The following is a 57,671-nucleotide window of genomic DNA, read 5'->3' as shown; positions in this document are numbered from 1 at the left end:
CAGAAATTCATACTCGAGGTTTTCTATATTCCCGACCCTATTTTTTAGAAAATGCTGAAAGCACTGCGGGATATCATCTTTTCTGTCCCTTAAGGGGGGAGTGGTTATCTTAACCATATTTATGGTAACCCTAGTTTTCTTATAAATTAGGGGACTTATTAAATAAATTCTTTTTAGGTACTATTTCCTGGCGTTTTAGTTTAAAAATATATTGGTCTAAATCTTCTTTTACTTCTCCAGACATTATATAAAGTCCAATAATATTAGGAAAAGACATCATTAAAATCATCATATCTGCAAAATCCAATACAGCTCCTAAGCCAACTGAAGCGCCAATGACAACGAACAGTAAAAAAATTATCTTGAAAAGCAGCTCACTTTTATTGCTTTTACCGAAAAGAAACGTCCATGCTCTCATTCCGTAATATGACCAGGATATCATCGTGGAAAAAGCAAATAAAAAAACCACTATAGTCAGAACATATGGGAACCAGGAAATTACGGTGGCAAAAGCATCTGAAGTTAATTGGACACCACTAATCCCTTGTACTTCATGCATGCCTGTGAAAATTAAAACCAGCGCTGTTAGGGTACAAATTACTACCGTATCTATGAAAGGTTCTAATAAAGCTACAAAGCCCTCTGAGATAGGGTAATTAGTTTTTCCAGCACTATGAGCAATAGCTGCGGATCCCACCCCTGATTCACTTGAAAAAACAGCTCTTTGAAATCCTACAATCATGACTCCTATGACGCCACCTTTCATCGCGGAGGTATTAAAAGCGCCGTTATAAATTGAATATAATGCAGACCCTAAATTTTGAATGTTCATGCCTATTATCAAAAGGGCTGAAAATACGTATATGACGGCCATGACAGGAACTATGCGACCGGTAACCTTTCCAATGCTTTCAATTCCTCCAATAATAACAGCTCCTACGAGGGTAGCCAAAATCAATCCAAAATAAAATCCATTTCCCTGGAGGATAACAAATTGACTTGCCAGAATTTGGAAGGATTGATTGGCCTGAAACATATTGCCTCCACCCAGGGTAGCCCCGACACATAAAAGAGCAAAAAGTGTAGCTAACAATTTTCCAAGCCTTCCTAAATTTCTTTTCTCTAATCCATATCTTAAATAATTCATTGGTCCACCAAATATCTTTCCGTCAGGGTTGATGATCCGATATTTAACTCCTAGGGTGCATTCGACAAATTTGGAAGCCATTCCTAAAAATCCCGCAATGATCATCCAAAAAGTGGCACCGGCTCCTCCTACAGAAATTGCGATGGCTACTCCAGCAATGTTTCCAAGCCCTACTGTAGCTGAAACGGCAGTTGCCATCGTTTGAAAATGGGTGATTTTCCCTGGTGCATCGGGGTCATCAAATTTTCCTTTTGCCAGGTTAATGGAATGTCTTATCCCTTTGAAATTAATGAATCCCATGCGAATGGTAAAAAAGGCCGCTCCTATGATTAGCCAGATAACTATAAGGGGGATGGTATGCGTTTTAGGGTCTCCATTAGGATATTTCACCAAAACGGGTGTTTGATATTTTATTTCTGCAAGGTTATGAGCTCCTATTTCTATGATGTCTTGTTTACTGTCCGAATTGTATATCATTTCCTTACTTTGTACCAAATGCTTTAAATTTCCTGTCGCATTTGCTTTAACCGGAAAATCTCCATAATTTTCTGAGGTTACTATGGCAATTATAGTTCCCTTCCTCACCAGAGTGTCCTCTTTGACCAACCACTTTTTTAAATAATATTTATCATGAGTAGTTGGATTCCAATTGGGTATTGGAACTTTTTTGACATCCGCATAAACTTTCGGATCATAGAATCCAAATGCGCTAAAGGGGTCCCAGAAAAGGAAACTTTTTAAGGATCCTACAAGTGGTACCGCAGTTCCATTAAAATATTCAGCAATATGGATGGGTTGAATTTCATAACTCCGTAAAGTTGACTTTCCTTTACTATCTGTAATGAGGACCTGGTATGGAGTTCCCTCCGTAAGGTTATAGGCCGATGAGGATTCCAATGAGGTATTTTTATCTGACCATTTATAGGTATAAGGCGGTGTACCTCCCGATACCTTTAATTTAATGTAACCATCATTGATTAGTTTAGAGGTATTACCTAAATCGGCATTAACCTGCAGATTTTGGGCTTGTATTGGAAAGGATAATAAGACAATGAGAGTTATAAGATATTTAATCATTTGAGCTTTAAGTAATCTTGTTCGCTGCAAAGCTAAACGAGGAGATCAAGGTGTCCATTGATATACATCAAAATACAAGCTCAAAGGTGGAAAAAACTTTCCTATAAAGTTCGTATGATATACATTATTAGCCTGAAATGATTTGGCCTTTAATTCCGCTTAGGGTTGCACTGGTAATTACCAGATAAGAGGCAATCATGTGTTGAAGAACCCTTTGGTAAATGTTGGAGAAATGTCTGAATAAGAATGAATGCCTTTCAAAAGGGATTTTCAAGGAGGAGATCCCAATTGGAATTTGCTAAAAGAGTAAATCGCTTTTCCAGAACTTGAATATTATAAATGGAGCATTCTCCAGAGAAGAAACTATATAAATCAGTTGTACATCTTCCTTGGGGAGGGAACTTAAGAATGTGGTTATTTTCTTCTGAATCAATCGAAAATCCACACAATCGAACCTATCTACAAATATCGTTTAGGAGCATATATCCATAAAAAATAAGGCAGGGCGTAGCTATGGTTTGTGATGTATATCAATGAACATGAGAAAGGTTTTAACGAACTTTGTATATACAAAATGATAAAATATAAAAAGGATTATGAACACTTAAATTTTAGAAATCATGAAAAATTTTAAGACTCATCACATTAGCAAAATAGATGTAGCTGTGCGATATTTAATTGCTGCAGAGTTAACCATTCTTATGACTACCGGAGCAATAAGAGGAATCTTTCTCATATTACTTATAATTTTCACTGTTTTATTGGTCTATACCGGTGTCGTTCAAAAGAGCTTGCTTAAAGGAAAGCTATATTAAGGCTTTTATCTAGATATCATGGGAATCGGGATTGTAAGCTTAACTACCCCGGTTAAATAGTAAGTAGTAGCTTCAAAAGCCCCAATTGGAATTTTTAAAGCCTTTTTCTCTTATTTCCTGTAGTATTAGGTTTTTTCATCCTTTGTAATTTCTCCCATTTCCAGGTTATTCCTTTTACCTAATCCAAATTTTCTCTTCTTAATTTCTATGATTAAAGCTAAATTATTTATTTTATATGTAGGACATAATACAAATTTTATTAAATTTATTTCAAATTTTAGATATGATTTTAATAGCGGAAAGTGGATCTACCAAAAGTGATTGGGTACTGTCTGATTATCAGGGAAATTTCAAAAACCGGTTTCACACGGAAGGAATAAACCCCGTATTACTTGATCACAAAGAAATTTTAAGTATTATTTCATCCAATCAAGAATTGAAAAATAGTTTTCGGAAGGTTTCTGAAATATTTTTTTATGCAGCAGGTTGCGGTACGAAGGAAACGGATGAAAAAATGAAAGAAATTTTTCAAAAACTTATGTCTCCTGCTGCAGAAATTATAATTAAGGGGGATATGGCGGCAGCAGTCTATAGTGTAACTTTGAAACCCGCTGTGGTGTGCATTTTAGGTACCGGATCAAATAGTTGTTTTTTTGATGGAAAAAATATCGTTCAAAGGATGCCTTCTTTAGGCTATTTATTGGACGACGCCGGTAGTGGAAATGCGATCGGGCGTGAAATTTTACAGAGTTATTATTTTGAAAAAATGCCCCGGCATCTGCGAAGGATATTTGATCAGTCCTTCAATATGGAACTTGAATTCGTACTCACCCAGTTATATCAGAAATCTTTTCCAAACCGGTATCTGGCCTCTTTTACTAAGTTAGCTATCCAAAATTTAGATAAACCTTTTTTCAAGGATCTTATAAGAAGGAACATTCAAAATTTTTTAATTGAAAATCTTCAACCTTATAAAGAGGAATTGCAATGCTATCCCGTCCATTTTATTGGTTCGGTAGCCTATTATTGCAGAAATATTATCGAGGAGGAATTATTGCAATTAAATTATAAGCCAGGCAATTTTGTTAAAAGCCCAATCGATGCCTTGGTAGACAACATGCTAGAGAGTCCAGCATAGTTTTATTTAGCTCAAATTACTTTGGAAGTAGTTTCAAATCTATATAAATCACGGTCTCCAGCGCTATTTCGGCTTGAGCTTAATTTTGCAGCTCCACTACAAAGAGTGATGGATAAGAAAATTCAGTCATCAGCCTGTTATGACAGGTAATCACGGCTACTTTTTATGAATCTTATAGCTTCTTTAAATAATGTTACAATGGGAATAATTCCAGAAAATTCATCTGCAGCTAGTATTTATCCAATGAATCTATACAAGGAACGGATTATCAGCTTATGATAAAGGAGAAAAGGATTTTTAAAAAAAGTATGGCTAGGCTAAAAATCTTCAAATAATATAGTAGTTTTGAAAAAGTATTATGTTATACATAAATGAAATCAATGGTTTTCAATCAATTTATTCAAAAATTATTCATTTTTCTGTATTTATTATTGGTGCCTTTTAAATTTTATGGGCAGAAGCCTCCCTATGAAGATCAAACCTTCAACCAGGATCATAGAGTGCCCATGCATGCCAACTATGTGGTTTATTCAAAAAACCCTGTATCTGGGTCTTTATATGACTGGCACACCTCAAATTTATATTTGAATTTAAATGGATATTGGAAATTTTATTTTGCTAAAAATTTAAAGGAGGTTCCTTCCGAGTTTTACGAAAAAAGTAAAATAAATACGTTTACCGATTCTATTATCGTACCCTCTAACTGGGAGATGGAGGGTTACGGTTATCCAATTTATACCAATGAAAAATATGATTTTCATAATTTAATAAAAGTTGATCCTCCTAAAATACCCGAAGAGTATAACCCCACTGGGGTTTATGCCAAAACGTTCGAAATCCCTTCTAGTTGGTCTCAGAAAGACATTTTACTTCATGTGGGGGCGGCTAAATCTAACCTTAAAGTTTGGATTAATGGGGCTTATGTTGGATATGGTGAAGACGGAAAACTTTCCCAGGAATTTAATATCACCGATTACCTAAGGAAAGGGGAAAATACTGTAGTTCTGCGGGTGATGCGCTGGAGCGATGGCTCCTATTTAGAAGATCAGGATTTTTGGAGGATGAGTGGAATTACCAGGGACACCTATCTTGTGGCTCGAGAGAAAACGCGGTTAGAGGATTTTTCAATTGTAACAGATTTTGATGAAAACTTTGAAAATGCTGACCTGAAAATATTCCCGAAATTTATCCAATTTGAAGAGAATAGTCCAAAAAAAGTAAACATCGAATTAATAGACGGATCTGAAATAATAAGCAAAAAGCAAATTTTGTTAAGTCAGTGGAAAGACAATGATTCTATTATTATTCCTTTTAAAAATCCCAAAAAATGGTCTGCGGAAAGCCCTTATCTCTATACTGTAAATTTTCAACTTGTCGACCGGCATCAAAAGGTCTTAGAGGTAATAAGCCAGCGCGTAGGTTTTAGAGAAATTCAAATCAGAAATGGAGAATTGCTGGTTAATGGTAAGCCCATTTTAATTAAAGGAGTGAATAGGCATGAAACAGATCCAGAGACCGGTCAAACACTTTCCCGGGAGAGAATGGCACAGGATATCAAGTTGTTGAAGCAATTTAATATTAATGCTCTTAGAACCTCACATTATCCCAACGATAGCTATATCTATGAATTAGCTGACCAGTATGGGATTTATATTGTGGATGAAGCCAACATTGAATCCCATGGAATGGGCTATTCCTTAGTTCGCACCCTTGCCAATGATCCAAGTTGGGGGAAGGCACATTTGCAACGAATCGCCAGAATGTATGAAAGAGATAAAAATCATCCCTCTGTCATAATCTGGAGCATGGGTAATGAAGCCGGAAACGGTGTCAATTTTTATGATGCCTATAGATGGCTTAAAAACCGGGATGGTACCAGGCCGGTACAGTATGAAAGAGCGATTTTACCTTGGCAATCGAAGGGGAACATAGAAGTAGAATGGAATACGGATATAATTCCTCCGATGTATCCAACCCCGCAGGAAATGGCTGATTTCTATCTAAATAATCCTTCGCCGAAGCGTCCCTATATTATGTGTGAATATGCTCATGCCATGGGCAACAGTGTAGGAAATTTAAAGGAATACTGGGATTTCATTAGGGGACACAAACATTTCCAGGGTGGATTTATTTGGGATATGATTGATCAATCTTTATATAAAACCCTCAAAGATGGTACAAAAATTTTGGCTTATGGAGGGGATTTCGGTCCCGAGAATGTGCCTAGTGCAAATAATTTTCTGAATAACGGAATTTTTAGTCCCGAGCGCCATCCTAATCCACATTCGTGGGAGGTAAAGCATGTCTACCAGGACATACATACCTCCTTAAAAGACCCCTCTGGGGTGATTTCTATATATAATGAACACTTTTTTAAGGACTTATCAGAGGTCGTTCTTCACTGGGAACTATCGGTTGATGGAAAAATACAGCAAAAAGGAAGTATATCAAATTTAAAGGTGAAGCCACAGGATACTGTTGAAATTACCTTACCTCTGGCACTTCCGAAACAAAAATTCCAGGAAGCTTTCCTCACGACTACATATAATTTAAAAAAGGATAGTGAGCTTTTGAAAAAAGGATTTCCTGTGGCCACCGATCAACTCAAACTTACCGGTGACTGGAAAAATGTAATGGATGTAAGGTCAAGGGGAGCTCAGAATATAAAAAAGACGGCCCAGGCATTAATTATTTCCTCCGGCAAGGCCCAATTTCTATTTGACAGTGAGAGTGGATTTTTAAAGGAATATGCCTTCAAAGGAAAAAACATCCTTAAAAAGGGATTCGCTTTGCAACCGAATTTTTGGCGAGCACCAACAGATAATGATTATGGGGCGGGACTTCAGAAAAGGTTAGCTCCCTGGAGGGAAGTTGTAAAGGAGATGATACTCAAGGATTTCGAGTCTACTAAAGAAAAAGGAGTGATAAAAATTGTTGCGGGCTATTACCTTGCAAACGTGGATTCGCAATTGAAACTCACCTATTTAATCAATGCTGACGGAGTTCTGTCAGTCAGGGGAGATTTGACTTTAAGCGATAAATCTCCTATGCCCTTTCGGGTAGGAATGCAAATGATTTTACCTGAAGATTTCAGTGCAATCGAATACTATGGAAGAGGTCCTTTCGAGAATTATTCAGACCGTAAGGTTTCTGCATTCGTGGGTAGATATAATCAAAGCGTTTCTGAGCAATATTATCCGTATATACGGCCTCAGGAAACGGGCAATAAAAGCGACGTACGCTGGCTAAATATCAAAAGCAAAAATGTGACTCTTCATATCCTTGGAGAAGAGCTTTTTAATTTTACAGCCTTACATTATTTAATGAAGGACTTAGATGATGGTCTTGAAAAAAACCAGCGCCATGCTGCTGAAATTAAATCTCGAAACCTCACTAGTTTGTTCCTGGATTCGGCACAACAAGGCCTGGGAGGTAACAATAGCTGGGGTGCATTGGCATTATCAAAGTATTTACTAAGCGATAAAGAATATCATTTTCATTTTAAAATAATTCCTAAGGAGTAAAAAATTTATCCTATCAACAAGTATAACATAAAACAAAATTTGAAGAAAGTTCAAAAAAGTTAGCATACTATGAAAATCCTTGAAAAAGAATATCAGAATATCCTTTATAAATCTCCCGGTAAATTCGAAGAGACTCGTTTTGAAAAAATCCATAATGAAATTTTTTTAAACTCTGCGGATGCCTCTAAACTGGTAGCAAAAGAAATTGCCGAATTAATTATATCAAAGCGGCAGCAAGGGGAAAACTGCGTTCTAGGACTTGCCACGGGTTCTTCCCCAATTAATGTCTATGCGGAATTGGTGAGACTCCACAAGGAAGAAGGACTAGACTTTGACAACGTCATCACCTTCAACCTGGATGAATACTGGCCCATGGATAGAAATAATGTACATAGTTATCATTATTTCATGCACGAACATCTGTTCAAACATATTAATATCCGTCCCGAAAACATCCATATTCCCGATGGGAGCATTCCTCAGGATAAGTTGATGAACTATTGTTTGGATTATGAAGAGAATATTAAGAACGCGGGTGGAATTGATTTTCAACTTTTGGGTATTGGTCGAACCGGTCATATAGGTTTCAATGAACCCGGTTCTCATTATAACTCCGGAACCCGAATAATAACCCTGGATTATTTAACCAGATCTGATGCTGCTTCATCTTTTCACGGAATTTCAAACGTCCCCAGAAAAGCTATAACTATGGGTATTAATACACTCAAAAGAGCTCATAGAATTGTGCTTTTGGCGTGGGGACAAAATAAAGCAGATATCATAAAAAAGTCTATAGAAGGTGAAATTTCCAGTGCTATTCCGGCTACTTACCTTCAAAATCATCAAAATACCACTTTTGTACTTGATAAAGGTGCCGCTTCGGAATTAACCCGTATTAAGACTCCCTGGCTGGTAGGATCCTGTAACTGGTCGGAAGAATTAAAAAACAAAGGGATCATCTGGTTATCCCAAAAAGTCAGGAAGGCTATCTTAAATCTTACTGACAAAGATTACAATGACTATGGAATGTCGGATTTACTGGCTCAGGAAGGATCTGCTTACAATTTGAACATCGGTATGTTTAATAGAATGCAACAAACGATCACCGGGTGGCCAGGAGGTAAGTATAATGCTGATGACACGAATCGCCCCGAAAGAGCACTTCCAAAGACCAAAAGAATATTGATATTCAGCCCACACCCTGATGATGATGTTATTTCTATGGGAGGGACCTTTGATCGTCTGGTTGAGCAGGGTCATGAGGTTCATGTAGCTTATCAGACTTCGGGGAATATTGCAGTTGCCGATCATGAAGCTCTTAAATTCGCTGAAATAGCCTGGGAATTTGCGAGCGATATGGACAAACAAAAATTGGCGCCTTTAATCCTGGAACTGAAACAAAGAAAAGAAAACGAAATTAATAGTGAACAGGTAAGGCGATTAAAAACACTTATTCGCAAGAATGAATCTTTAGGGGCCACAAGATTTGAAGGATTGCCAGATACTAATGTACATTTTTTGAACCTTCCCTTTTATGAAACCGGTACAATCAAGAAAAATCCTTTGTCTCAAAAAGATATTGATATAGTTAAAGAATTGATTGATCAGATAGAACCCCACCAAATTTATGCCGCTGGAGATCTTGCCGATCCTCATGGCACTCATAAGGTGTGTCTGGATATAATTCTCGAATCATTGGCAGAATTAAAAGATCGGGATTACATGGCAGATTGCTGGTTATGGCTTTATAGAGGAGCATGGCATGAATTTGAGTTACATGAAATAGATATGGCTGTTCCTTTAAGTCCTGATCAGGTATTGAAAAAAAGGCAGGCCATATTTTTTCATCAATCTCAAAAGGATGGAGTCATGTTTCAGGGAGAAGACATTCGGGAGTTTTGGGTCCGGGCCGAGGATCGTAACAAAGAAACGGCTATCAAATACAGGGACCTGGGATTAGCAAAATATGCAGCCATGGAAGCATTTAAGCGAATGAAGCTATAAATTTTTCGAATGCCTTAAGTTGAACAGCTATGAACCCTCAAAGAAGAAAGGATATAGGAGCCGAAAATTGGAAGACCACAGGTAGGACTTTCCTGTTTCAAATGAAATTCGAGACAGCAGGACCTGGCAGATATATGAAGCTACTGGGGCTTCTGGAGGCGGAATTTGATTTATACCAACAACAGCGATTTTCCGACTCTTTAGTGATACGATTTCCCGGCGTGAAATGTGAAATAAAAAGGAAAACACAGCGTACTTCAGATTTTGCCGAGGTAACCTTTACAGGACGAACAAAAATGAACTGCAAGGAAAGAGCTTCTCAATTTTCTGAGGTTTATAAGTTTTTTCTTCAAATCCTTTAAAAATAAAAAAAAATAGTTTTTATTTGTTTATATGTATAACATAATGCTTAATAATATGCAAATTTTTGCTGCTACTTACACCCCTTTTAAAAAAGATCTTTCTTTGAACCCTGAAGTGGTGCCTGATTATGGCCTGTATCTACAGGAGAATAAGGTCCATGGTATTTTTATAAATGGATCAACTGGTGATTTTGTGTCCCTGAGTACCGATGAAAGAATGCAACTACTTGAAGCCTGGAAAGAGCACAAAGGCGCCTTAACACTAATTAATCACGTTGGAGATACCAGTTTGGAGGAAGCTAAACGATTAGCATTCCATTCACAGGGAAAGGCGGATGCCATTGCTGCAATTGCTCCTTTTTATTTTAAGCCATCCTCTCTGGATCAGCTGGTAAAATATTGTGAGGAAATAGCTGCTTGTGCTCCTGATCTGCCATTTTACTACTATCATTTGCCTGCACTTACAGGTGTTAATTTTAATATGGTCGAATTTTTAAAACGGGCTTCGCAATGCATTGAAAATTTTGCAGGAATAAAGTTTACCGAAAATAACCTTGTCTCTTTCCAAGAAACCAACGATCAGGCGGGGGGAAAGGATATCTTTTTTGGTGTTGATGAAGCTTTCCTTCCTAGTTTGGCGGCAGGTGCCAAAGGTTGGGTGGGAAGTACTTTTAATCATTTAATGCCTTTATATCAATCGATTGCCGATCAATTTTATGATACTGATTTATCCCAGGCTCGAGAGCTGCAATCTTTTGTACTAAAATTTGTACAAATTTTGAGCCGGGCCGGAAGCTTTAATGGGGGAGGAAAAAGCTTTATGAAATCCCTTGGAATTGATTGCGGACCTTCTCGTTTTCCCCATCCAACCCTTACAGATAAAGAGCTTCAAGAGGTAAGAGAGGAATTCGGTCAACTAGGTATTTCAAATTTTTTAAGTAAGAACTCGAAAGTTTTATAATTTTTTTTGATATTTATTATGTAATACATAAAACAATGCTTAAATTGTCCCTTGTTAATTATTTCTTAAACGAAAACTAAAAACTTATGAATCCTTATTACTTGAAAAAAGATTTCAATTCTTTTTTTCTAAGTTGTTTGCCTTCGATCAAAACAGCTATTGAAAAAATTAAGAGTACTGGAATTTTCCTTTTTGTTTTACTGCTTGGGGTTTCGGCCTTAGCTCAGGAAAAGGAAATCACCGGATTAGTGACAGATGGAAATCAGATGCCTTTGGCGGGGGTTAATGTGGTTATTGAAAACACAACCACAGGAACCCAAACCGATTTTGATGGTAAATATAATATCAAAGCGACTCCAGGGGATATTCTGGTTTTCAGTTTTTTGGGGTTTGAAACTCAAAAAAAGGTAGTTGGAACTGAATCTGAAATAAACGTTTCAATGAAAGAAGACTTAGCCAGCCTTGACGAAGTGGTAGTTACCGGGTATGGAAAGCAATCTCGTGCTAAACTTACTACATCGATTTCGAAACTGGATACCCGGATCTTGGAAACCTCTACCAGGTCAAATCCCGCTACCGCATTACAGGGAACCATTCCTGGTTTAAGAGTAACTAATACCACAGGCCAACCGGGAGCTACCCCGGATCTTGTCTTACGAGGAGGAACCAGTTTCAGTGGTTCCGGATCTCCTTTAATATTAATCGATGGGGTCCCTGGCAGTTTTTATGCCCTAAATTCGGATGATATTGAGTCTATAGAAGTATTAAAAGATGCTGCCGCAACGGCAATATATGGGGCGAGAGCTGCCAATGGTGTGGTTCTGGTAACCACAAAAACGGGAAATGCGGGTAGAGCAACCATTACTTATAAGCATAAATATAGTTTTAATTACCGCAGAGAAACACCTGAGTATTTGGATGCTGCAGATTTCATTCGATACAATAGACAGGCGATTTTATATTACAATGAAGCTACCGGAAGGACCAATTTCAATGCTGGTTTCCTCAATGGAGCCACGGCTTTTGGTACGGGAGGTAATACCACAAATTCCCCTTTCACTACGCAATATTTAACCGATGATAACCGCTATTTACTAAATTATCCTGGATGGGCGACAATTACGGATCCAGTAGATCCCTCCAAGGAAATTTTATTCCGTCAAAATGATGTGAGTGGGAATATTTATCAACCCAGTCGAAGCATCGATCATTATTTAGCTTTCCAGGGAGGTAATGACAAAGGTTCTTTATATGCCAGTCTCGGATATTTGGATAACGAAGGTTTGATCTTAGGATCAGGGTTTAAGAGATATTCTGGAAAATTAACAGGTTCATATAATATTTTTGATAATTTCAGTGTAAATGCCAATGTATTATATTCTCATTCCAATTTAAGTCTCAGCCCTTTAGGAAGTAATAATACCGTCTTTAGAAGATTTGCAGGGCAACCTCCTACATCCCGGACGTATAATAACAATCCTGACGGGAGTTTGTCTGATGAATTAAACCCTGGTACCAATGCCGGATTTGGTAATCCCCTTTATTATCAAGATAAATTTATCAGAGATAATTTGGAACAGCGAATTACGGCTTCCATGGGTATCGATTGGAACATCCTTTCTAACCTTACCTTTTCTCTTACAGGTAGTCATTTTGCTATTAATAATTTGGATGAGTCGTTCAATAAAGCATATTTAAACGGTAGTTCTTTAATTACCTCCAGAAATGCTTCGGCAGGAGTCGATAAAACTCTTCGGAATCAGCTGACAGGTACTTTAAATTATACCAAAACCTTGGGGAAACATTATTTTGATGTGTTATTGGGTTCGGAATACTATAAAGATGAATATTTTACTTTCAGTGCGGGAACGAAAAATTCTCCAACAGATTTAATCACGACGCTCAATGCGGGATCTGAAGCAAATGGTGTTCCTTATAGTTTTAGGACTTTACATAAAATTGTCTCTGGCTTCGGAAGATTAAATTATGATTTTGATGAAAAATATTTGGTAGGCCTTACCTTCAGATATGATGGTTCTTCCCGACTGGGCAATAATAAATTCGGATTTTTCCCCGGTGCCTCTTTTGGATGGAATTTACATAAGGAAGATTTTTTCAAAGATTCTTCCTTAGATAATATTTTCTCAAAAATCAAGCCTAGAATAAGTTACGGTGTAAACGGAAACGTGGATGTTTTAGGTAATTTTTCAACCTTTGGATCTTATGGTTCTCAGGGAATTTATGATGGGCAAACGGGGTATGCAAATACTTCCTTACCCACCCCTGAATTACAATGGGAGCGTTCAACCACTTTGAATTTCGGGTTGGATCTATCCCTGTTTAATGACCGTATAAATTTTATCGGGGATTATTTTATAAGAGATGTTGAAGATAAACTGGCTTCGCTGACTTTGCCGTACTGGACGGGTTTCAGTGGGATTACTACCAATAATGGAACACTTAGAAATAAAGGAGTTGAAGTCCAGTTGAGCGCCGATCTTATTAAAACAGAGAATTTAAACTGGAATATTCGGGGAACGCTCTCCAAGATTAAAAGTTTTGTAGTCTCCTTACCTGAAAATGATAATGAATTGAATCGCCAGGGAGGTACTCAGATTTATAATCCAGATACCGGGGAGTTAGAATGGGTTGGAGGATTGCAGGAAGGTCAACGAGTAGGTACAGATTTAGTGGTTACTTACGTGCAGGATTACATCTATGCAAACCAGGCTGAAGTAGATGCGGATGCCAACGTGCAGGATGATCTTCTTCCAAATCCTTTTAAAAGATATCCGGGAGATGTGGCATGGGTCGATGTAAATGGGGATGATGTCATTAATAGCTATGACAGGCAGGTAATTGGAAGAACAACGCCGGATTTTTATGGAGGATTGTCCACAAGCCTTAATTATAAAAATTTTGGTTTATATGTTAAAACTGATTTTGCTGCCGGTCATATCATTTACAACCATATCAGAGGTAAAGGACTTGCTCAAACTCAGGGTAATTTGAATCAAGATGCTCTGGTCCTTCAATCCTGGACTCCAGAAAATACCGACACGGATGTTCCACGATTTGTTTTCGTGGATGCCCAAAGAAATATTTTTCGAGGAAGTGAAGGGATTGTAAACAGCAGGTTCTGGGAAAAAGGAGACTATTTAGCACTGCGTGAAATCACGCTTAGCTATGACGTTCCCACGGAAGAACTGTTGAAAGATAAAATTCAAAAATTAAGTCTGTATGTGACAGGTTCGAATTTGCACTATTTTAAAAGCTACAGTGGGGATACTCCTGAAATGGGAGGATATCAGGCAGGAGAATTTCCTTTACCTCGTACACTCACTTTAGGACTTAACTTAACTTTATAAATTATAGAATTATGAAATATTTATATATCATTTTGGCTGCTCTGTTTCTCACATCTTGTGAGAGTGAACTGGAGCTGGATTCGCCAAGTGAACTTACGTATAATGGTTTCTGGAATAGTGAAACCGGAGCGCTTGCCGCACATTCCGGTCTATACGGAGCCTTAAGAGGAGAAACTTATGATATCTGGTTATTAGGAGCTATACGGAGTGATGAGTGGGGAGGGCCAACCTTCGAATCTCCTTTTAATATTGATTTAATCGAATCTAATATTACCGTCTCAACGGCACCATTTGGGGGCTGGGCTGGCTTCTATGGAAGAATTCATCAAATAAATGATTTTCTTCAAAACGTACCGAACATCAATTTTAGCGATGAGGTTACCAAAAATCATTTAATGGGGGAGGCCTACGGCTTACGTGCCTATTATTACTATACCCTTTTAAAAACCTGGGGTGCGGTTCCTATTAGTACAGAAATCCTGAATACTACATCTGCCGAAGGATTGAGCAAGCCTAGATCTTCGCAGGAGGAAGTAATGCAGCTAATTAAAGATGACCTTGAGAGAAGTTTGCAAGCTTTTGGTGATGACGATTCATTTTGGAACGGAAACAGAAACTATTGGTCTAAAGCGGCAACGCTGGCCTTGAAGGGAGATGCTTATATTTGGTCCGGAAATTTATTAAACGGAGGAGATTCTGATTTCCAGGAGGCTAAAAATGCTTTAGAGCAAATAAAAGATATCCCCAATATAAATCTTGTTTCAAATTACTCCGATCTGTGGGGGCCGGAAAATGAAAATAACAATGAGTTCATTTTTGCTATTCAATATGCTGAAAATGAAGCTGAAAATTATTATAACTTGTTTACCGGTAGAACTACTGAAATATGGCCCCAGTACAATGAAGAAGGAGAGTCTATGGAAGGATTTGTTATTAACGGATCCAACCGTTATGGTCCCAGTATAAAAACACTACAACTTTCTGACGATAATTTCGACACTAGAAAAGATGCTACCTTTATTCGTTTATTCAGTGATTCCAATAATGGTGAAGGATACAGTAGTTTAAACGAGGAGAAATATTTCGGAGCTATTCTCAAGAAATTTTTAGGCAGAGTAGATGGTAGTGTAAGAATTTTTGATAACGACGTACCGATTTACAGGTATGCCGATGTCCTTCTCTTACTTGCGGAAGCAAAAAATCATTTGGGTGAAGATCCTTCAGAGGAGATCAATCAAATAAGACAAAGGGCTTATGGGGAAAATTATGATCCTGCGGTTGATGCTTATGCGAATGGATCTATAGCGGAAAATACACAAGCCATTTTGAAAGAGAGATATATTGAATTTATTGGAGAAGGAAAAAGATGGTGGGACCTGCGTCGAGCCGGAGATTCTTATGTCATCAACAACGTAGAATATTTAAATCCAGGAGATGAATATAAACTCTTATTGCCAATCACCTTGGATATGATTGGAAGAAACCCCCTATTAGAACAAACACCAGGATATCAGTAGTAGTTTTAGTAATAGTTAGTTTGGTTTAGTTCAAAAAAGGTCATCTTTATCCGATGGCCTTTTTTATTTCTTAATTTAGGTAAGTTAATTTTCTGCTTTTAGAAATTGATCTTTTATGAGGCATATTTTTTTACAAAAAGGAAGACAGCTCTTTGTGGATGATTTTCTGATAAATAAAACAAACCTCGAACGAACCTTTCATGTGCCTGAACCTTATAAGTTTAACCCCGTGTTGGAACCCAAAGAGGAATGGGAAAAAACCGGTATTGGAGCGCTATATGCCGCTCCTTTTAGTGATGGAGTATGGTATGATGAATCAGAACGTGGTTTTAAAATGTGGTATATGGCTGGAGCGGGTAATCAATATCCGTCCCTGGAAAATGCATTTTATACCTGTTATGCGGAATCTGATGACGGGATTCATTGGAAGAAAGAATTTCGTGATGTCATCCCCGATACGAATGTGGTGGATTGTACCATAAGAGATGCCGCCACCATTTGGTTAGATAAAATGGATAGGCAACCCAATAAACGGTATAAAATGTTTTTAACCAATCGGCGATCGGAAGGAAAGGATTCCAGGCTGATGCTAAAATATTCTAGTGACGGTATCCACTGGTCCCCCCCTAAAGCCATTTCAGGTAAAATCAGGGATCGCTTTTCTGCTTATTTTGATCCTTTTCAGTCGCGTTGGGTTGTTAGCCTTCGCCATGAAACTTCCGATGCAATTAAAACCAGAACCTATGCTACCAATGTGGATCCCGAGAAGCTTGTCGAAGGTATAGGAAAGTCGGAAGAAAAATTTTGGTTTGGCCCCGATGGGACGGAACCACGTCATCCTCGATTTCCGGAAATTCATCCGGGGATATATAATTTTGATGTTATTGCATATGAAAGTATCTACCTGGGATATTATACTATTTGGCAGGGACCTACGAATGAGATGGCGGAGGAATTGGGCATTCATAAGCGTAATGAAGTGATCTTAGGTTTCAGCAGAGACGGAAATTCATTTAGCAAAACTGATCACCCTGTATTTTTTGGAGTTGATGAAACACCTGGATCCTGGAATTATGGGAATGTGCAGTCCTATAATGGTTCTCCAATTGTAGTAGGCGATTTTCTCTACTTTTATTTTTCAGGAAGAAGACGGAATGATATTATGTGGGATAGTCATATGTCTACCGGGCTGGCGCGACTAAGAAGGGATGGTTTTGTATCCTTAAGAGCTGAAAAAGAAGATGGTTTTTTAATAACGAACTTATTTGATTTTACAGGTGAATTCTTGTTTGTAAATGCGAATATGAGCAAAGGAATATTAAAAGTCGAAGTTTTAAATGACCAGTTGGAAGTAATTCCAGGTTTTTCTAAAGATGATTGTCTTCCTATGTGTAAGAATGATACCAAATATAGAATTCGATGGGAAACTAAAGAATCGCTGTTGTCGATCGCTTCAAAATCCATTGTTTTAAAATTTTATGTTGAAAAGGGCGCCTTATTCTCTTTTTGGTTTTCTCCCTATATTACCGGTGAAAGTTTAGGTTTTACTGCCGGGGGTGGGCCAGCTTTACATTGGTCAGGGCGGGATTTACCCCCCGATAAGGATTAAGAGGATTTGAAAATGGAATCAAAGTGAGGTTCTAGATGTTGTCTCATGGCATTTCTGAAGGTTTCCGGAGTTCCCATTCTAATATTGTCGGCCAACATTTTGTGGGTGACAAACTTGCCGCTGCTATATCGGTATTCGAAATCTTCCGGCTTATTTTTAAGATGAACATATTCAAAAACAGGAAGAAGTAGTTTTTGAAATCTAAGTAAGGTTTTATTCTGTGATATTTCATATAATTTTCCATGAAAGGCGATTTCTCTGTCAAGACTAAAATGAGATTTTTCTGCCTCCGCTTTTTCTTCGGCCTCTACTATTTCCTGAAGCTCTAATAAATCTTTATCGGTTTTTCTTTCGAAAAGAAAATCTGCCATTCCCATTTCGAGTATAAGACGAAGTTCAAAAAGGTTTTTCAATATATCCATTCCTAATAAGCTAGGATCAAGAATCCTTTCGAAGTTGGTTATAATATCTGGTTCGGTCAGGATCATTCCCCGGTGCTTCTTCGACTCTACAAGACCAAGAGTTCTTAAACGAAGAAGGGCTTCTCTTACTACTGTTCTGCTTACTCCAAGGGTTTCGGCAAATTCTAATTCTTTGGGGATGGAATCTCCAGGTTCTAATTCATTTTCTTTAAAGAATTCCAGTAATCTTAACTCTACTTTATCTACGAGAGATAGAGTTTCTACAGGTTGTAATTTTTTGAATTTTTTCATGAAAAATTTTCGGATTAGTATTTTATCTAATTAGGTATTAAAAATACACTTTTTAAAACATATATGTATGACATAAAAATAATAAAAGGAGTATATTTAAATTTATTTCTTTAAAGAGCCAACAAAATAAAGAAATCTAATCCAATTTTTAAATGGAATTTCACGACTAGAATATCAAAATTTCCCAACACTAATGAATCCTTTTCATCTGATCTACCGGATAATCATCCTTGTTTTTATTGAAATCTGCGGTGGCATTAGCCTGCATGCGCAGGAAGCCAAGAATGCTTCTTTCCACAATACTATTGAAATTAAAAAAGGAGATTCCGAATCGGTTATTATTGATAAGGCGACTCATGTCGTTCCCACACACTCTCAACTGGAGGCACTTCAGGATGGTTTTATTGGATTTATTCATTTTGGACCGAATACTTTTACCAAAAGAGAGTGGGGTACCGGAAAGGAGGATCCGGGAATTTTTAATCCGGTTTCTGTTGACACAGACCAATGGTGCCGGGCTATGAAAGACGCCGGAATGAAAAAAGTTATTTTTACGGCAAAACATCATGATGGCTACGTTCTTTGGCAAAGCAGGTACACTAAACATGGCATAATGTCATCGCCCTACCAGGGAGGAAGAGGAGATATTCTTAAAGAATTATCTAAATCTTGCAAGAAATACGGATTGAAATTAGGGGTGTATTTATCACCGGCCGATTTGTATCAGTTAGAGAATCCCAAAGGCTATTATGGGAATTCAAGTGCCTATTCTACAAGGATAATCCCCCGTCCGGTTATGAACCGCCCTTTCCAAAATAAAACGACATTTACATTTAAAGTTGATGATTACAATGAGTACTTTCTGAACCAGCTATTTGAACTGTTAACGGAATATGGTCCAATCAGTGAGGTGTGGTTTGATGGTGCAAATCCTAAGAAAAAAGGTAATCAAAAATATGCTTACCAGGATTGGAAAAAGCTGATTCATACCTTAGCTCCAAGTGCGGTTATTTTCGGTAAAGAGGATCTTCGTTGGGTTGGCAATGAGGCTGGAGACACCCGAGAAACGGAATGGAATGTAATTCCTTTCCAGAAAAATCCCGACTCTATCAATATGTTTTCTGACTTAACAGAAAACGACCTTGGGTCAAGAACAAAATTGTATAATGCTCATTTTCTTCACTACTATCCTGCTGAGGTAGATACATCCATAAGAGATGGTTGGTTTTATAGAGATGAGACGAGCCAAAGTGTGAAAAGCGCGGAAGAAGTATTTAATATATATGAATCTGCAGTAGGAGGGAATGCCATATTTCTTTTAAACGTTCCTCCTAACAGAGAAGGTCGTTTTGCAAAAAAGGACTTAAAGGTATTAAAAAAGGTGGGTCAATTTATAGAGGATACTTATCGGGATAATCTGCTGTCCGGATCTGAGGAGCATGAAAGACTTTTGGACGATGATCTTGAAACTTTCGAATTGCTTTCTCAAAATGACTCAACCATTGAGTTCTCATTAAAGCAACCTATTATGTTCAACCGCTTTGTTATTCAAGAGGCGGTAAGCTCATATGGCGAAAGGGTTGAAAAGCATCTTGTACAAGGCTGGATTAACGGTAGGTGGCAGGATCTGGGTGAGGGAACCAATATTGGCTATAAGCGGATTCTCCGGTTCTCTCCTGTAGAATTAAAAAAAATCCGAATTAAGTTTTTAAAGGTTCGAAACCGACCGGTAATTGCTACCGTTGGGGCTTTCTATTACCATCAACCGATGCCTCAGCTTTCCATCACCCGGGATTCTGACGGCCTGGTCCATATTTCCATTAATGATAGTATGGCAAACCGGGCTTTAGGTTTTAAAAAAATAATTTTTGGCATTAATGGGGAAGAACCCCTACGAATTTATGACGGGCCTTTTTTTTTAAAACAAGGTTCGGTAGAAGCTTTTATAAGAAATGAGGATGAAGAGAGTCCGGGTTCAGGAGTATATTTCGGGCTTTTTAAAAAGAATTGGAAGGTGTTGTCTTCCAGTCATTCAAGGAAGAATCATTTAGTATTAAATGCTATTGATGCTAATTCTGATAGTTATTGGATTTCAGATGAAACTAACAAGGAACATTATATTGCTTTGGATCTTGCAAAAGAGTATAAAGTAGGAGGTTTTATTTATGCTCCCAAGAAAATAATGGGCGAAGGTTTAATGGAAAAAGGAACGATTCAAAGTAGTAGGGATGGGGTTCATTGGGATGAAATCGGAAGTTTTCATTTTGGTAACATTTATAATGATCCCTCCAAAAGGATTTACCGATTTAGAAAACCCGTAATGAGTAGATATTTTCGGATAAAAGCTGAGAAGATAGCGGGTGATAAAAAAACTGTCACTGCTTCTGAAATCGGTTTTTCAGTGGCAAATTAATAAACATGGGATTGGAATTAATTACTTTTTAAAAATCATAAATTAAAATGAGCAATTATCACATTAAGAACCTGGAAGAGTATTTCCAGGTATACCGAAAATCTGTAAGGGAACCCGAAAATTTCTGGCAGGAAGTCGCCGAAGAACATTTTGTCTGGCGTGAAAAATGGGATAATGTGCTGAAATGGGATTTTTCAAAACCAGAGGTAAAATGGTTCGAAAATGCCAAACTAAATATTACCGAAAACTGTATTGACCGCCACCTGCTTACCAAAGGCGATAAAACCGCTATTATCTGGGAACCCAACGACCCGGAGGAAGATGCGCTTCATATTTCGTACAAAGAACTTCACAAAAAGGTAAATAAGTTCGCGAATGTGCTGAAGGAGAACGGAATCGAAAAAGGCGACAGGGTTTGTATTTACCTGCCCATGATCCCGGAACTGGCTTATGCCGTACTTGCCTGTGCTCGAATTGGTGCGATCCACTCGGTGGTTTTTGCCGGATTTTCTGCATCGGCTTTGGCAACGAGAACACTGGACGCCGACTGTAAAATGATGATCACTGCCGATGGTTCCTTCCGCGGCAGCAAAACGATCGACCTGAAAGGAATTGTAGATAAAGCCCTGGAAGAATGTCCCGATGTAAAGACGGTTTTGGTCGCGAAAAGGATCAAATCAGATATCGATATGAAAGAGGGCAGAGACAAATGGTTGCAACCCTTGTTGGATGAAGCCTCAGATAAATGCGAACCAGAGATCATGGATGCTGAGGATCCGCTTTTTATTCTTTATACTTCGGGATCAACTGGCCGACCAAAAGGAATGCTTCATACCACCGCGGGTTATATGGTTTACACGGCCTATACTTTTAAGAATATTTTCAATTATCAGAATGATGATGTGTACTGGTGTACGGCAGATATTGGCTGGATCACCGGGCATTCCTATATCGTTTACGGTCCGCTGGCCAATGGGGCAACCACGATGATGTTTGAAGGCGTGCCCACTTATCCAGATTCCGGACGTTTCTGGGAAGTTGTAGAAAAGCATAAGGTAAACCAGTTCTATACCGCGCCTACAGCAATTCGTGCGCTAGCCAAGAAGAACCTTGACCTGGTAGATAAATATGATCTTTCTTCTTTAAAAGTACTTGGAACAGTAGGGGAGCCTATCAATGAGGAGGCCTGGCACTGGTATAATGATAATATAGGTAAAGGAAAAAGCCCTATTGTGGATACCTGGTGGCAGACAGAGACCGGGGGAATCATGATCTCTCCGATTCCATTTGCGACTCCAACCAAGCCAACTTTTGCCACTTTACCATTTCCGGGGGTACAGCCGGTTTTAATGGACGAAAATGGTGAGGAGATCAAAGGCAACCAGGTTGATGGCAGACTTTGCATCAAATTCCCATGGCCCTCCATGGCCCGAACTATCTGGGGCAATCACGACAGATACCGCGATACTTATTTTTCTGCATTTAAAGATAAATATTTTACCGGGGACGGCGCCCTTCGAGATGAAGTCGGCTATTATCGAATTACCGGTAGGGTAGATGATGTGATCATCGTTTCCGGTCATAATCTGGGTACCGCCCCAATTGAAGATGCTATCAATGAACATCCGGCTATAGCCGAATCGGCAGTAGTTGGTTTCCCACATGAGGTGAAAGGGAACTCGCTCTATGGATTTGTGATTTTGAAAGAATCTGGAGAATACAGGAATCAGGATAACCTTCGAAAAGAGATTAATCAGCAGATTTCCGATAAGATCGGCCCCATTGCCAAACCTGATAAGATTCAGTTTGTAGAAGGTCTTCCCAAGACAAGATCAGGAAAGATCATGCGTAGAATTTTAAGAAAGATAGCTTCCAAAGATACTTCTGATCTTGGGGATACGTCAACATTATTGAATCCGGAGGTAGTGGATCGAATAATTAACCAGCGTTAAAGGATCTCATGGAATTTAATTTTTTTAAACCAATTAAACGAGAATCTAATTATAGTTACACTCTTTTACATGGCCCCTCTTAGGTTTTTTAATTTTTTCAAGTCTAGATGGTTACAGTCAGGCGAAAACCTATTCTCAAGATTCCCAACTTCCTATAATGGGCTGGGCAAGTTGGAATCATTACGGAATTCATATTAATGAAAAAATTATCAAGGGACAGGGCAATGCCATTATAGAGACAGGAATGCGGGAGGCCGGATATAACTATATAAATATTGATGATGGATATTTCGGAGGAAGGAATCAGGAGGGAAAATTATTGATAAATACTAAAAAGTTCCCCAGCGGAATGAAAGCGTTAGCTAAATATCTTCATGATAAGGGTCTAAAGGCTGGTATTTACACAGATGCCGGTATTAATACCTGTGCTTCAATATGGGATAATGATACCATTGGAGTAGGTATGGGGCTTTACGGCCATGAAGTCCAGGATTTAACTTTGATGTTAAAAGAATGGAATTATGACTTTATAAAAGTTGATTGGTGTGGGGGTAAGAATTTGGGGCTGGACGATCGAAGCAGGTATATGATGCTTGGGAAAATCATATATGCCATAAATCCTAAAGTGAATTATAATATATGCCGTTGGAAATTTCCAGGTGATTGGGTGATATATCCTGCTAACTCCTGGAGAATTTCAGGAGATATCGCTAATAATTTCGAGTCCGTCATGCACATTATTGATCAGAATGCAAATTTATGGCCCTATTCAGGCCCTGGACACGTGAATGACATGGATATGCTCAAGATGGGAAGAGGTATGACTTATGAGGAAGATAAAACACATTTTAGTATGTGGTGCATGTTAAACTCCCCATTGATCGCTGGTAATGATCTGACCAAAATTTCGAGAGCAACTTTAGAAATACTCACGAATAAAGAACTCATAGCTCTTAATCAAGATCCTTTGGTATATCAGGCAAGGCGTGTCATTGACAATGGGGATACTGAAGTCTGGGCAAAACCTTTAACTTCAACTATGAGCGGGAAGGTTGCAGTGGCTCTTTTGAATAGATCTAATAAGGAACAAATCATAAAATTCTCACTCGAAGCCGTTGGGTTGGATTCTCAAACGGCGGTCAACATACGGGATCTTTGGAAACATAAGGACCTTGAAACTAGAGTAAGGAAAGATTTAAGTGCTAAAGTACTACCTCATGGTACCGTGGTATTGAAAATTAAAGGAAAAGCTTTGCCCTATAACATTTTTCAATATGACTCAGCGGCCTTTCCTCAAAATTAATGAATGCTTATTTCATTAAGGTATAAGTCCTCTACTGTAGGCGGATGTGGTTATATAGCGGGCAGTGGTAGTACTATTAATTCCTGTTTAAAACCCACAAAATTCCATTGGATGGTAATTTCAAAGTAAAAGATTTTTATATATTTGTATTATGTATAACATAAATATGAAGTATTCCCAATTATATAAAGAAGAATTACTTAATAATATTATTCCTTTTTGGGAAAAAAATTCTTTAGACCCGGACTTTGGTGGTTACTTTTCTTGCCTGGATCAAAAGGGTAGAGTTTACGAAACCGATAAATTTACCTGGATGCAGGGAAGGCAGGCATGGATGTTTTCTTTTTTATACAATAACATAGAAAAGAAACCACAATGGCTCGAAATTTCTCGACAAGGGATAGATTTCCTTAGGAAAAAAGCGGTCAATGAAGCTGGCGATTTTTATTTCTCATTGACTCGTGAAGGAACGCCTCTTATTGAGCCTTATAATATCTTTTCCGATTGTTTTGCTGCAATGGCCTTCGGCCAATACACTAAGGCAACACGGGATCATGAAGTTAAAAATCTTGCCATCAATACCTACCGCGGTATACTACGACGTCGTAGAAATCCTAAGGGAAAATATGAAAAGGCTACGGGCGCAAGGATACTAAAGAATTTTTCACTTCCGATGATTCTTTCGAACCTGGTGCTGGAGTTGCAAGATGTGTTATCTAATGAAGAAGTTGAAGAAACTATTGCTTTTAGTCGTGATGAGATAATGACAACTTTTTTGGATTCTTCATCGGGGCTCATTTTTGAAAATGTCAATCCCGACGGAGGCTTCAATGATAGTTTTGAAGGCAGGCTCATCAATCCAGGTCATGGGCTGGAGGCCATGTGGTTTATGATTGATATTGGTGTACGAACAAAAGACGTGGATCTAATACAAAAGGCTTCTGAAGTTATCCTTAATATAATGGAATATGGCTGGGACAAACAGTATGGAGGAATCTTCTACTTCATGGACATAAAGGGATACCCACCCCAGCAACTGGAATGGGATCAAAAATTATGGTGGGTACATCTGGAAGCGCTAATAGCTTTATCAAAGGCTTACTTACATACGCAGAATCCAGCGCTCTTTAAATGGTTTGAAAAAGTACACCAGTATACCTGGAATCATTTTCCTGATAAAAAATTCGGAGAATGGTTTGGTTATCTAAATAGACAAGGCGAGCCACATTTAACCTTGAAAGGTGGAAAATGGAAGGGATGCTTCCATGTTCCCAGAGGTTTATACCAATGTTGGAAAAATTTCCAGGCCATTGAGGAAAAGAACGGGGGTCATAAAAAGTTCGAAATATGAAAACTATACGATCTTTCTCCTTACAGGAAACCAACTTTAAAAGTGTCAGAGAAATGAAGTTTGATATGGCTTTACTTCCCTGGGGTGCCACAGAGGCCCACAATTATCATTTACCATATGGTACGGATAATTTTCTAGCAGAAGAAGTAGCAATCAAAGCTGCGGAAAAGGCATGGGATAATAATATTCATTCCATTGTATTACCGACCATGTCTTATGGCGTTAATACTGGGCAAATGAAAGTGCCTTTATGTATGAACATGAATCCCAGTACCCAACTGGCTTTTCTTTCGGATATCATACAGGTATTGAAAAAAGATGGTATTGATAAACTGGTGATCATTAATGCGCATGGGGGTAACAATTTTAAACAAATTATTCGTGAACTAAGTATGATGCATCCAGAGGTTTTTACATGTGCTATAAACTGGTGGCAGATTGAAAAGGCTACGGAATATTTTTCCGAACCTGGCGATCATGCGGGGGAGTTGGAAACAGCTGCAATGATGTATTTAAAACCCGACCTGGTGTTGCCTTTAAACCAGGCTGGTTTAGGAAAAGAAAAAAAATCCAAATTAAGGGGCATTCGTGAAGGATGGGTCGTTTCACAAAGAGAATGGTCCAAAGTTACAGAAGATACCGGGGTGGGTAACCCAAGAAAAGCTACGGAAGAAAACGGTAAAAAATTTTTTCAGGATTCTGTTAAAAAAATAGCTGGTTTTTTGAAAGAACTTCAAAAATGCTCCATTGATAATCTCTATGAAACCTAACCCATAATACCTAATTACATACTCTTATGAATAAAGTAATCTTACTATTTGTCTTTTTGATTTTAACGAGTTGCTCAGCTCAAAATCCACCAGTTCCTTCTCAGTTCCCTGAAGAAACATCAAACTATCAAAAATTATTTGATGCCCGGGAGGTTGATGGGGTTAAATGTTTTCGGATTCCAGCACTTGTAACTGCTCCTAATGGAGACCTTATTGCGGCTATTGATGAGCGTGCACTTGGTTGTGCTGATCTTCGGGGTAGTAAGGATATCAATATTGTTATCCGACGAAGCCAGGACAATGGAAAAACCTGGGGTGATATTGAAACCGTCGTGGATTTTCCTTTTGGAGTGTCTGCCTCTGATCCTTCAATGATTGTGGATCAAGAGACGGGAGAGGTCTTTTTATTCTATAATTATATGGATTTAGAGAATGAAAAGGATATTTATTATTTACAGTTTGTCAAAAGTTCAGATAATGGAAAAACCTGGAGTAAACCTAAAGATATAACATCCCAAATAACTAAAGATCAATGGTATAACGATTTCAAGTTTATAACCTCCGGACATGGTATTCAAGCCCAATCGGGTCGATTGCTCCATACGCTTGTCGATTTAGATAAGGGAGTCTATTTATTTGGAAGTGATGACCATGGTGCCAGCTGGTTTTTTATTGATTCGCCGGTGAATCCTGCCGATGAATCTAAAGTCATTGAATTAGACAATGGGGATTATATGATTAATTCAAGAGTTAACGGTGGTATGGGGTATAGGTATGTCCATATTTCTCATGATAAGGGAAAGACCTGGGAGACCAGGCCTGAAAAAGAGCTTACAGATCCTGGAAATAATGCCAGCATCGTTGTATATCCCTACCATAAAAATGGCAAAACAGAAAACCTACTTCTATTTACTAATTCCAACAACAGGGACAGTCGAAAAAACCTTACCATAAAAGTTAGTTATGATCAGGGAAAAACCTGGAGTGCAGGGAAGGTGATCTACCCGGGCAGTGCTGCTTATTCATCTATGACCGTGCTGGAAAATGGAGATATTGGAGTTTTTTTTGAAAAGGATGATTACACGGAAAATGTATTTGTAAGCTTTCCCATTGAATTTGTTACCCAGAATTAAAAAAGTAGTGCCAGTCTAATAATCAATACTTACCTATGAAAAGAAAATTTTATTTGGTCGTCCTAATAACGCTTATTTTTTCTTGTGCTCCTAATAAGTCCTATGAAGAATTTAAAACGGTTAAAAATACCAAGGACGATTACCCTATTATTCCACTTCCGGAAAAAATGCAAATCAATGAAGGGAGGTTTTTGATTGATAAAAATACTTCAGTGGCTGCAGCTGATTCTCTTAATTGGGAAGCTGACTACCTGGTAAATATGCTTTCTCAAGCCTCCGGTTTCGAACTTAACCGCTCAGAGGAGCACGCTCAAGGGCATCAAATAATTTTAAAGGTGGATTCTTCAATTAAAAATCCAGAGGGCTATAAATTAGATATTTCTTACAATGGTATTAAAATCATTGGAGCAACTGCTGCGGGTGTATTTTATGGAATTCAATCCCTTCGTATGTTGCTGCCTCCTTCTTCCGAAAAAGAAGCAATTTCTGATCTTACCCTTCCTGCTGTAAGTATTGATGATGCACCACGTTTTCCTTATAGGGGAATGCACCTGGATGTGGGAAGACATCTATTCTCAACAACTTTTATAAAAAAATATATTGATCTTTTGGCGCTTCACAAAATGAATCGATTTCACTGGCATCTTACCGAAGATCAGGGATGGAGAATCGAAATAAAAAAGTATCCCAAATTAACGGAGGTAGGCTCCAGGCGAAAAGAAACTATCGTTGGCAAAAATTTCGATCCTTACAAAAGTGATGGTCAGGCTTATAAAGGATATTATACTCAAGATCAGATAAAAGATATTGTAGCTTACGCCCAAAAAAGGCAAATTGTAATCATTCCTGAAATTGAGATGCCGGGCCACGCTTTGGCTGCTTTGGCTGCTTATCCGGAATTGGGTAACGATACAGGTCCTTATGAAGTGGCCACTAAATGGGGCGTGTTTCCTCAAATATTTGCTCCAAAGGAAACTACCTTCAAATTTTTAGAAGATGTACTTACAGAAGTCATGGATCTTTTCCCTAGTAAATATATTCATATAGGTGGAGATGAAGCTCCAAAAAAGGAATGGGAAGAGAGTGCACAGGCCCAGGAGGTGATCAAAAGGGAGGGCTTAAAAAATGAGCATGAGTTACAAAGCTATTTTATTCAAAGAATCGAAAAATTCTTAAATAAAAATGGCAGAATGATTATAGGTTGGGATGAAATCCTGGAAGGAGGACTGGCTCCCAATGCTACGGTCATGTCCTGGCGAGGGATAGAAGGAGGGATTGAAGCTGCACAAATGGGGCATGATGTAATAATGACCCCGGGTTCTCATATGTATTTTGATCATTACCAGGCTGATCCTAAAAATGAGCCTTTAGCAATAGGCGGATATACTCCAGTAAAAAAAGTGTATTCTTTCGAACCAATTCCTGATGCCTTACCGGCTTCAAAAAAAGATCGTATTCTTGGGGCCCAAGGTAATGTGTGGACGGAATATATGAAAACCCCGGATCATGTTGAATATATGGTTTTGCCAAGAATGAGTGCTTTGGCGGAAGTAGATTGGACACCTCGGGGTATGAAAGATTGGGACGGCTTCAAAACAAGATTATTTCAGTTAAAAGAGCGCTATGAAGCGCTGGGTTATACCTATGCGTCTCACATCTTTGAAGATGTGGACCAATAGCCTAATGTAATTTCAAGGGAATTGCTATCACAGAATTAATCCTATATATAAAAGGTTATTGGTATACTATTCTCAGGGCGATTAGAAGCCTTGCCATACTGCTTTTTTTCTTAGGTATCGGTAGCTTAATAGTAGGGGTTATGGGTGTAGCTATTCCTGGGAGTATCGTAGGAATGTTGGTCCTTTTTATTTCCTTGCAATTGAAAATTGTTCCATTACATTGGGTAAAACCTGCTTCCGACTTCCTTTTAAAGTATTTAGCACTCTTTTTTGTACCCTTTGGGGTTGGCTTAATGGAGTATTTTAACCTAATAAAGAATAATTTGATGGGTATGTTAGGGGCCATTTTTTTGAGTACACTATTCACCTTATGGATCACCGCCTGGATATTTAAACAATTCAAAAAAGAATGATATTATTTTTCAGCATTCATCTTTTTGGGGGGGTACTTACGGTTATGTGTTATTATTTAGCGTTAAAAATCAATAAAGAAATTCGTCTACCATTCCTTAACCCGGTTTTAATGGCCATTGTGCTGATAATTACTTTTTTATTTATTAGTAATATTGATTTTACCGATTATAAAGTGGGGGCCAGTTATTTAGAAATGTTTTTAGCTCCTTCGGTTGTGGCAATGGGGGTTTTTTTACATGAGCGATTCAATGAAATTAAAAAGCGGCTTAAAATTTTTGTTTGTGCTGTTTTTTTTGGCGGGATCTCGGGTATCATAAGTATGGTTCTTTTTCTTTTATTTCTTGATACTCCCCAAATTCTCATTCAATCACTGGCTGCAAAATCGGTGACAACACCCATCGCCATCGAGATTACCAAACTTCTAGGAGGACTTCCTGAGATAACAGCAGGAATGGTTATCCTTGTAGGGATATTTGGAAATGTTTTTGGGACAAGCTTTTTAATGGGTTTAGGAATTAGGGATGAAGCTGCTATTGGTACAGCGCTAGGTACTGCTGCACATGGTATCGGTACCGCGAGAGCTTTTGAAATTGGAGAAGTTGCAGGGGTATATAGCGGTTTAGCCATGTGCCTGAACGGAATAATAACCTCAATATTGACACCTTATGTTCTTGACTGGTTTTTATAGGAAAATAACGTTACTATTAGTTTTAACCTGCCTAGTCTGCGCTAGCTATGGCCAGGTTACCTTACCGAAAATTTTTACTTCCAATATGGTATTTCAAAGAAATGTTCCTATAACTATTTGGGGGAAATCGGCCCCAGGGAACCATATTAATATTTTATTTTCCGGGAATTACAAAAATGTCGTAACCCGAGTTGATAGTACTTGGAATGTAGAATTTCAACCATTACCGGCTACAAAAGAACCCCAAAAATTAGAAATCTGGTCCAAGCATGAAAAAATAGTACTGGATAATATTTTAATTGGGGATGTATGGTTGTTGTCTGGACAGTCTAATATGGAATATCCTTTAGGTTCTGAGGCCCATTTTGCCAAAGAACAAGAACAACTAGTAGATGGAAGATTAAGGTATTTCAATGCGAATTATATCGGGAAAGGTATTTATGGTGAAAAGTATACCAGAGAAGCACTCAATAAACTCAATGCGCAAGAATATTTTACAGGAACCTGGCAAGAGAGTCAATTGCCAGAGGTAAAAGAATTAAGTGCGGTAGGATATTATTTTGGAAAAAAAATAATAACCGAAACCGGCGTTCCTATTGGCTTAATAAATATTGCGATTGGCGGAGCCCCTATTGAGACCTTCATTTCAGTTAATAGACTGAAGAATTCAAAAGTATTCCGAAAAAAGGTTCAAGGAAATTGGTTATATAATGATGCTTTACCGGTTTGGATCAGGCAACGAGGAATGGAGAACGTGAGAAATAGTTTTATTTACAAGGATTCTTTAGGTCCTAATCATTCCTATAAGCCTGGTTTTGCCTATGAAGCAATGGTTAAAACGTTACTCCCCTTTCCAATAAAAGGAATAGTGTGGTACCAGGGAGAAAGTAATGCACAAGAACAAGAAAGGGTGGAGGAGTATCCTGCGTTACAAAAGCTAATGATACAGAATTATCGTTCGAAATGGCGCCAGCCGAAAATGCCTTTTTACTGGGTGCAATTATCTTCCATTGATACGATAAACTATGATTCCCATTACTGGCCTCCCTTTAGAAATAATCAACGTCTTTTATTGAAAAGTATAAAGCATGGGGGGATGGTCGTAAGCAGTGATATTGGGAACCAAACAAATATACATCCAAGTAATAAAAAAGATGTGGGAGAACGGCTAGCTCGCTGGGCCTTAAATGATTGTTATGGTGTAAAAATGATTACTTCTGGTCCGTTACCCGTTCAAGCACATTATAAAAATGGGAAAGTGATCATTTCTTTCCAGTATACCGGTGATGGATTGAAAACAATGGGGAACAAAAAACTTTTGGGTTTTTCTATAAATGGAAAAACTCCGATCCCTGCAATAATTCATCAAGACAAAGTGATTATCAAGGTTAAAGAGCAGCCGGAATATATCTTTTATGGATGGCAACCATTTTCAACAGGGAATCTTTACAATAGTGAAAATTTACCGGCTTCGACATTCAAATTAATTGTAAATCCATAGATTTTCAAAATAGTTCTTAATATGTATAACATAAAACATTAGTTTCTTTATATTTACGATCTAACTAATTTTCTTTCATAATTAAACAAAAAGAATGGTTCGCAAATCTCTATTTTTTTTCCTTTTGTATTGTTTTGTTTTTACAACATGCACTACCTATTCTCAAGAAATGGACAAAGCTCAATTCCATTGGGATTCTATTGCGAAGTTACCGTTAGAAAAAGGTCTTAATGGAAGCTTTGCAGGGATTAATGATGGTGTTTTAATCATAGCAGGGGGTGCCAATTTTCCGAATGAACCGGTTTGGGAAGGAGGTAATAAGAAATATTACAAGAAGATTTTCATTCTTCAAAAAATTAACAACCACTATAATTGGATTAAGAATGAGGTTGAACTACCAAAACCTATGGCTTATGGGGCTTCAGTCGTTACCTCACAAGGGCTGTGGTGCATTGGAGGAATGAATTCTAAAGGAATATACAAAGATGTATTTCTTATAAAATGGGATTCGGATTTAAAAGAAATAAGGATTCAAAAGAAGCCTCCGCTTCCGACGCCTTTGGCAAATATGGATGCCACGGTTATAAATGATAAAATATATATTGCAGGGGGACAGGAAGAAATAGGTGGGAAAGCAACTAAAAATTTCTTTTCATTTACCCCGGGAAAGGGCTGGCAAAGATTAAAAGATATTCCTGGGCAGGGTAGAATTCAGCCGGTTGTTATTGCTCAGAACAATGGAAAAACCAATGTCGTATATGTTTTTAGCGGGACGTATTATGATAGTACTGCTCAGGATCCTAATAAATTCCTGACCGATGTATGGCAATACAATCCTTTATCGGATCAATGGAGTCAGAAAGCCTCAATCCCTAACAATGGTACTCCAGGACTTCAGGGTGGGTATGTTGGAGCGGCTCCGGTAACTAAGCTGGGTGACGCACATATATTATTTTTTGGAGGTGCAGGAGGTGATCATCAGCTATGGAGCCAAAGACTTCCCCTTTTAAAACAGCTTCAATCGATTCAATCAGAAAAAAAAGATTCTTTATCAGGTTCAAAAAAGCTGGATTCCCTGAACAATAAAATTGCGGAAAATTATCAAAATACCTCATTTTCAAAAACCATATGGGCGTATCATACCATTACAGATACCTGGTCAAAACGAGGAACCATTCCGGGAAAGACTCAAGTAGTTGCGAAGGCACTTAAATGGGATGATGACATTGTTATACCTTTAGGGGAAATCCGTCCCGGTATTAGAACTCCAATTATTCGAAGTGTCGATGTCAACCCAAGAAAAACAAATTTCGGGTTGGTAAATTATGCTACCCTTATTCTTTATTTAGGGTTAATGATCGGAATTGGATGGTATTTTTCCCGGCGCAATAAAAGTAGTAACGATTATTTCCTGGCTGGGGGCCGAATTCCCTGGTGGGCTGCAGGTTTAAGTATTTACGCAACCATGTTAAGTGCGATCACCTATCTTTCTCAACCAGCCTTAGCATACAGTTACGATTGGCAGGCATACTTAGGATATTTTACCATTATCTTGATAGTGCCTATAATTATAACCTTTTATTTGCCATTTTATAGAAAACTAAATATCACCACCGCTTATGAATATCTTGAAAAACGGTTCAATATTTTTATAAGGATGTTTGGAAGCACTTCGTTTGTGCTTTTCCAGTTAGCTCGTATGGGAATAGTGGTTTACCTGCCAGCTTTGGCCTTATCCACGGTTGTAGGAATTGATATTTATATGGCCATTATAATTATGGGAGTATTAGCAATACTATATACCGTAATGGGGGGTATTGAAGCTGTAATCTGGACCGATGTAATTCAGGTCATCGTATTAATCGGGGGTCTTATACTTGGATTAATCTTTATTGCATATGATATAGGTGATGTTGGGTATATATTTTCAACAGCCTACCAGGACGGAAAGTTCCAGCTTTTTGATTTTAGATGGAGTCTTACAGAGGTAGTTACATGGTCTCTATTTCTTGGAACTTTTGCTTTGAATTTTGCACCCTATACCACAGATCAAGCAGTGGTTCAACGTTATCTTACTACTTCTGATGAGAAGCAAGCTCGAAAGAGTATTTGGATGAATGCCATCATTTCAATACCGGCGGGACTCTTAATATTCTTATTAGGGACCTTTTTATACGTCTATTTTAAAGATCATCCTCAGTTTCTGCAAATAGGTATGCAGAATGATGGGATTTTCCCATTGTTTATTGCGGACCATTTACCGCCAGGAGTAGCTGGATTGGTTATTGCAGGTATCTACTCGGCGGCTATGTCGAGTTTAGATAGTAGTATGCATAGTGTTTCTACGGTGGTTACAGTGGATTATTTTAAACGCTTTACCCGACCTAAATCTGATGTAACCACTATGCGTATCGCACGATGGGTTACTATAATTGTTGGAGTGCTCGGAACGGGTGTCGCCGCGTTTATGGCAGCCTATCCTATAGCCTCCTTATTTTTCTTCTTTCAGGAAGTAGTGGGACTTTTTGGTAGTGCCCTGGCTGGAGTTTTTATGCTGGGAATCTTTTTTCGAAAAGCCAATTGGATTGGAGCCTTGTCAGGAGCAATTTTAAGTGTTCTTTCCCTCATTTTTGTAAAGTATTACACGGAACTGAATTTTTATATATATCCATTAATTGCTATTCCTACCTGTGTCGTAACGGGCTATATTATTTCATTACTCGTTCCTGTGAAAACACCGGTATCGAATGAGTTGGTATATAGCCGAAAAAATAAGCGAATAAAAAGTAATAAATCGATATAATGGTTGTCAGAATCAGGAAACGCAATTTTTTCAATCTTTTAATCGCCTTGTTGTTTCTCTCTGCTACTTCTGCACAGGAATCCACGGATTATATTTGGTATGATCTTGCCAAGGTTTATAAGTATGGTAAGGTTTCACAAAACACTCAAAATCCATTTCAGCGATTTCCCGATACGATGCAAAAGGCAGTAAGACCTGAAGTGTGGAGCTTATCGTTAAATCCGGCAGGGGTTACTATTAAATTTAAGACACAGGCCGATCAAATAATTATCAAGTATAAGGTCAAAGGAAAATTAGCATTTCCTCATATGCCGGCTACAGGAGTAAGTGGAATCGATCTTTACCTAAAGAATAAAATGGATAAATGGCAATGGGTAAAGGGTACTTATCATTTTAGTGATACGATTTCTTATAACTATCAATTAGATAACTCCTCAGGAAAGCTAAAAGAGTTTATGCTTTACTTACCCTTGTACGCCACGGTTGAGGGAATGCAGATAGGCGTATCTCAATCAAATGGTATTAATATTCAAAAATCGGAGGGTTCCCTTCCGATGATAATTTATGGTACTTCAATTACCCAGGGAGCATGTGCGAGCCGACCTGGTAACGCCTGGACCAATAAACTGGGTCGCAAGACCGGCATTCCTATTCTCAATTTTGGGTTTTCTGGAAATGGATGGCTGGAACCTGAAATCCTGGAGTATTTGGTACAACAGCAGGCACGGGCTTATATTTTGGATTGTCTGGCAAATTTTGACCGACCTTCCCTTGGACCGGATGAAGCCTACAAAAGATTAATTTATTCCGTTGCGAAAATAAGAGCCATTCATCCTAATACCCCCATAATTTTTACAGACCATGCGGGTTATGGGGATGCTGATATTTATTCCCCTAGAAAGCACGCAGTTGATCGTTTAAATAAAGCGAATCATAAGGCTTATGAATTATTATTAGCAAAGGGAGATCAGAATTTATATTTATTGACCCAACAGCAAATTGGATTGCAGTCAAGAGACTTTGTTGATGGTCTTCACCCAACCGATGGAGGAATGGAAAAATATGCAGCGGCTTATTTCAACCTTGTTTCAGAAATTTTCAATAAATAAATTTTGTAATTATTTTAAAGTGAATTAATTATTTCCTTACTTTCTATCAATTGCTCTCTTAAAGTTTGCCTATTTTTTGCCGATTTATTTTCTTCTAATACCTTTTCGAGTTTATTCCAGGAAGCGGTATTCTTTCTAAGTTCCTTTTTCAAAACACGGATCTTTTCGTAGTATTGGATGCCCTCAAGCAATTTTTCAAATCGTATAGATGAACGACCATCTGGATAGATTAAGTAGGTATCACCAGCAGCCCAGGTTTTATAGCGACTGTCCAATAAAGGTTGTGCAACCCAACTTGCGTAAGCCCAACGGAGATAACCATCCAGGTTGTGGGAGGCAGCATACCATCCATAGTATTCGGTTTCCCCTGGATCGCTAAAGGTAAAACTATTGGGAAAAGATTGAGAACAGCTTGTATAGAAGGTGGTCGTAAAACCTTTCTTTTTTCTATTTATTATAGTCTCTGGAGAAAAGGGGTTGTCAATAGGGAAACAATAATCCTTTATTTCATTCATAATTTCCGCATGTTTTTCACCTGCAAATGAAATATTGAAATTTTTTCCGGTCGAATTAATTAATGCTATGGTTGAAAGCATGACTTCTTTTGGACGTTCGTCCATAGCAATAAATGTCTTTTCAAACCAACCCTTTTTTTCCAGATGGTCGGCAAATGAAATAAGCATGGATTTCCACATACGGTTATAAGTAGGATCTCCTGGTTGCGTTTTAATTGTCTTAACAGTGTTGGTTGCTTCATCGAAGTAGTCAAAGGAATAGCTCCAGGGAACCATAGAATAGCAGTTAATTTGTTTTGTTATTCCTAAATCAGTCATAAAGGTTACCCATTTATCAAAAGTCGTAAAATCAAATTTCCAGCTTCCATTTTTTTTTAATGTCCATTTAACCATAGAATGATAGGCATCATAAGTTTGTCCATTCCAAGGTTTATTAATAATGGAAGCTGTGATTGATTTACCACCTGCCTCGACATAATGCTTCAAATCTTTCTTCATCACCGAAAAATGTGCTTTACTCCATGGATCGACTTGATAATATCTAGCTGCCGCGTAAGGATTTTGCCATAGATCCAAATGGAATTTCCATTCTTTGGAAGCAGGTAATGTTCTATTTATAACTTTTAAATAAATGATAAGTTCCTTTAGAATGCGATCATGATCTTTTATCTTAACGAATCCTTTATAGGTGCCTGCTGGAGCAAAGGGGGGAATATTTATTTTTAGCCATACGGGCCGGGTTGTATGAAGCGGAACCGGCAAAACTTCCGTAATATTATCCAGGGGGTCCGCCACCAGGGTAGAATCAAAATCGTGAGCATTCCTCGGACCACAACCTCCTTTACCGTCGTGGTTTAATTCGTCTGTGATCACATAACGAACAAAATTGGTTTCAATTAAGTCATTTTTGATGGTATACGCGGTACTTGAACTTTTCAAATCAGAAATATCAATGGACAGATTAAGGGGCTTTTTATAGGTGGATACCAGGAATTGAGCATTTAATTTTTCACCTTTCCACCCTTTTAGATGTATTCTTTTTTGAGCTTTTCCTATCGAGGGTGGCGCCTCTTTTTTGTAACGTTCATAGGTGCTGCCCCAACTTATAAAATTCTGGTTACGTTTTTTCCACAGATCGGAAGGGGGGTGAATGGGATTTGGCAGTTCTTTATAATTCACCACTTGACTTTCTTGAGTTTTCTGGCAATAGGTCAAGCTGGGCGAAAGTAAACTGAGGAAAAGTAAATACATACCATTATTTCTTTTCGATCGAAATCTGTTAAAGAGAAGAAGGAACCATGATGTCATCAAAGAAGTTGTGATAAATGTTTTATATATTTTCATTTCTTTTGAACTTATTCTTAATATTGTAATATTAAAAAGAAAGGAAATGAAATTAAAAAAATTTACAAAGTATTTTTTATTATTAATTTTTTTATTTTTTACAATCACTTTTTGTTTTGCTCAAAAATCAACTTTGGATCATCCAGGGGAGGATTGGAAACTTACCAAAATAAGCGAAACAGCGATAAGGATAGATCAGAAGAATTCCTCTGGTATCGTGGTCGATTTCTATGGGAATAGAATCTTTAGATTGTATCAGGATATGCCCTTTACCGGGGTGCATTTACCCAAGGCAAATCCTCCTGCCAAGATATTAGTGGATAATCCCAAACAACCCATTTCAGGGCTTCAATTTTCTAATAATGATACGGAAATAATTATCAGAACTGATGCCGTTAAAATTGTCTTTAATAAAACATCTGGCACTTTTAACGTTACAGATCTTGAATCGAATCATGTTGTGTTAGAAGAAGTGGCGCCGGTACAAATGGATAGTACCCGGGTGCGTATAGCATTAAGAGAGGATCCCGATGAATTTTTTTATGGCGGAGGGGTCCAAAATGGAAGGTTTTCTCATAAGGGAAAAACAATAGCCATTGAAAACCAAAATAGATGGACAGATGGAGGTGTAGCCTCCCCAAAACCCTTTTTCTGGTCTACAAATGGCTACGGGTTTATGTGGTATACCTTCGAAAAGGGGGAATATGATTTTGGTAAAAAAATACCTGGAAATGTTTTACTTAGTCACAATACAGATCATCTCGATGTATTTTTTATGATCGACAAGGAACCTTTTGAAATTTTAAACGATTATTACCAGCTTACGGGGAACCCTGTATTAATTCCAAAATTTGGATTTTATGAGGGTCATCTAAATGCTTATAACCGAGACTACTGGGCTGAGGATAAGAAGGAGGGCATAACTTTTGAAAATGGAAAAAAGTATTCTGAAAGTCAAACCGATAGCGGTGGAATTAAGGAATCGCTTAATGGGGAAAATAATAATTATCAATTCTCAGCACGTGCTGTTATAGATCGTTATAAAAAGCATGATATGCCCCTGGGGTGGATTCTGCCTAATGATGGTTATGGAGCTGGATATGGACAAACTGGAACACTTGAAGGGAACATTCAAAATTTAAAAGAGTTTGGGGAGTATGCGAGAGCTCATGGGGTGCAAATAGGACTTTGGACCCAATCCGACCTACACCCTAAAAAAGGGATAGATCCCTTATTGCAAAGGGATATTATCAAAGAAGTAGGAGAAGCTGGCGTGCGTGTTTTAAAGACAGATGTAGCCTGGGTAGGATCGGGTTATTCCTTCGGTTTAAATGGAGTAGCAGATGTCGGTCAAATTATGCCCAAATATGGACATCAGGCGCGCCCCTTTATTATCACTTTGGATGGCTGGGCAGGCACGCAACGATATGCAGCCATCTGGACAGGGGATCAAACCGGGGGACTATGGGAATACATTCGTTTTCACATTCCTACCTATATTGGAGCGGGATTATCAGGCCAACCAAATATAACTTCAGATATGGATGGTATCTTTGGGGGAGAAAATACCCTTGTCAATATTCGTGATTTCCAATGGAAAACCTTCACTCCCATGCAATTAAATATGGATGGATGGGGGAAGAATCCTAAATATCCACATGCGCTAGGTGAACCTGCGACCTCCATTAACAGAAATTATTTAAAATTAAAATCTGAGTTATTGCCCTATAGCTACACGATCGCCAGAACAGCCGTGGACAGTCTTCCCATGATCAGACCAATGTTTTTAGAAGAAAAAAATAATTACACACTGGGATCAGCGACCAGGTATCAATTCATGTATGGACCTTATTTTTTGGTGGCTCCTATATATCAAAACACCAATGCAGATTCCAAAGGGAATGATATTCGACATGGCATTTACTTACCCAAGGGTAAATGGATTGATTTTTTTTCCGGTCAGGAATATGAAGGGGGAAGGGTTATTAATAGTTTTTGGAGTCCGATATGGAAATTACCGGTTTTTGTAAAAAAAGGAGCTATCATTCCTTTGAATAATCCTAATAATAATATATCCGAAATTGATACCCAGCATCGAATCTATGAAATATATCCTTATGGCACAACAACATTCAAACAATATGATGACGATGGAAAAACAACCGCGTATAAAAAAGGCGAGGCCCTGTATACCTTAATAGAATCTAAACTTGAAGATGATCATCTAACAGTTATGGTTCATCCCTCCGAAGGGAATTTTAAAGGTTTTGAAAAAGAAAAATCAACAGAATTCAGGATTAACCTTACAAAAAGGCCACGTAAGATTAAGCTAAAAATTGACAACAAAAATATTCATCTTAAGGAAGTTACTTCATTAAATAAACTCAAGGAATCCCAAAATGCCTATTATTATAATGATGATACAGATTTTAACCGTTTTGCTACTAAGGGATCCGAATTTGAAAAAGTGAAGATCAGAAGGAATCCGCAATTGATTGTTAAGGTTCAAAAAGCCGATATCACGACACAGGCTCTTACGGTTTTTATAAAAGGTTATGAATTCAATTCACCCAATCAACAAAAAAGGAGTAGCGGGAAATTAACACCTATAAATCAAATTAAGGCGAAAACCAGTCCTTATAATATTAAATTAAGCTGGGAATCAGTTCCCAATGCGGATTATTACGAAATTAAGTTTAATGGTCTTATCTATTCTACTATAAAAAAGGAAGAATACCTTATAGAATATCTACAACCTGAAAAAACCTATTCTTTTCAAATTAGGGCTGTAAATAAAAATGAATATTCTCCATGGCAGGAATTTTCTGCAACCACGAATGCTAACCCTTTAGAATTTGCCATAAGAGGTATAACGGCAAAAACGAATGTTAAAAATCAACCAGGAGATGGGATTGCGAATCTTTTTGATTTTGACGAGGGAACTTTATGGCATACCCAGTGGGGGAAATCCGCTGTACCATTTGAATTGGTGATCGATCTGAACTCTTTTACTAAACTGGATAAATTGGAATATGTGCCACGCAGTAGTGGAGGGAATGGCATCATATTAAAAGGAGCTGTCTCATACAGCAGTGATGCACAACATTGGATCCCAGGTGGAAACATTCAATGGAATAACAATTCTCAAAACAAGCATTTAAAATTTACCAAACAACCGGTGGCCAGGTATATCAAAATTTCTGTCACCGAAGGAGTAGGTGGTTTTGGATCGGGCCGTGAACTATATGTGTTCAGGGTTCCAGGAGCTTCATCCTATTTGCCGGGAGATATAAATAACGACCAATTAATCGATTCTAATGATCTGACTTCTTACCAAAACTATACAGGTCTTAAACTTGGTGATTCAGACTTTGAAGGATACGTTAGTAACGGTGATGTAAATAAAAATGGAATTATAGATGCCTATGATATTTCCAATGTTGCTATCAAGTTAGAGGGAGGGATCGCTAAGACTGAGAAATCAGATAGTATCGCAGGAAATATTGTATTGCAAACAGAAAAAAATAGATTCGATAAGGGTGAGATTATACAAATAAAGGTAATTGGGAAAAAAATGGAAGGAGTCAATGCATTTAGCTTTGCCCTGCCTTATGATACCAGTAAGTTTGAATATTTGGGAGTGGAACCCTTAGGGACTAAAGAAATGAAAAATTTCACCAATAACAGGTTGCATACTAATGGACAAACCATCTTATACCCCACATTTGTAAACCTGGGAAATAAGGAAACCCTAAACGGAGACCTGGAATTAATGATCATAAAATTAAAGGCGAAACGTCCGGTCACCTATAACTTACATCTTTCACAGGGAATAATGGTTGATAAAAATCTCCATTCCAATTCCTTTTAAAAAGTATTAAAATGTATTGTCTTGCTATGAAAAATACCCTATTTGGTTTGTTGATATTGCTGTATGTATCTGCGTTTTCACAACATACATATCCTCCGCAACAGTACAAATGGAATGCAGATTCGTTAGGCACCCAAAGAGCTGTATTAAAAGTTCTTTCTGATGACGATACCGTATCAGCCACTATTCCGTGGAGGAATAGGAATGTTTCAAATGAACAACAATTAATTATTGTAGATAGTCTTTCCAATCATCGATTTTATCCGACTCAATACAATGAAATGAATGCACTTTCTGGAACGTTTCGTTTTCATCCAAATTCAGGTAAGGGAATTTATTATGTTTATTTTTTACCATATGAATTACATGGTTCTAAAAATTATCCAAACGCCGTTTATCTAACGCGAGAAGTTCCCTTGCAAACAAGTGCATTAAAAAAGGGAGCCAATACCAAATTCCTTCGAATTGAATCAGTAAATGAGTTTAATAATAGTTCGGAGATGGAAATTATTGCCTCACCGAATGAAATCACAGAATTCCTCAATAAAACGGGTAAACAACCTTACTATGTCTTCCCCGAGACTTTTAGACAGCCGATTATAATGAAAAATAGGCTGCCTAAAAAATGGATGATTAAAAAAGGGGCTTCGGAAATTTTGCGGGATCGAGTATCTAGAGGAGCCTTTTATGCTTTCCAGTTAGGAATTTGGTCTGCTGACCATAATCTTGATCAAGTAGAAGTGTCTGTTTCTGACTTAAAAAGCGAGACTGGAGATGTCATTAGCCGTAATAATTTTACCTGTTTTAATACGGAAGGGGTGGATTATAGAGGAAACCCAATGCGTCAGGAGGTGAATATACCCAAAGGGATAATTCAGCCCCTGTGGTGTGGGTTTGAAATTAAGAAAGATTTGGCTCCCGGAACTTACACGGGTATTGCTACAGTTACTGTGGGTCAAAAGAATAAAAAGGAAATTAAATTACAATTTGATGTAAGAGAGGATATTGCCAAAAATCTCAGTTTTGACGAGCCATGGAAAATGACGAGGTTACCGTGGCTTAATTCTAGATTAGCCGAAGGAAATACTGTTATTGCTCCTTATGAACCTTTAAAGATTACAGGAAATGAAATTCAGCTTCTTGGAAGAAAAGTAATTCTTGACTCTAGTGGATTACCAAAAAGAATTCTTACTTATTTTAACTCCAGGATGACACGGATTCTGGACCGTCCATCAGATATATTAGCAAAGCCTATTCAATTTCAAATCAAAAATAGTCGAGATGAATTCCTTCATTTTAAGGCTTCCTCCTTAAAATTTACTCAAAAGGAAGATGGAAAGGTAAGTTGGAAGACAACTCTGACTTTTTCAAAAATGGAGTTGGAGATTTTAGGTTCCATAGAGTTTGATGGTTTTATGGATTATAAAGTGAAAGTTATTGCAAAGGAGCCAGTCAGTTTAAATGATATCGCCATGGAGATTCCTGTAGCCAAAAATAAATTCCGTTACTTCATGGGCCTGGGTAAAAAAGGAGGGAATGCTCCTGATTCCTTAAAGTGGAAATGGGATGTTACCCACAAGAACCAGGATGGAGGATGGTTTGGTGGCGTCAATGGGGGAATTCAGTTTTCGTTGCGCGACCAGCACTACATGCGTCCCTTAAATACCAATTTTTATCTGAAAAAACCGCTTTTATTGCCCACCTCATGGGGAAATGATAATAAAGGAGGAATTAATATCGATAGCAAGGACGATATGGTTACGGTAAATTGCTATAGTGGAACCCGAGATCTGAAAAAGGGTGATTCTTTATATTACAATTTTCATTTATTAATAACCCCATTTCATACACTCAACACTTCACAACAGTGGGATATGCGATTTTATCATGCTTATAAACCAATTGATACTGTGGTAGCCTCAGGTGCAACGGTGGTAAATATCCATCACGGTAACGAGATAAATCCTTATATCAATTATCCGTTTATTGCCACGAAGGAAATGAAAGATTATGTGGATGAGGCCCACCAAAAAGGAATAAAAGTAAAAATTTACAATACGATACGGGAGGTTTCCAATAGACTTTATGAATTATATCCCATCCGGAGTTTGGGCCATGAAGTTTTTTCTTCGGGAGAGGGGGGAGGTTATTCCTGGTTGCAAGAGCACTTAAATGATGATTATATAGCCGCATGGTATGTGCCTCAATTCCATGACGCTGCGATCATTAATAGTGGAATGAATCGGTGGCATAATTATTATGTGGAAGGAATGAATTGGCTGGTAGATAATATAGACATTGATGGAATCTATCTTGATGATGTTGCGTTTGACCGGATTACCATGAAAAGGATAAAACGTGTTTTAACTAAGAATGGTCATCCGGGTATTATTGATTTACACTCGGCTAATCAATATAATGAGCGAGATGGATTTAATAATAGTGCCAATTTGTATTTGGAACATTTCCCATATTTGAATCGTCTCTGGTTTGGAGAATATTTTGATTATGAAAACAATGGACCGGATTTTATGCTTACCGAAGTAAGTGGAATTCCTTTTGGTCTGATGGGTGAAATGTTACAAGATGGAGGTAATTTATATCGCGGAATGTTATATGGTATGACAAATCGAATGCCATGGTCAGCAAATGCAGATCCAAGACCTATATGGAAACTTTGGGACGAATTTGAAATACAGGGATCAGAAATGATAGGTTATTGGGCAGAGGATTGTCCAGTTAAAACCGACAATGATCAAGTGCTGGTGACGGTTTATAAAAAGGGGAAGAAAGTTTTAATCTCTATGGCCAGCTGGTATCCTGAACAAACAGAGGTATCCCTTCAAATCAACTGGAAATTATTAGGTATCAAACCCAAATAAGGCCAGGATTTATGCTCCTGAAATAAAAGATTTCCAGCCCGCTAAGCAATTTAAAATAGGGGAAACCATTTCTGTATCACCCAGGAAAGGGTGGTTATTAATTATCGACAGTAAAGGGTAATCGGAAGCGAGGTAAATAATTGGATAAAATGAAATCAGGCAATAATTACTTCGATATTATTTTTCTCAAAAAAGGAAAGTTCATTTTGAGAAATTTTATCGTCAGTAATGATTTTGTTGATCTTGTCAAAACCGCATATAAAGGCCAATCCAGATTTATTAAATTTTGAGCTGTCTGCTACAAGGATGACTTCTTCGGCAATGTCGATCATGATTTGGTTGAGGTAAGCTTCCTCCATGTGATGTGTAAAGACTCCCTGGTTTAATCGGATTCCATCGACCCCGAGAAATAATTTGTTGCAAAAAAGTTGTTTCAAATTTCTTTCAGCCATAGGTCCAACCAATGACATGGAGAATTCTTTTAAATAGCCGCCAGGCATAAAAACTTCTACAGAAGGTTTTTCTGCTAAGTTATTTATGATATCCAGTGCATTACTTATAACGGTAACCCTGTTAAAATCTCCAAGATTATTAGAGATTTCAAAAGTGGTTGTCCCGGAATCTAAAATTATGGAATCTTCTTCGTTAATTAAGGAAGCAGCTTTTTTACCAATTTTCCTTTTTACATCAATATTTAAGCGCTTTTTCTCATTAATCGTAAGGGCTATATTACTCGTTTTAAAGGCACCGCCGTGCGCTCTTATCAGTAGATTGTTATTGGCTAGTTTATCTAAATCATTTCTGATTGTTACTTCACTAACCCCTAATAGTTCACTTAATTCATTAACATCTACTTGTCCGTTCTTATCAAGTTCTTCTAATATCAGGGAACGTCGTTGCGCGGTTTTTTTCATAGGCCTTACGAATTTCTACAAATATCGCAATAATCGAAATATTTTTCAGATAAAACGAAAGTTTATGATAGAAATTTATTTTTGTTTCAAAAATCCTTCCCAAAACTATAGTCTTGGGAAGGGATAGCTTTTATTATTGTATTTGAATTTTGGTATTACCTGCTCCTTTTAAACTGATATCGACAGGTTCGTTAGTTTTCCAATTCCCTCGGGTAAAATCAGGCACATCTAATGTTTGGGATTTATTTCTTACGGAATATTCGCTTAAAGGTGCAATAGCGCTCCAGGTGGCTGCATCGTAAACGTCCTGGTCCAATGGGAGGCCATTTCGAAGACAATCGATGAGCCTCCAGGTCATAATGAAATCCATTCCTCCATGGCCGCCTGCCTTTTTAGCGAGTTCTCCCACTTTTTTAACGATTTCTGGCATATATTTCTCTTCAACTTCCTTCATTTCTTCCGGACTCATCCATTCATGTCCTTTGGAGATTAGTTGTTCAGGCCACTTTCTTGCTGTCGCCTTATTTCCTGTCACCAGATGAATTCTTGAATAAGGTCGGGGCGAGCTAACATCATGCTGGACCATTATACTTCTACCGTTTTTGGTTTTCACAGTGGTGGTATTCATATTACCTCGAAACTTAACATCGGTATACTTCTCAAAAAATGGATCCTCCTTGGCTAGCTCCACTGCTTTAGGGTGCATATTATAGTCATTACTGGAGAGGGAAACCAAATAATCCATGCGGTCTCCACGGTTAATGTTCATGATTTGGCAGATGGGACCCAAACCATGTGTAGGATATAAATTACCATTTCTATGAGCATTTTCTCTAAGTCTCCACATATCCTCGTAGCCATTTTTGCTAAAATTCAAATCTAATAGGTTATGCAAATAGGCACCTTCACCGTGAATAATATCTCCGAAAAATCCCTGTCTGGCCATATTCAAGGTTAGAAGCTCAAAGAAATCGTAACAGCAATTTTCCAACATCATGCAATGCTTCTTTGTTTTTTCGGAAGTTTCCACCAATTCCCAGCACTCATCAATTGTTTTGGCAGCGGGAACTTCTACAGCAACATGTTTTCCGGAATTCATAGCGTAAACAGCCATAGGGGTATGCCATTCCCAGGGAGTGGCAATATAGATAAGATCGATGTCGTCGCGGTCACAAACTTCCTTCCAAACGTAATCACTTCCAGAATATAAATCAGGATCGTGCGATGTATTTTTTAATAATTCTTTAGCCTTTTCAGCTTGTTTTGGTCGGAGATCGCACAGCGCTTTAATTTCCACACCTTCGATATAGCTTAAGCGGGTAACGGCTCCTGGTCCTCGCATGCCAAGCCCAATAATTCCGACACGTACGGTCTCCAGCTTTGGTGCTGCGTAACCTGACATGTTGAAATGCGAGGTTTCCAAGGGGTTTTTGAAAGGAATGTAATTTTCACTGCTTTTGGCAATAACATTTCCGCTAACCAGGCCAATTCCTGCCAGGGATGAGAGCTTTAAAAAATTTCTTCTGTTTGTGTTGTCGGACATCGGTTTAAGTTTTAATAAGTCAATAATTCTTTATCAAGGCGATAGGTTTCAATCGCATTGTCCCGGAAAATCTTTGTAAGAACTTTTTCCGGTAGTTCAAGCCCTTTGAAAGTGCCTTTGAATTCTTCCGCCTCCATAGTCTGTGAAGTGCTAAAAAATTTCCAATGGTAATTCCAGAGGTATTTCAGTCTTTCTGTGGCTTCTTTAGCCGTAAATGAGCCGTCATCTATGACGTCTGTTCCATAGATTATTCGGTCCTGATATTTAATGAAAAAGTCACGAACTTTTTCAGGATCGTTTTTTGCCTGGAGTTGAATGTGACATATCCGCTCTGCAAGATCCGTTTTTGTGTTCGGGTATTTATCTAGTCTTTTGGCAACCTCCTCGATATCATATTCCATACTAAATAAGTGGAGTCCCACATATTTCATTTTCGGAAATTTTTCCAGCACATTATCACGGGCCTTCATTTGTTCCTCATAGGAAGGGTATTCGGGATTCTTATACATGTGATATTCTGGATGCTCTGAAAAGTAATTACGGTCGGAGTCTACTGTCATTTTTTCCAGGGGAAGCCAACAATTTCTAGGTTCACCCTGGTGTCCTATAAGTAAAATATCATTATCACTTAAGTATTGGTAAATAGGCATTAATTTGGGATGATCCACCATAATAAAATTACCTTCACGGTCTTTCAGGCTGGCATCCATTCCTATATTTTTCCATATTTTTACGGCTCTAGCCCCATGATCCAAACCTGTTTTTATCTGCTGTATGGCTCTATCGCTCCAATTATCCTCATTAATATTCTTGGTTTCAAAACTGGTAATAAAAGCGATTCGTTTATCAAATTCATTTAGTTTATGAATCGTTTTCTCTTGCTCCTTTAGGCTAATAAAGAATGGGATTTCGGTATTGATAGATACGAAATAGGCATCTAAATCTTTGGCCATCTTGAGTTTTTCAAGAGTAGGGGTGTTTAAATGCACATGGGCATCAATGAATGGTCGTAGCATAATTCTCATTTTTTATCATTATCAATTTCATCTTAACCAATTCTGTAATCTTCATTGTTGCTTTTGGAAAGACTTTTCGTAAATCAATCTCTTGGCTTTGTTGTAATTCTTGTTGAAGAGTACTCATGAATATATTTTTAATCTCTGTGGCAAGGTTCACTTTGCATATCCCTTTGCTAATGGCGGCCTGCACTTGTTTGGAAGGCACCCCAGAACTACCATGTAATACTAAGGTGGATGGCGTAATTGCTGCAATCTGCTGCAGTAAGGGGAGATCTAATTTGGGTTCTTTTTTATAAAAGCCATGAGCAGTTCCTATGGCTACTGCGAGGGCATCTACGCCGGTTGCTTCTACGAAGGTTTTTGCTTCGTGGGGTTGGGTGAAACCACCGCCGTGATCTTGTCCCAGTTTCGCTACATAACCCAGTTCTCCCTCTACATGGGCGCCGTATTTTTTAGCCCTTTTGACGACCTCTTTGGTAATTTTAATATTTTCATCGAATGGAAGTTCACTTCCGTCGATCATTACAGAGTCAAATCCTGCATCCAGACATTTTTGTACTAATTCTACAGAGCCGCCATGATCCAGGTGTAAATAGCCTTCCACTCCAAATTGTTTCAATCCGGTACGTCCAAGATTTACGGCAGTTTCTAATCCCATATAATCTATTGAACTCTGGGTAAGCTGTAAAATGAGTGGTTCATTTAGATCAGCCGCAGCTCGAAGAACGCCATGTAAAGTCTCTAAATTGTAAAAATTGGTTGCCAGCAACCCCCTTTTTTTCTTCGTAAATTCTACTAGTCTGTCTTTTATTTTCATTTTAATGTAATTGGCTTAATCTTTTTTCAATGGATTTCTTATTTTCAAACGCCTTAGTACCCCCTGTGGCGGTTGTGCTAATGGCTCCAATCTTATTGCCCATATCCAGGCATTCCTCTAGTGAAGCTTCTTCTAAAAATTTTAAAATAAATCCTGCATTAAAACTATCCCCCGCACCTATGGCATCCACAAAGGGTTTTAAATGATAAGCAGGGCATACCACTTCTTCATTTTTATGGATACCTCTACTACCTTTTATTCCTTGCTTGATAACAAGGTAGCCATCGTAAGGTTGAATTTTACCAATGGCTTGCTGGAGTGTTTTACTCTTTGTTAATTTTAAAATTTCTGCTTCATTGGGAAGAAAAATATCTATAAACTGAAGTCCCCTTTTGTAATCAAAGTCCCATTTTTCTTCAACATCCCATTGCATATCCAGGGAGGTGGTTACGCCATAACCTTTTATTCTTTTAAAAATTTCAATGATATCATCTCGAATTCCTTTTTGGATAAAGAAGTTTGAAATATGAATATGATCAAACTCAGAAATCTTTTGCCATGGTATTAAATCAGAAGTCAGGCTGTCCATGGCCCCACAGTAGGTAATATTTGCCCGGTCCTGGTTATAATTTAAAATAATTGTTGCTCCTGTATTTTCTTCTGAAACTGTATGAATAAATTGGGTAGCAACCTGGCTTTTTCGTAGGCTAGCCAGGACAATATCAGCATAGGCATCTTGGCCAATGGTGCCACAAAAGCTTACTTTGGCGCCAAGAGAAGCCAGGTTGGAGGCAAAAATAGCTGAGGAACTTCCTAGAACTGTACTCATATTTGAAGCCAGGATTTCCTTTCCTACTTCCGGAAACCCTAGAATATGGTTAAGAAGTATATCTACATTAAGTTCTCCTATTACCAATATTTTTTTAGCTGACATAGCTGCTGATTTTTATATTCACATTTCTAATTAGGTCATTGACATCTTCTTTGCGAAGCATACCAAGGTTTTCATTTAGACAATTTGCAGCACCAAAGGCTACACCGTAACGAGCGATCTCCTTCATACCTAATTTTTTGAAAATAGCCGCAGCAATTCCTGCGGTTAGGCAGTCGCCACTTCCTACAGTGCTTTTTACATTATTAACAACGACATTTGCCTGAACCTCTTCATTGCCTTTGATGAGTCGTAATCCTTTCTTTCCTAAGGTCAAGGCCAACCAGGTAGTTTTTTCTTTAAGAGATTTGATGGTATCGGTAATGGAATTATGTGCTGCTAGGTTCCTTATTTCTTGTTCATTGATATGGATTCCGAAAAAAGATGATCGCATTGCATTTTTGAGTTGTATTCCAGAACAGTCGATAATTACTTTCTTTCCAACTCTATTACAGAGTTCAATAAGTTGAAGATAGGCATCTTGGGGAGCATTTTTAGGAAAGGAACCTGAAATTATTATTAATTGAACCTCTGTGATTTGTTTTCGAAAGTCTTTTAAAAACTCCTTCCAGTTTTGTTCTAAAAGCTCAGGTCCAGGTTCTAATAATTCGGTGGAATTAAAAGCTGTATTAAGGGACCGAAAGGTGTAGCACCTGCGGTTTTCTCCATCGATTTCAATTCCACAGGTTGGAATATTGCGTTTATGACACTCCTGGCGAATATATTCGCCAGATTTTCCCGCCCAGATTCCCATAAGTTTTACCGGGATTCCCATTTCATTCAAGGCACAGGCCACATGAGTTCCTTTACCTCCTGGAAAAGCCTTTAAGGAAGAAATTCGGTTCACTGTTCCTGTATCCATAGTATTTAACCATGCATAACTATCAACAGATGGATTTGGACAAAGACATAATATCATGATTCTCGATAAATGTTAACTCCTTGAACTACCCGACTAATTGCACCCGTTCGTGAGGGATTATCAGGGTTCAGATTATATTTTAAAGCAGCAAAAAAGCCCATTAACTGACCTATAAGGGCAGCACTTACGAGATAAAACGGATTGGTGCTTAATTGTTCACTGGATAAATGCAGGGCGAGGTTATCCGATATGGGTTCTTCCCCATTTCCGTAACAGATAGCCTGTATTTTTCTGGGATCCTTATCCACATCTTCAATAAGATCTTTTTCATATTTTAGGACGTGATTATGATTAGAGAGTAGATAAACGATCAGCGTATTTTCATCGGCTACTGCTTTTGGCCCATGCCTAAATCCAAGAAAGGAATCATGCTTACAAATTAGTTGGCCATCTGTAAGCTCCTGTAATTTTAAATGGCATTCACGCGCAATACCGAGCATTGGTCCGGAACCAAGAAACACCACTCTTTTAAAGTCTTTAGCGATTATTTCCTCTAGCTTACCGCTTTGGTTGAGAAGTTCCTGGGTATGCTTGCAGAGATCTTCCAAGCTGGATTTCCAGGACTCTAGTTGTTTTGAATTCAATAAAAGTATGGAGGTGAGGAGCATAGAGGTAAAGCTGGAAGTCATTGCCAGGCTTTTGTCATGAGTTTCCTCTGGTAAAATGATATTGTATGATTTTTCAGGGTTATCATTGGCAAAATTGGCGAGTTCTCCATCTTTATTGCAAGTAATATTCAGGTAAAATACCGTATCACAATATTTATCCGCCAGGTTTACGGTTTCCACACTTTCGGGGCTATTTCCAGATCTCGCAAATGAAACCAACAGGGTTGGTATGTTACGAAGAAAATGGTTCTGCGGATGTGTGATGAGATCTGTAGTAGCCTTGGCTTCAGTACATAATTGGGTGGATTCCTGAATGATTCCCTGAACCGACTCACCGATAAAAGCGGAAGAACCGGCTCCTGTCAATATGATTCTTAAATTTTTTAGTTCCAATATAGGATTTAGGAAGTCTTTAATTTTTGCTTCCTCAAACTTGAGCGATTCATATACTCTCTTCCATATCAATGGCTGATCGAATATTTCTTTTTGGGTGTGATATGTATAATCCGCAAACTGCATTTCCATAGATAAATAGGTTCAAATATTATTTTCTCATAAGCAATAGACAAAATAATTCTTTCGTTGTGTTAAGCAAAATAAAAAAAATAAAACGAAAACTTAAAAACTTTCGATACATTTTTTTTAGGTTTGAAAAATAAACTTGTTAATTACTATTAATTTCTTCTCAGGCTAACTGGTCTGATATAAAAATAACCTATATAATGATTGAACTTAATATTTTTGATTACGCATTTATTGGATTCTTCTTTCTAATATCCTTAGGGATTGGCCTTTTAGTTTCTAAAAAAGCGGGGGGGAGAGTTCTTCAGAATATTTCTTATCGGGTAGAACCATGCCCTGGTGGTTACTGGGGGTGTCGATGGTGGCCACAACTTTCTCGACCGATACCCCTAATCTTGTAACGGATATAGTTCGTACACATGGTGTATCAGGTAACTGGGTGTGGTGGTGTTTTCTTATTACTGGTCTTCTTACTGTTTTTGTATATGCTAAACTATGGAGAAGATCTGGTGTGACTACCGATATTGAATTTTATGAATTGCGTTACGGGGGGAAGCCGGCAAAGTTTTTACGGGGTTTCGTGCCCTGTACCTTGGGGTGGTCTTTAATATTTTAGCTATGGCTGCAGTTACGTTGGCCGCAATTAAAATTGGCCAGGTAATGCTAGGTTTGAGTCCATTACAAACTGTTGGAATCGCTGGCCTGGTTACTGTAATCTTTAGCACGGCAGGAGGTTTTAAAGGAGTTGTTTATACTGATTTTTTGTTGTTTTTCGTTGCCATGGCGGGAGGAATTGGCGCGGCAATTTATATCGTTAATCTGCCGGAAGTGGGAGGGTTATCCACGTTGCTTGCTCATGAAAGTGTAGCGGAAAAAATGAGTATTCTTCCTGATTTCAACAATAAGGAGGTTTTAATAACATTATTTATCATTCCTCTGGCGGTACAATGGTGGAGTGCCTGGTATCCGGGAGCTGAACCCGGCGGAGGTGGTTATATAGCGCAAAGGATGTTAGCTGCAAAAAATGAAAATCATGCAATAGGTGCTACTTTTTTCTTCAATATTTTACATTATGCCCTAAGACCATGGCCATGGATTTTGGTGGCTCTTGCTTCTTTGGTGGTGTATCCGGATGTAGCTAGTATTAAGGAAGCTTTTCCTGCGATCTCTCCGGATAAGTTAGGGAATGATTTGGCGTACTCGGCAATGCTTACAAAATTACCTAACGGCTTGTTAGGTGTAGTTTTGACTAGTTTGATAGCGGCTTATATGTCTACTATTTCAACACATTTAAATTGGGGTTCCAGTTATATAGTGAATGATGTATATAAGCGATATTTAAATCCGGGCGCTTCTCATAAGCAAATGGTTGCGGCGGGAAGGATTTCAACAGTTTCGCTCATGGTCTGTTCTGCATTGCTCGCACTTGTTTTGCAAAATGCGTTACAGCTTTTTAATGTGATTCTCATGTTTGGTGCGGGTACCGGCTTAATTTTTATACTCAGATGGTTTTGGTGGCGAATAAATGCCTGGAGTGAAATATCGGCAATGATTATCTCAGGAATATTTTCTTTACTGTTGAATTTCACCAGCTTAGGGATATATATGTTCGGGGGTGCAGTACTGGATGGTAACGAAGATGTGGTAGCGGGATTATTGCCTGGGTATATGAAGTATCCTTTTTTAGTCTTTATAACCACTTTGGTGTGGTTGACCGTAACCTTCTTAACAAGACCTGAAAAAAAGGAGACCTTAGAACGATTTTGTAAGGAAATTCGGCCTGGGGGTCCCGGTTGGCGAGCTTTCAGTGTGCAGCATAAAAGAGATGACCAAACTTCTGAAAGTTGGAATGTCCCCTATGGAATTGCTGCTACCCTAGCAGGTTGCTTTGTTATTTACGGTGGACTGTTCGCCACGGGCTATTGGATCTACGGCTACTATCTCAAAGCTTCTATTTTAACCACTGTCACTTTTTTTGCTTCTGTTTTGCTAATTCGATTATGGAAAAACATCAAGGAAATTATCTTTTAGGGTTTTCTGTATTCATTCTTTTTTAATCCTTAATCAAGCATTAAGCGGTATTTTATAAATCCTATTCTTTTTATTACGAAGATTGAAATAAAAGAAAACAAATAATAAAGTCTTTAAAAAAGAAAAGAAACGAAAGTAAAAAACTAATTTAATTTTGTTTTTTAGAAATATTTAATATATTCGTTACGTTATTTTTAGTTTTAGGTATGGAAATTAACCAAAACATAACTTAAAACAAATATTAATTACTAAACGAACTAAACTTTAATTAAACAAACTTAGATTATGAGTAGAAAAACTATTTTTCTGTTTCTGAGCTTGCTCTCTTCGTCTTTAATATGGTCTCAGGAGAGGGAGGTTACAGGAATAGTTACTGAGGCTGATTCAGGCTTACCTCTACCAGGTGTTACGGTAGTTGTCGATGGCACAAGTAATGGTGTTGTCACTGATTTCGACGGAAAATATAGCATCCAGGCCAGTTCTGATGCTACTCTTGTCTTTAGTTTCATTGGGTATGAGACAGTATCGAAAGCTGTTAATGGATCCTCTGAAATTAACGTTGCACTCCAGGTGGCAACCGCATCTTTGGATGAAGTAGTACTGGTTGGGTATAGCACCCAAAAGAAATCAAATGTAACCGCATCTGTTTCCGAGATAGATGGTGAAAAATTATCTGATGCGACTGCTCCAGATGTTTCTACACTCTTACAGGGAAAGGCAGCGGGAGTGCAGGTGGTACAGGCTTCTGGACGTCCTGGTTCCTCTTCATCGATTAGAATAAGAGGGATTGCATCTACGGGGGGTAATGCGAGTCCTTTATGGGTGGTAGATGGCGTCATTCAACATGGCGTCCCCAATCTTAACCCTAATGATATTGAATCAATTTCCGTTTTGAAAGATGCGTCAGCTACGGCTCTTTATGGTTCAAGGGGAGCCAATGGGGTTGTACAGGTGGTTACTAAGTCTGGTAAAAATGGCGTAGAGAAGTTAAGCATTTCTTCACGATCCGGTTTATCGTATTTCAACAACGGGAATTTCGAGATTATGAATTCTCAGCAGTTGTATGATTATTACCAGTCCTTTGGAAATCCGGAAAGTATCCCGGAAGGTATTGATGAGCAGGTTTTGACGAATGATTTCGATTGGTTTGGGAATGGCACACAAACCGGTATAGTACAGGATCACAATTTATCTTTCACCGGTGGGAATGAAAAATCTTCAACTTTTATCTCTTTAGGGTATTTTAAAGAAACAGGTACGCTAAAAGATGTTACTTATGATCGTGTTAGTTTCCGCCTTAATCATGAATATGAAGTTATTAAGAATTTAACCCTAAAACCTAAGATTGGAATTACCTATGAAAAAGATAACAGTAGGGAGCATTCTTTATATTCATTATACACTTATCTGCCCTGGGATAAACCTTATAATGATGAGGGGGAATTAATCAATCCCCAGGTGGATAATGTGACCTGGTATGGAAGGGATCAAAGTAATTATTTATATGATTTGCAATATAATTATGGTAAGAGTAGGACTTTAAATCTATTGACAAACTTTGATATTGAGTATAAAATTCTGCCTTATCTAACCTTCATATCTACCAATTCGGTCACGCTATTCTATTCCGATTCTATGTATTATACGGATCCGAATTCCAATGGCGGAAGAGCGAATCTTGGTGCAGTGTCAAATGACAACGCAAAACGCTATACAAATTTTACCAACCAGATGCTTCGATTTTCCAAGACTTTTGGTGATCATAATATCAATGCACTGGCTGCTTATGAATACAATAATTATAAATATCAAAGTTCCGGAGGTACCGGATATGGAATAGTACCCGGTTCTGAGATATTAAATAATACAACTACGCCGGCAGATGTACGCGGAGGAGCCAACGATTATGCTTTGCAATCCTTTCTGTTTAATACAGAATACAGTTATGATACCAGGTATCTTGTACAATTCTCGCTGAGAAGGGATGGGGCATCTAATTTCGGTCTGGAAAATCAATATGGTACGTTTTTCTCCGGAAGCTTAGGTTGGAATATTCATAACGAGGATTTTTTTAATATTGAAACCATTAATTTACTGAAATTAAGAGCCAGTTACGGTGGCTTGGGAAACAGGCCGGGATCTCTATACCCACAATATGAATTGCACAGTTTAGGATATAATTATAATGGCATTCCAGCTGTAGCCCCTTCCCAGCTTGGGAATGAGGATTTAAAATGGGAGAAATCCTATCAAACGAATTTCGGTCTTGATTTTAGAGGATGGGACCGTTTTAATCTATCATTAGATTACTATATCAAAGATACTTCAGGTCTTCTTTATTTCGTATCTCTACCTGCAACCAGTGGGTATACCGGCTATTGGGAAAATATCGGAGGGATAAAGAATACAGGCTTTGAAGTAAATTTCAATTATGACATTTTTACTTCCAGGGATGGCGGTTTTAACTGGAGTGTCAGAGGAAATATCGGATTCAATGATAATGAGATTACATCCGTATATGAAGGAGAGCCAATTGATCGTGGCACAAAAATAACCAAGGTGGGAGAGGACTTTAATTCCTGGTATATGCCTAAGTGGCTAGGAGTGGATCCGGAAACGGGAAATCCACTTTGGGAAACGATCGATGAAGAAACTGGAGAGCGTTCAGAAACCACTAATTATAATGAAGCCGATAAGCAAATTGTCGGAACTTCTTCTCCTGATTTTTATGGAGGATTCGCTACTGATTTTAGGTACTCAGGCTTTACGCTTTCTGCGAATTTTAATTTTAGCAAGGGGGGTAAGATTTACAATGCTTCAAGAGAGCTTTACGATTCAGACGGAGCTTACCCTACCTATAATCAGATGGTACTAGCCGATGGCTGGAGTAGGTGGGAAGCCCCAGGAGATATAGCTACCCATCCCAAGCCTTATTACGGGGGGAATAATTTATCCAATAAAACCTCTTCGCGTTACCTGGAAGATGGAAGTTATCTAAGATTAAGAAATATCAGGTTAGGGTATTCTTTTGAACAAAATTTGATTCAACGAATCGGTCTTAGTAATGCCGAGATTTATATAACGGCTGATAACTTAATGACTATTACAGATTATACCGGAACAGATCCTGAAGTTGGTATTGATGGTTTTGCATCAACAACTTACCCCGTATCCAAACGGGTTGCATTAGGAATTAACCTGTCATTATAAAATAATAATTATGAAAAAAATTATATATCTATTCATTCTTGCAATATGTTTGATTTCTTGTGAGATAGATCGTTATCCCTATGATTCCATTCCTTCAGATCAAATTTTTGAAGGGGAAGGAACATTAGAAGCGGCGACATTAGGAAATTATGCCTTATTAAAAGGAGATGCCAACGGAGGAGGTTTTGCTCCGCAATTACACAGGCTGAGTGAGTATCCAGGGGATAATGTTTCCCTCAGCGGAACCACTACAGATCCTTTATTTTATACCTATAATTATAACAATCTTGTGACCAGTGGTCGGGTAAATGATTTTTGGGTCAGTGGTTATAGGGCGATAGTAGGCACTAATAAAATTATTGAGCTCACCTCTGAGGGTCAATCAGAAGAATTAGATCAACTAATAGGGGAGAACTATTATCTAAGGGCTTTGACCTTTTTTCAATTAGCCAATGTTTTTGGGCGACCTTATGTCCAGGGAACGGAAAACCTGGCGGTTCCTTTGAAACTAACCTCGGATGTAAATGATCTACCGGATAGGAATACGGTAGGAGAAGTTTATGATCAGGTTATTTCAGATCTCAAGAAAGCGGAAGAATTGATGAATATCGATAAATCCAACAGTTTTGCGACTAAAGAAGCTGCTCAGGCTTTGCTTTCCAGGGTATACCTTTATATGGAAGAAAATGAACTGGCTATTGAATATGCTGATAAGGTGATTACTTCAGGTAGGTTCTCTTTACTGCCTACAGATCAGCTGGCTCAGTACTTTACTTTGAACCCGGATGGAAATCCTGAAACAATTTTTGCATTTAAATTTTTAGAGGAGTCAGACTACAATCATGGTTGGTATACGGTTGGTTCCTTATATGCGAACATTCAGGGTGCCGGTTGGGGAGAAATGTATGCTTCCAGCACCTATTTGGATTTGTTAAGGGAGAACCCAGGTGATAAGCGGATGGGTTTCATTGATCCTCAATATCTTACCGATGAGGAAGGAGATCGTATACCTGCTGTATACTGGGTGAATGAAGAGAATAATCAGTATGTATTTAAAAGAACCTACCAACAAAATGGAGAAACCTATTTTGATCTCGATGGTTCCAGTGTCAAGTTGCAGGAAGAGCAAATTGATGGTGAAACAAAATATTATTTCGATGCTTCAGGAAGTAAACAATATGTAATTAAAGA

Annotated in this window: 35 protein-coding genes and 1 pseudogene (1 of these 36 running past the window's edge); 26 read left to right on the top strand and 10 right to left on the bottom strand. The window is 38.1% G+C overall.

The annotated features are described in order from the left end of the window. Nucleotides 1-139: 139 nt before the first annotated feature. Nucleotides 140-2,224, bottom strand: a complete 2,085-nt coding sequence (locus C7S20_RS18885) for an amino acid carrier protein (protein WP_107013914.1) — start codon at nucleotides 2,222-2,224, stop codon at nucleotides 140-142. Nucleotides 2,225-3,553: 1,329 nt separating this feature from the next. On the opposite strand from C7S20_RS18885, the gene C7S20_RS18875 reads away from it, so the two are divergent. The 8 genes from C7S20_RS18875 to C7S20_RS18840 all read left to right on the top strand — a co-directional run bounded on the left by C7S20_RS18875 (nucleotide 3,554) and on the right by C7S20_RS18840 (nucleotide 17,522). Beyond that, nucleotides 3,554-4,177 (top strand): N-acetylglucosamine kinase, encoded by a 624-nt coding sequence (locus C7S20_RS18875; protein WP_159039993.1) that lies wholly within the window; start codon nucleotides 3,554-3,556, stop codon nucleotides 4,175-4,177. 380 nt (nucleotides 4,178-4,557) lie between these two features. Further along, nucleotides 4,558-7,701 carry a glycoside hydrolase family 2 TIM barrel-domain containing protein gene (locus C7S20_RS18870; RefSeq protein ID WP_107014330.1) on the top strand — a complete coding sequence of 1,048 codons (3,144 nt, stop codon included), beginning with the start codon at nucleotides 4,558-4,560 and terminating at the stop codon, nucleotides 7,699-7,701. Nucleotides 7,702-7,770: 69 nt separating this feature from the next. Further along, entirely contained in the window at nucleotides 7,771-9,705 is a 1,935-nt protein-coding gene (gene nagB, locus C7S20_RS18865) for a glucosamine-6-phosphate deaminase (protein ID WP_107013911.1), read from the top strand. A gap of 29 nt (nucleotides 9,706-9,734) precedes the next feature. Continuing rightward, nucleotides 9,735-10,067: a hypothetical protein gene (locus C7S20_RS18860; protein ID WP_107013910.1), complete on the top strand. Its 333-nt coding sequence runs from the start codon at nucleotides 9,735-9,737 to the stop codon at nucleotides 10,065-10,067. A 31-nt stretch (nucleotides 10,068-10,098) separates the two neighbouring features. Then, nucleotides 10,099-11,028, top strand: a complete 930-nt coding sequence (locus C7S20_RS18855) for a dihydrodipicolinate synthase family protein (RefSeq protein ID WP_341476509.1) — start codon at nucleotides 10,099-10,101, stop codon at nucleotides 11,026-11,028. Nucleotides 11,029-11,114: 86 nt separating this feature from the next. Further along, nucleotides 11,115-14,396 (top strand): SusC/RagA family TonB-linked outer membrane protein, encoded by a 3,282-nt coding sequence (locus C7S20_RS18850; protein ID WP_107013909.1) that lies wholly within the window; start codon nucleotides 11,115-11,117, stop codon nucleotides 14,394-14,396. A gap of 11 nt (nucleotides 14,397-14,407) precedes the next feature. Continuing rightward, nucleotides 14,408-15,913, top strand: a complete 1,506-nt coding sequence (locus tag C7S20_RS18845) for a RagB/SusD family nutrient uptake outer membrane protein (RefSeq protein ID WP_107013908.1) — start codon at nucleotides 14,408-14,410, stop codon at nucleotides 15,911-15,913. Between the two features lie 115 nt (nucleotides 15,914-16,028). Continuing rightward, complete coding sequence (locus C7S20_RS18840) at nucleotides 16,029-17,522, top strand: glycoside hydrolase family protein (protein WP_107013907.1); 1,494 nt, start codon at nucleotides 16,029-16,031, stop codon at nucleotides 17,520-17,522. Here C7S20_RS18840 and C7S20_RS18835 read toward each other — a convergent pair. Beyond that, nucleotides 17,519-18,235 (bottom strand): FadR/GntR family transcriptional regulator, encoded by a 717-nt coding sequence (locus C7S20_RS18835; protein ID WP_107013906.1) that lies wholly within the window; start codon nucleotides 18,233-18,235, stop codon nucleotides 17,519-17,521. The genes C7S20_RS18840 and C7S20_RS18835 overlap by 4 nt on opposite strands. A gap of 193 nt (nucleotides 18,236-18,428) precedes the next feature. On the opposite strand from C7S20_RS18835, the gene C7S20_RS18830 reads away from it, so the two are divergent. The 12 genes from C7S20_RS18830 to C7S20_RS18775 all read left to right on the top strand — a co-directional run bounded on the left by C7S20_RS18830 (nucleotide 18,429) and on the right by C7S20_RS18775 (nucleotide 35,351). Continuing rightward, a complete protein-coding gene (locus tag C7S20_RS18830; RefSeq protein ID WP_107013905.1) occupies nucleotides 18,429-20,648 on the top strand; it encodes an alpha-L-fucosidase in 2,220 nt (739 codons plus the stop codon). Between the two features lie 47 nt (nucleotides 20,649-20,695). Further along, the gene (acs, locus tag C7S20_RS18825; protein ID WP_107013904.1) at nucleotides 20,696-22,600 is read left to right on the top strand and encodes an acetate--CoA ligase; all 1,905 of its coding nucleotides are present in this window, start codon (nucleotides 20,696-20,698) and stop codon (nucleotides 22,598-22,600) included. A gap of 157 nt (nucleotides 22,601-22,757) precedes the next feature. Continuing rightward, entirely contained in the window at nucleotides 22,758-23,903 is a 1,146-nt protein-coding gene (locus tag C7S20_RS18820) for a glycoside hydrolase family 27 protein (RefSeq protein ID WP_107013903.1), read from the top strand. A gap of 166 nt (nucleotides 23,904-24,069) precedes the next feature. Next, entirely contained in the window at nucleotides 24,070-25,254 is a 1,185-nt protein-coding gene (locus tag C7S20_RS18815; protein WP_107013902.1) for a n-acyl-d-glucosamine 2-epimerase, read from the top strand. Further along, nucleotides 25,251-26,024: a creatininase family protein gene (locus C7S20_RS18810; RefSeq protein ID WP_193510781.1), complete on the top strand. Its 774-nt coding sequence runs from the start codon at nucleotides 25,251-25,253 to the stop codon at nucleotides 26,022-26,024. The genes C7S20_RS18815 and C7S20_RS18810 overlap by 4 nt, the downstream gene beginning before the upstream one ends. A 26-nt stretch (nucleotides 26,025-26,050) precedes the next feature. Next, complete coding sequence (locus C7S20_RS18805) at nucleotides 26,051-27,157, top strand: sialidase family protein (RefSeq protein WP_107013901.1); 1,107 nt, start codon at nucleotides 26,051-26,053, stop codon at nucleotides 27,155-27,157. Nucleotides 27,158-27,192: 35 nt separating this feature from the next. Further along, on the top strand, nucleotides 27,193-28,836 hold the full coding sequence (locus C7S20_RS18800) for a beta-N-acetylhexosaminidase (RefSeq protein ID WP_107013900.1): 1,644 nt from the start codon (nucleotides 27,193-27,195) through the stop codon (nucleotides 28,834-28,836). Between the two features lie 20 nt (nucleotides 28,837-28,856). Continuing rightward, complete coding sequence (locus C7S20_RS18795; protein ID WP_341476526.1) at nucleotides 28,857-29,249, top strand: CidA/LrgA family protein; 393 nt, start codon at nucleotides 28,857-28,859, stop codon at nucleotides 29,247-29,249. After that, nucleotides 29,246-29,938 carry an LrgB family protein gene (locus C7S20_RS18790; protein ID WP_107013898.1) on the top strand — a complete coding sequence of 231 codons (693 nt, stop codon included), beginning with the start codon at nucleotides 29,246-29,248 and terminating at the stop codon, nucleotides 29,936-29,938. The genes C7S20_RS18795 and C7S20_RS18790 overlap by 4 nt, the downstream gene beginning before the upstream one ends. 85 nt (nucleotides 29,939-30,023) lie before the next feature. After that, nucleotides 30,024-31,439: a sialate O-acetylesterase gene (locus tag C7S20_RS18785; protein WP_227009057.1), complete on the top strand. Its 1,416-nt coding sequence runs from the start codon at nucleotides 30,024-30,026 to the stop codon at nucleotides 31,437-31,439. 94 nt (nucleotides 31,440-31,533) lie between these two features. Next, nucleotides 31,534-34,242: a sodium:solute symporter family protein gene (locus C7S20_RS18780; RefSeq protein ID WP_107013896.1), complete on the top strand. Its 2,709-nt coding sequence runs from the start codon at nucleotides 31,534-31,536 to the stop codon at nucleotides 34,240-34,242. Continuing rightward, complete coding sequence (locus C7S20_RS18775) at nucleotides 34,242-35,351, top strand: SGNH/GDSL hydrolase family protein (protein ID WP_107013895.1); 1,110 nt, start codon at nucleotides 34,242-34,244, stop codon at nucleotides 35,349-35,351. The genes C7S20_RS18780 and C7S20_RS18775 overlap by 1 nt, the downstream gene beginning before the upstream one ends. 14 nt (nucleotides 35,352-35,365) lie before the next feature. On the opposite strand, the gene C7S20_RS18770 is transcribed toward C7S20_RS18775, so the two are convergent. Then, nucleotides 35,366-37,318 (bottom strand): DUF4091 domain-containing protein, encoded by a 1,953-nt coding sequence (locus C7S20_RS18770; protein ID WP_107013894.1) that lies wholly within the window; start codon nucleotides 37,316-37,318, stop codon nucleotides 35,366-35,368. Nucleotides 37,319-37,343: 25 nt separating this feature from the next. On the opposite strand from C7S20_RS18770, the gene C7S20_RS18765 reads away from it, so the two are divergent. From C7S20_RS18765 to C7S20_RS19980, 3 genes are read left to right on the top strand one after another with little or no spacing between them, the layout of a single operon-like run. After that, the gene (locus tag C7S20_RS18765; RefSeq protein ID WP_227009055.1) at nucleotides 37,344-41,081 is read left to right on the top strand and encodes a TIM-barrel domain-containing protein; all 3,738 of its coding nucleotides are present in this window, start codon (nucleotides 37,344-37,346) and stop codon (nucleotides 41,079-41,081) included. Nucleotides 41,082-41,107: 26 nt separating this feature from the next. Continuing rightward, a complete protein-coding gene (locus C7S20_RS18760) occupies nucleotides 41,108-43,963 on the top strand; it encodes a glycoside hydrolase domain-containing protein (RefSeq protein WP_236994923.1) in 2,856 nt (951 codons plus the stop codon). A 7-nt stretch (nucleotides 43,964-43,970) separates the two neighbouring features. Then, nucleotides 43,971-44,084, top strand: a complete 114-nt coding sequence (locus tag C7S20_RS19980) for a glycoside hydrolase domain-containing protein (RefSeq protein WP_423738340.1) — start codon at nucleotides 43,971-43,973, stop codon at nucleotides 44,082-44,084. Nucleotides 44,085-44,118: 34 nt separating this feature from the next. Here the strand turns inward: C7S20_RS19980 and agaR are convergent, their stop codons facing one another. The 7 genes from agaR to C7S20_RS18725 form a co-directional block, all read right to left on the bottom strand. After that, on the bottom strand, nucleotides 44,119-44,877 hold the full coding sequence (gene agaR / locus C7S20_RS18755) for a transcriptional repressor AgaR (RefSeq protein WP_107013892.1): 759 nt from the start codon (nucleotides 44,875-44,877) through the stop codon (nucleotides 44,119-44,121). A 133-nt stretch (nucleotides 44,878-45,010) separates the two neighbouring features. Beyond that, the gene (locus tag C7S20_RS18750; protein ID WP_107013891.1) at nucleotides 45,011-46,420 is read right to left on the bottom strand and encodes a Gfo/Idh/MocA family protein; all 1,410 of its coding nucleotides are present in this window, start codon (nucleotides 46,418-46,420) and stop codon (nucleotides 45,011-45,013) included. Between the two features lie 11 nt (nucleotides 46,421-46,431). Further along, nucleotides 46,432-47,436 (bottom strand): amidohydrolase family protein, encoded by a 1,005-nt coding sequence (locus C7S20_RS18745; protein WP_107013890.1) that lies wholly within the window; start codon nucleotides 47,434-47,436, stop codon nucleotides 46,432-46,434. After that, the gene (locus tag C7S20_RS18740) at nucleotides 47,417-48,256 is read right to left on the bottom strand and encodes a class II fructose-bisphosphate aldolase (protein WP_107013889.1); all 840 of its coding nucleotides are present in this window, start codon (nucleotides 48,254-48,256) and stop codon (nucleotides 47,417-47,419) included. Before C7S20_RS18740 ends, C7S20_RS18745 begins: the two co-directional genes overlap by 20 nt. Before the next feature lies 1 nt (nucleotide 48,257). Further along, on the bottom strand, nucleotides 48,258-49,190 hold the full coding sequence (locus C7S20_RS18735; protein ID WP_107013888.1) for a carbohydrate kinase family protein: 933 nt from the start codon (nucleotides 49,188-49,190) through the stop codon (nucleotides 48,258-48,260). Beyond that, nucleotides 49,180-50,049: a 1-phosphofructokinase family hexose kinase gene (locus tag C7S20_RS18730; RefSeq protein ID WP_227009054.1), complete on the bottom strand. Its 870-nt coding sequence runs from the start codon at nucleotides 50,047-50,049 to the stop codon at nucleotides 49,180-49,182. Before C7S20_RS18730 ends, C7S20_RS18735 begins: the two co-directional genes overlap by 11 nt. Nucleotides 50,050-50,102: 53 nt before the next feature. Further along, on the bottom strand, nucleotides 50,103-51,242 hold the full coding sequence (locus tag C7S20_RS18725) for an SIS domain-containing protein (RefSeq protein WP_107013886.1): 1,140 nt from the start codon (nucleotides 51,240-51,242) through the stop codon (nucleotides 50,103-50,105). Nucleotides 51,243-51,439: 197 nt separating this feature from the next. Between C7S20_RS18725 and C7S20_RS18720 the strand changes: the two are divergent. The 3 genes and pseudogenes from C7S20_RS18720 to C7S20_RS18710 form a co-directional block, all read left to right on the top strand. Then, nucleotides 51,440-53,270 (top strand): annotated as a pseudogene (locus C7S20_RS18720) (sodium:solute symporter family protein). A gap of 285 nt (nucleotides 53,271-53,555) precedes the next feature. After that, nucleotides 53,556-56,480: a SusC/RagA family TonB-linked outer membrane protein gene (locus tag C7S20_RS18715; RefSeq protein WP_107013885.1), complete on the top strand. Its 2,925-nt coding sequence runs from the start codon at nucleotides 53,556-53,558 to the stop codon at nucleotides 56,478-56,480. Nucleotides 56,481-56,490: 10 nt separating this feature from the next. Further along, a protein-coding gene (locus C7S20_RS18710; RefSeq protein ID WP_107013884.1) for a RagB/SusD family nutrient uptake outer membrane protein crosses the window boundary here: on the top strand, nucleotides 56,491-57,671 show its 5' portion. Its footprint extends 469 nt past the window's final position; 1,181 of the gene's 1,650 nt are visible here — the first part of the coding sequence; its start codon is at nucleotides 56,491-56,493; the stop codon falls past the right edge of the window.

The sequence above is a fragment of the Christiangramia fulva genome, assembly GCF_003024155.1.
Lineage (GTDB): Bacteria > Bacteroidota > Bacteroidia > Flavobacteriales > Flavobacteriaceae > Christiangramia > Christiangramia fulva.
The sequence above is the reverse complement of the archived record's forward strand: the minus strand, read 5'-3'. Positions and strand labels throughout refer to the sequence as shown.

Bases quoted from the DNA above. Each gene is read 5' to 3' on its own strand.
- C7S20_RS18885 (WP_107013914.1), bottom strand. From the start codon at position 2,224: ATGATTAAATATCTTATAACTCTCATTGTCTTATTATCCTTTCCAATA.
- C7S20_RS18875 (WP_159039993.1), top strand. From the start codon at position 3,554: ATGAAAGAAATTTTTCAAAAACTTATGTCTCCTGCTGCAGAAATTATA.
- C7S20_RS18870 (WP_107014330.1), top strand. From the start codon at position 4,558: ATGGTTTTCAATCAATTTATTCAAAAATTATTCATTTTTCTGTATTTA.
- nagB (WP_107013911.1), top strand. From the start codon at position 7,771: ATGAAAATCCTTGAAAAAGAATATCAGAATATCCTTTATAAATCTCCC.
- C7S20_RS18860 (WP_107013910.1), top strand. From the start codon at position 9,735: ATGAACCCTCAAAGAAGAAAGGATATAGGAGCCGAAAATTGGAAGACC.
- C7S20_RS18855 (WP_341476509.1), top strand. From the start codon at position 10,099: ATGTATAACATAATGCTTAATAATATGCAAATTTTTGCTGCTACTTAC.
- C7S20_RS18850 (WP_107013909.1), top strand. From the start codon at position 11,115: ATGAATCCTTATTACTTGAAAAAAGATTTCAATTCTTTTTTTCTAAGT.
- C7S20_RS18845 (WP_107013908.1), top strand. From the start codon at position 14,408: ATGAAATATTTATATATCATTTTGGCTGCTCTGTTTCTCACATCTTGT.
- C7S20_RS18840 (WP_107013907.1), top strand. From the start codon at position 16,029: ATGAGGCATATTTTTTTACAAAAAGGAAGACAGCTCTTTGTGGATGAT.
- C7S20_RS18835 (WP_107013906.1), bottom strand. From the start codon at position 18,235: ATGAAAAAATTCAAAAAATTACAACCTGTAGAAACTCTATCTCTCGTA.
- C7S20_RS18830 (WP_107013905.1), top strand. From the start codon at position 18,429: ATGAATCCTTTTCATCTGATCTACCGGATAATCATCCTTGTTTTTATT.
- acs (WP_107013904.1), top strand. From the start codon at position 20,696: ATGAGCAATTATCACATTAAGAACCTGGAAGAGTATTTCCAGGTATAC.
- C7S20_RS18820 (WP_107013903.1), top strand. From the start codon at position 22,758: ATGGGCTGGGCAAGTTGGAATCATTACGGAATTCATATTAATGAAAAA.
- C7S20_RS18815 (WP_107013902.1), top strand. From the start codon at position 24,070: ATGAAGTATTCCCAATTATATAAAGAAGAATTACTTAATAATATTATT.
- C7S20_RS18810 (WP_193510781.1), top strand. From the start codon at position 25,251: ATGAAAACTATACGATCTTTCTCCTTACAGGAAACCAACTTTAAAAGT.
- C7S20_RS18805 (WP_107013901.1), top strand. From the start codon at position 26,051: ATGAATAAAGTAATCTTACTATTTGTCTTTTTGATTTTAACGAGTTGC.
- C7S20_RS18800 (WP_107013900.1), top strand. From the start codon at position 27,193: ATGAAAAGAAAATTTTATTTGGTCGTCCTAATAACGCTTATTTTTTCT.
- C7S20_RS18790 (WP_107013898.1), top strand. From the start codon at position 29,246: ATGATATTATTTTTCAGCATTCATCTTTTTGGGGGGGTACTTACGGTT.
- C7S20_RS18785 (WP_227009057.1), top strand. From the start codon at position 30,024: ATGGTATTTCAAAGAAATGTTCCTATAACTATTTGGGGGAAATCGGCC.
- C7S20_RS18780 (WP_107013896.1), top strand. From the start codon at position 31,534: ATGGTTCGCAAATCTCTATTTTTTTTCCTTTTGTATTGTTTTGTTTTT.
- C7S20_RS18775 (WP_107013895.1), top strand. From the start codon at position 34,242: ATGGTTGTCAGAATCAGGAAACGCAATTTTTTCAATCTTTTAATCGCC.
- C7S20_RS18760 (WP_236994923.1), top strand. From the start codon at position 41,108: ATGAAAAATACCCTATTTGGTTTGTTGATATTGCTGTATGTATCTGCG.
- agaR (WP_107013892.1), bottom strand. From the start codon at position 44,877: ATGAAAAAAACCGCGCAACGACGTTCCCTGATATTAGAAGAACTTGAT.
- C7S20_RS18750 (WP_107013891.1), bottom strand. From the start codon at position 46,420: ATGTCCGACAACACAAACAGAAGAAATTTTTTAAAGCTCTCATCCCTG.
- C7S20_RS18745 (WP_107013890.1), bottom strand. From the start codon at position 47,436: ATGCTACGACCATTCATTGATGCCCATGTGCATTTAAACACCCCTACT.
- C7S20_RS18740 (WP_107013889.1), bottom strand. From the start codon at position 48,256: ATGAAAATAAAAGACAGACTAGTAGAATTTACGAAGAAAAAAAGGGGG.
- C7S20_RS18735 (WP_107013888.1), bottom strand. From the start codon at position 49,190: ATGTCAGCTAAAAAAATATTGGTAATAGGAGAACTTAATGTAGATATA.
- C7S20_RS18730 (WP_227009054.1), bottom strand. From the start codon at position 50,049: ATGGATACAGGAACAGTGAACCGAATTTCTTCCTTAAAGGCTTTTCCA.
- C7S20_RS18725 (WP_107013886.1), bottom strand. From the start codon at position 51,242: ATGGAAATGCAGTTTGCGGATTATACATATCACACCCAAAAAGAAATA.
- C7S20_RS18715 (WP_107013885.1), top strand. From the start codon at position 53,556: ATGAGTAGAAAAACTATTTTTCTGTTTCTGAGCTTGCTCTCTTCGTCT.